The 57671-nt window shown below is 59.5% G+C and carries 55 protein-coding genes (2 of these 55 only partly in view); 41 read left to right on the top strand and 14 right to left on the bottom strand.

From position 1 onward, the window contains the following. The 7 genes from ACQRAX_RS20840 to ACQRAX_RS20810 all read left to right on the top strand — a co-directional run. A protein-coding gene (locus ACQRAX_RS20840; protein WP_412039563.1) for a nucleobase:cation symporter-2 family protein crosses the window boundary here: on the top strand, nt 1–34 show its 3' end. Its footprint begins 1346 nt before the window's first position; only the last 34 of its 1380 coding nucleotides appear in the window; its start codon lies beyond the left edge, outside the window; it ends in the stop codon at nt 32–34. Between the two features lie 154 nt (nt 35–188). Next, the gene (tusD, locus tag ACQRAX_RS20835; RefSeq protein ID WP_412039564.1) at nt 189–581 is read left to right on the top strand and encodes a sulfurtransferase complex subunit TusD; all 393 of its coding nucleotides are present in this window, start codon (nt 189–191) and stop codon (nt 579–581) included. Nucleotide 582: 1 nt separating this feature from the next. Continuing rightward, a complete protein-coding gene (gene tusC / locus ACQRAX_RS20830; RefSeq protein ID WP_412039565.1) occupies nt 583–942 on the top strand; it encodes a sulfurtransferase complex subunit TusC in 360 nt (119 codons plus the stop codon). Then, on the top strand, nt 942–1241 hold the full coding sequence (gene tusB, locus ACQRAX_RS20825) for a sulfurtransferase complex subunit TusB (protein ID WP_412039566.1): 300 nt from the start codon (nt 942–944) through the stop codon (nt 1239–1241). Before tusC ends, tusB begins: the two co-directional genes overlap by 1 nt. Continuing rightward, entirely contained in the window at nt 1238–1573 is a 336-nt protein-coding gene (locus ACQRAX_RS20820; protein WP_412039567.1) for a TusE/DsrC/DsvC family sulfur relay protein, read from the top strand. The genes tusB and ACQRAX_RS20820 overlap by 4 nt, the downstream gene beginning before the upstream one ends. Next, a complete protein-coding gene (locus ACQRAX_RS20815; protein ID WP_412039568.1) occupies nt 1570–2583 on the top strand; it encodes a glycosyl transferase family protein in 1014 nt (337 codons plus the stop codon). Before ACQRAX_RS20820 ends, ACQRAX_RS20815 begins: the two co-directional genes overlap by 4 nt. A gap of 84 nt (nt 2584–2667) precedes the next feature. Then, nucleotides 2668–3636 carry a glutathione S-transferase family protein gene (locus tag ACQRAX_RS20810; RefSeq protein WP_412039569.1) on the top strand — a complete coding sequence of 323 codons (969 nt, stop codon included), beginning with the start codon at nt 2668–2670 and terminating at the stop codon, nt 3634–3636. An 85-nt stretch (nt 3637–3721) separates the two neighbouring features. On the opposite strand, the gene cysG is transcribed toward ACQRAX_RS20810, so the two are convergent. The 6 genes from cysG to ftsK form a co-directional block, all read right to left on the bottom strand. Next, nucleotides 3722–5107, bottom strand: coding sequence for a siroheme synthase CysG (cysG, locus tag ACQRAX_RS20805; RefSeq protein ID WP_412039570.1), 1386 nt, complete (start codon nt 5105–5107; stop codon nt 3722–3724). Continuing rightward, entirely contained in the window at nt 5108–6388 is a 1281-nt protein-coding gene (gene serS / locus ACQRAX_RS20800; protein WP_045188356.1) for a serine--tRNA ligase, read from the bottom strand. Between the two features lie 17 nt (nt 6389–6405). Beyond that, nucleotides 6406–6780: a fluoride efflux transporter CrcB gene (crcB, locus tag ACQRAX_RS20795; RefSeq protein ID WP_412039571.1), complete on the bottom strand. Its 375-nt coding sequence runs from the start codon at nt 6778–6780 to the stop codon at nt 6406–6408. Then, the gene (locus tag ACQRAX_RS20790; protein WP_412039572.1) at nt 6777–8102 is read right to left on the bottom strand and encodes a replication-associated recombination protein A; all 1326 of its coding nucleotides are present in this window, start codon (nt 8100–8102) and stop codon (nt 6777–6779) included. Before ACQRAX_RS20790 ends, crcB begins: the two co-directional genes overlap by 4 nt. An 18-nt stretch (nt 8103–8120) precedes the next feature. Beyond that, nucleotides 8121–8744 carry an outer membrane lipoprotein chaperone LolA gene (gene lolA, locus ACQRAX_RS20785; protein ID WP_412039573.1) on the bottom strand — a complete coding sequence of 208 codons (624 nt, stop codon included), beginning with the start codon at nt 8742–8744 and terminating at the stop codon, nt 8121–8123. A 62-nt stretch (nt 8745–8806) separates the two neighbouring features. Further along, nucleotides 8807–11239: a DNA translocase FtsK gene (gene ftsK / locus ACQRAX_RS20780; RefSeq protein WP_412039651.1), complete on the bottom strand. Its 2433-nt coding sequence runs from the start codon at nt 11237–11239 to the stop codon at nt 8807–8809. 303 nt (nt 11240–11542) lie between these two features. Here ftsK and aat point away from each other — a divergent pair, with 303 nt between their 5' ends. The 3 genes from aat (at nt 11543) to infA (ending at nt 13311) form a co-directional block, all read left to right on the top strand. After that, nucleotides 11543–12223, top strand: a complete 681-nt coding sequence (gene aat / locus ACQRAX_RS20775; protein ID WP_412039574.1) for a leucyl/phenylalanyl-tRNA--protein transferase — start codon at nt 11543–11545, stop codon at nt 12221–12223. 57 nt (nt 12224–12280) lie between these two features. Further along, nucleotides 12281–12988: an arginyltransferase gene (locus ACQRAX_RS20770; RefSeq protein ID WP_412039575.1), complete on the top strand. Its 708-nt coding sequence runs from the start codon at nt 12281–12283 to the stop codon at nt 12986–12988. Nucleotides 12989–13092: 104 nt separating this feature from the next. Further along, nucleotides 13093–13311: a translation initiation factor IF-1 gene (gene infA / locus ACQRAX_RS20765; RefSeq protein ID WP_002553999.1), complete on the top strand. Its 219-nt coding sequence runs from the start codon at nt 13093–13095 to the stop codon at nt 13309–13311. Nucleotides 13312–13405: 94 nt separating this feature from the next. Here the strand turns inward: infA and clpA are convergent, their stop codons facing one another. Together clpA and clpS are read right to left on the bottom strand one after the other, a co-directional pair. Then, nucleotides 13406–15676, bottom strand: coding sequence for an ATP-dependent Clp protease ATP-binding subunit ClpA (gene clpA / locus ACQRAX_RS20760; protein WP_412039576.1), 2271 nt, complete (start codon nt 15674–15676; stop codon nt 13406–13408). A 30-nt stretch (nt 15677–15706) separates the two neighbouring features. Beyond that, nucleotides 15707–16069 (bottom strand): ATP-dependent Clp protease adapter ClpS, encoded by a 363-nt coding sequence (gene clpS, locus ACQRAX_RS20755; RefSeq protein WP_009400967.1) that lies wholly within the window; start codon nt 16067–16069, stop codon nt 15707–15709. A 225-nt stretch (nt 16070–16294) separates the two neighbouring features. On the opposite strand from clpS, the gene cspD reads away from it, so the two are divergent. After that, on the top strand, nt 16295–16549 hold the full coding sequence (gene cspD, locus ACQRAX_RS20750; protein ID WP_412039577.1) for a cold shock domain-containing protein CspD: 255 nt from the start codon (nt 16295–16297) through the stop codon (nt 16547–16549). A gap of 65 nt (nt 16550–16614) precedes the next feature. Here cspD and icd read toward each other — a convergent pair whose 3' ends face one another. Continuing rightward, entirely contained in the window at nt 16615–17871 is a 1257-nt protein-coding gene (gene icd, locus ACQRAX_RS20745) for an NADP-dependent isocitrate dehydrogenase (RefSeq protein WP_045188381.1), read from the bottom strand. Nucleotides 17872–18277: 406 nt separating this feature from the next. On the opposite strand from icd, the gene ACQRAX_RS20740 reads away from it, so the two are divergent. From ACQRAX_RS20740 to ACQRAX_RS20620, 25 genes are all read left to right on the top strand, one after another. Beyond that, nucleotides 18278–20503, top strand: a complete 2226-nt coding sequence (locus ACQRAX_RS20740) for an NADP-dependent isocitrate dehydrogenase (RefSeq protein WP_412039578.1) — start codon at nt 18278–18280, stop codon at nt 20501–20503. Between the two features lie 146 nt (nt 20504–20649). Continuing rightward, nucleotides 20650–21090 (top strand): NUDIX hydrolase, encoded by a 441-nt coding sequence (locus ACQRAX_RS20735; protein ID WP_412039579.1) that lies wholly within the window; start codon nt 20650–20652, stop codon nt 21088–21090. A 70-nt stretch (nt 21091–21160) separates the two neighbouring features. Next, a complete protein-coding gene (gene mnmA, locus ACQRAX_RS20730) occupies nt 21161–22282 on the top strand; it encodes a tRNA 2-thiouridine(34) synthase MnmA (RefSeq protein ID WP_412039580.1) in 1122 nt (373 codons plus the stop codon). Further along, entirely contained in the window at nt 22282–22902 is a 621-nt protein-coding gene (hflD, locus tag ACQRAX_RS20725; protein ID WP_045188388.1) for a high frequency lysogenization protein HflD, read from the top strand. Before mnmA ends, hflD begins: the two co-directional genes overlap by 1 nt. Nucleotides 22903–23078: 176 nt before the next feature. Then, nucleotides 23079–24449 carry an adenylosuccinate lyase gene (gene purB / locus ACQRAX_RS20720; protein WP_412039581.1) on the top strand — a complete coding sequence of 457 codons (1371 nt, stop codon included), beginning with the start codon at nt 23079–23081 and terminating at the stop codon, nt 24447–24449. Nucleotides 24450–24531: 82 nt separating this feature from the next. After that, the gene (locus ACQRAX_RS20715; RefSeq protein ID WP_412039582.1) at nt 24532–25698 is read left to right on the top strand and encodes a JmjC domain-containing protein; all 1167 of its coding nucleotides are present in this window, start codon (nt 24532–24534) and stop codon (nt 25696–25698) included. Continuing rightward, on the top strand, nt 25691–26125 hold the full coding sequence (locus ACQRAX_RS20710; protein WP_203481529.1) for a GNAT family N-acetyltransferase: 435 nt from the start codon (nt 25691–25693) through the stop codon (nt 26123–26125). The genes ACQRAX_RS20715 and ACQRAX_RS20710 overlap by 8 nt, the downstream gene beginning before the upstream one ends. Before the next feature lie 116 nt (nt 26126–26241). After that, a complete protein-coding gene (locus ACQRAX_RS20705) occupies nt 26242–27006 on the top strand; it encodes a secretin N-terminal domain-containing protein (protein WP_412039583.1) in 765 nt (254 codons plus the stop codon). Nucleotides 27007–27495: 489 nt separating this feature from the next. Beyond that, entirely contained in the window at nt 27496–28821 is a 1326-nt protein-coding gene (gene aceA, locus ACQRAX_RS20700; protein ID WP_045188397.1) for an isocitrate lyase, read from the top strand. Between the two features lie 157 nt (nt 28822–28978). Then, nucleotides 28979–30256: a hypothetical protein gene (locus ACQRAX_RS20695; protein ID WP_412039584.1), complete on the top strand. Its 1278-nt coding sequence runs from the start codon at nt 28979–28981 to the stop codon at nt 30254–30256. Nucleotides 30257–30432: 176 nt separating this feature from the next. Then, nucleotides 30433–31095, top strand: coding sequence for a lysoplasmalogenase (locus ACQRAX_RS20690; protein ID WP_412039585.1), 663 nt, complete (start codon nt 30433–30435; stop codon nt 31093–31095). 358 nt (nt 31096–31453) lie between these two features. Next, nucleotides 31454–31867, top strand: coding sequence for an NADH-quinone oxidoreductase subunit A (locus tag ACQRAX_RS20685; RefSeq protein ID WP_028944238.1), 414 nt, complete (start codon nt 31454–31456; stop codon nt 31865–31867). A gap of 10 nt (nt 31868–31877) precedes the next feature. After that, nucleotides 31878–32555, top strand: coding sequence for an NADH-quinone oxidoreductase subunit B (locus ACQRAX_RS20680; RefSeq protein ID WP_010220398.1), 678 nt, complete (start codon nt 31878–31880; stop codon nt 32553–32555). Between the two features lie 78 nt (nt 32556–32633). Next, on the top strand, nt 32634–34415 hold the full coding sequence (gene nuoC / locus ACQRAX_RS20675) for an NADH-quinone oxidoreductase subunit C/D (RefSeq protein WP_045188414.1): 1782 nt from the start codon (nt 32634–32636) through the stop codon (nt 34413–34415). 2 nt (nt 34416–34417) lie between these two features. Further along, nucleotides 34418–34915, top strand: a complete 498-nt coding sequence (nuoE, locus tag ACQRAX_RS20670) for an NADH-quinone oxidoreductase subunit NuoE (RefSeq protein WP_045188416.1) — start codon at nt 34418–34420, stop codon at nt 34913–34915. Next, nucleotides 34912–36279 carry an NADH-quinone oxidoreductase subunit NuoF gene (gene nuoF, locus ACQRAX_RS20665; protein ID WP_412039586.1) on the top strand — a complete coding sequence of 456 codons (1368 nt, stop codon included), beginning with the start codon at nt 34912–34914 and terminating at the stop codon, nt 36277–36279. The genes nuoE and nuoF overlap by 4 nt, the downstream gene beginning before the upstream one ends. Before the next feature lie 132 nt (nt 36280–36411). Beyond that, entirely contained in the window at nt 36412–39126 is a 2715-nt protein-coding gene (gene nuoG, locus ACQRAX_RS20660; RefSeq protein WP_412039587.1) for an NADH-quinone oxidoreductase subunit NuoG, read from the top strand. Then, entirely contained in the window at nt 39123–40130 is a 1008-nt protein-coding gene (gene nuoH / locus ACQRAX_RS20655; protein ID WP_412039588.1) for an NADH-quinone oxidoreductase subunit NuoH, read from the top strand. The genes nuoG and nuoH overlap by 4 nt, the downstream gene beginning before the upstream one ends. 11 nt (nt 40131–40141) lie before the next feature. Then, a complete protein-coding gene (gene nuoI, locus ACQRAX_RS20650) occupies nt 40142–40690 on the top strand; it encodes an NADH-quinone oxidoreductase subunit NuoI (protein WP_412039589.1) in 549 nt (182 codons plus the stop codon). A 9-nt stretch (nt 40691–40699) separates the two neighbouring features. Next, on the top strand, nt 40700–41200 hold the full coding sequence (nuoJ, locus tag ACQRAX_RS20645; RefSeq protein WP_412039590.1) for an NADH-quinone oxidoreductase subunit J: 501 nt from the start codon (nt 40700–40702) through the stop codon (nt 41198–41200). A gap of 4 nt (nt 41201–41204) precedes the next feature. Next, nucleotides 41205–41513 carry an NADH-quinone oxidoreductase subunit NuoK gene (nuoK, locus tag ACQRAX_RS20640; protein WP_028944232.1) on the top strand — a complete coding sequence of 103 codons (309 nt, stop codon included), beginning with the start codon at nt 41205–41207 and terminating at the stop codon, nt 41511–41513. Then, on the top strand, nt 41510–43363 hold the full coding sequence (nuoL, locus tag ACQRAX_RS20635; RefSeq protein WP_045188429.1) for an NADH-quinone oxidoreductase subunit L: 1854 nt from the start codon (nt 41510–41512) through the stop codon (nt 43361–43363). Before nuoK ends, nuoL begins: the two co-directional genes overlap by 4 nt. A 39-nt stretch (nt 43364–43402) precedes the next feature. Continuing rightward, nucleotides 43403–44935: an NADH-quinone oxidoreductase subunit M gene (gene nuoM, locus ACQRAX_RS20630; protein ID WP_412039591.1), complete on the top strand. Its 1533-nt coding sequence runs from the start codon at nt 43403–43405 to the stop codon at nt 44933–44935. Between the two features lie 7 nt (nt 44936–44942). Beyond that, the gene (nuoN, locus tag ACQRAX_RS20625) at nt 44943–46412 is read left to right on the top strand and encodes an NADH-quinone oxidoreductase subunit NuoN (RefSeq protein ID WP_045188434.1); all 1470 of its coding nucleotides are present in this window, start codon (nt 44943–44945) and stop codon (nt 46410–46412) included. A 175-nt stretch (nt 46413–46587) separates the two neighbouring features. Then, nucleotides 46588–48636 carry a TonB-dependent receptor family protein gene (locus ACQRAX_RS20620; protein ID WP_412039592.1) on the top strand — a complete coding sequence of 683 codons (2049 nt, stop codon included), beginning with the start codon at nt 46588–46590 and terminating at the stop codon, nt 48634–48636. On the opposite strand, the gene ACQRAX_RS20615 is transcribed toward ACQRAX_RS20620, so the two are convergent. The 3 genes from ACQRAX_RS20615 to fnr form a co-directional block, all read right to left on the bottom strand. Beyond that, nucleotides 48633–49697 (bottom strand): AI-2E family transporter, encoded by a 1065-nt coding sequence (locus ACQRAX_RS20615; protein ID WP_412039593.1) that lies wholly within the window; start codon nt 49695–49697, stop codon nt 48633–48635. The two genes, ACQRAX_RS20620 and ACQRAX_RS20615, sit on opposite strands and share 4 nt — an antisense overlap. A gap of 88 nt (nt 49698–49785) precedes the next feature. Further along, nucleotides 49786–50289 carry a hypothetical protein gene (locus tag ACQRAX_RS20610; RefSeq protein WP_412039594.1) on the bottom strand — a complete coding sequence of 168 codons (504 nt, stop codon included), beginning with the start codon at nt 50287–50289 and terminating at the stop codon, nt 49786–49788. A 19-nt stretch (nt 50290–50308) separates the two neighbouring features. Continuing rightward, entirely contained in the window at nt 50309–51019 is a 711-nt protein-coding gene (gene fnr, locus ACQRAX_RS20605) for a fumarate/nitrate reduction transcriptional regulator Fnr (RefSeq protein ID WP_412039595.1), read from the bottom strand. 263 nt (nt 51020–51282) lie between these two features. Here fnr and yegQ point away from each other — a divergent pair, with 263 nt between their 5' ends. Next, on the top strand, nt 51283–52608 hold the full coding sequence (gene yegQ, locus ACQRAX_RS20600; protein WP_412039596.1) for a tRNA 5-hydroxyuridine modification protein YegQ: 1326 nt from the start codon (nt 51283–51285) through the stop codon (nt 52606–52608). A gap of 85 nt (nt 52609–52693) precedes the next feature. Here yegQ and ACQRAX_RS20595 read toward each other — a convergent pair whose 3' ends face one another. Beyond that, nucleotides 52694–54952: an acylase gene (locus ACQRAX_RS20595; RefSeq protein ID WP_412039652.1), complete on the bottom strand. Its 2259-nt coding sequence runs from the start codon at nt 54950–54952 to the stop codon at nt 52694–52696. A 262-nt stretch (nt 54953–55214) separates the two neighbouring features. Here ACQRAX_RS20595 and ACQRAX_RS20590 point away from each other — a divergent pair, with 262 nt between their 5' ends. After that, on the top strand, nt 55215–55601 hold the full coding sequence (locus ACQRAX_RS20590) for a fe2+ zn2+ uptake regulation protein (RefSeq protein WP_412039653.1): 387 nt from the start codon (nt 55215–55217) through the stop codon (nt 55599–55601). Between the two features lie 36 nt (nt 55602–55637). On the opposite strand, the gene ACQRAX_RS20585 is transcribed toward ACQRAX_RS20590, so the two are convergent. Continuing rightward, entirely contained in the window at nt 55638–55826 is a 189-nt protein-coding gene (locus ACQRAX_RS20585; protein WP_412039597.1) for a hypothetical protein, read from the bottom strand. Nucleotides 55827–55983: 157 nt separating this feature from the next. Here ACQRAX_RS20585 and ACQRAX_RS20580 point away from each other — a divergent pair, with 157 nt between their 5' ends. From ACQRAX_RS20580 to ACQRAX_RS20570, 3 genes are all read left to right on the top strand, one after another. After that, nucleotides 55984–56445, top strand: a complete 462-nt coding sequence (locus ACQRAX_RS20580) for a hypothetical protein (RefSeq protein WP_412039598.1) — start codon at nt 55984–55986, stop codon at nt 56443–56445. A gap of 218 nt (nt 56446–56663) precedes the next feature. Beyond that, nucleotides 56664–57044 carry a Mor transcription activator family protein gene (locus ACQRAX_RS20575; protein WP_412039599.1) on the top strand — a complete coding sequence of 127 codons (381 nt, stop codon included), beginning with the start codon at nt 56664–56666 and terminating at the stop codon, nt 57042–57044. Between the two features lie 118 nt (nt 57045–57162). Further along, nucleotides 57163–57671, top strand: the 5' portion of a protein-coding gene (locus tag ACQRAX_RS20570; RefSeq protein WP_412039600.1) for a DUF2589 domain-containing protein. The gene runs 97 nt beyond the window's last position; 509 of the gene's 606 nt are visible here — the first part of the coding sequence; the start codon lies at nt 57163–57165; the stop codon falls past the right edge of the window.

The raw sequence follows: 57671 nt of genomic DNA, 5'->3' as shown, positions 1-57671 counted from the left end.
CTGGTTCTTGCCGGAGCATAAAGAGAAAGCTTGAGTGAGCTAGGGACGCATTGCATTGCGGCCCATCGCTGGTAATGCCAGTTGCCACAAGGGTTACAAGGCACTTGCTTCCCTCCTGAAAAGCCCGCGGCATGTTGCTGCGGGCTTTTTGCTTTATTATTGGCGCAGTTTTGCTGAATGAGCCTTCCATGAAGTTCGCCATTGCGGTTTTTTCTCCGGCCCATGCGCCCTCCTCACGACGTGCCTTGCTGTTCGCCCAGGCAGCGCTGGCCGCTGGGCATGAAATTGTCCGGCTGTTTTTCTATCAAGACGGTGTCCACAGCGCCTCCAGCAATGTGGTCACCCCACAGGATGAGCTGGACGTCGCCGCCCAGTGGCGCAGCTTTATCAGCGAGCACAGCCTCGATGCCGTGGTGTGTATCGCTACCGCCTTGCGCCGTGGTGTGCTCAATGCCGAAGAAGCCCAACGCTATAAGCGCCCGGCGGTAAACCTGCCAGCCCCTTGGGAGCTGTCCGGGCTCGGCCAGTTGCACGAAGGTGCGCAAAGCGCTGATCGCTTGCTTTGCTTTGGAGGCGATTGAAATGGCCAAATCTATGCTGATTATCAGCCGTCAGGCCCCATGGGCCGGGCCATCGGCGCGAGAAGCGTTGGATATCGCCTTGGCCGGAGGGGCCTTCGACCTGCCGCTGGGCATGCTGTTTCTCGATGATGGGGTGTTCCAGCTGGCGCCCGGACAGCAACCTGCGCACGTGCAGCAAAAAAACCTCGCCGCCAACCTGCAGGCCCTGCCGATGTTCGGCGTCGAAGAGTTGTTTGCCGCCAGCAGCAGCTTGCAAGAGCGCGGCTTGGCTGCGGACGCTCTGAGCCTGCCGGTGCAGGTACTGGATGATGCCGCGCTGGCGGCGTTGATCGACCGTTTCGACCAGGTGGTAACCCTCTGATGAGCACCTTGCACGTAATTGCCCACTCCCCCTTCGGTGACAATCGCCTGAGCAGTTGCCTGCGCCTGCTCGGCAGTGCGGATGGTGTGTTGCTCTGCGGCGATGCGGTATACGCCCTGCAGCCTGGTAGCGTGCCGCTCGCCAGCCTGCAAGCAAGCAACCTGCAAGGCCGCCTGTTTGCCCTTGAAGAAGACCTGCAAGCCCGCGCCATCAGCACTGGCACTGACACTCAGACCATCGACTACCCGGCGTTTGTCGCCTTGTCACTGGACTACGACAAGGTCAACAGCTGGCTATGATGACCCTGACCGTGGGCGAACGCCCCATAGCCCTGGACAAGGACGGCTACCTGGTCGACCTTGCGGACTGGTCCGACGAAGTCGCCCAGGCCCTGGCAGCCCAGGAACAGCTGGAGCTGACGCCTGAACACTGGGAAGTGCTGACTCTGCTGCGCGCCTTCTACCAGGAGTTCGAGCTGTCACCAGCGACCCGCCCGCTGATCAAGTACACCGCGCTCAAGCTGGGCCCGGAAAAAGGCAACAGCATGAACCTGAACCGCCTGTTCAAAGGCACTCCCGCCAAACTTGCCGCGAAGATTGCGGGCCTGCCGAAGCCGACCAATTGCATATGACCGACCCGCGCCCGCTGACCCTAGAAACCCCAGCCGAACACCCCTTTGCCCAGTTCGTGCGCATCCTTGGCAAGGGCAAGCGCGGTGCCCGCGGCCTAAGCCGTGAAGAGGCGCGTGAAGCCATGGGCATGCTGCTCGATGGCAAGGTCGAGGAAACCCAACTGGGCGCCTTCCTGATGCTGCTGCGGCACAAGGAGGAAAGCCCAGAAGAACTGGCCGGCTTTACCGAGGCCCTGCGGCAGCGCTTACAGGCACCGCCAATTGCCGTAGACCTGGACTGGCCAAGCTACGCTGGCAAGAAGCGTCATTTACCCTGGTACCTGCTGGCAGCCAAATGCCTGGCTGCCAACGGTGTGCGCATCCTGATGCATGGCGGCGGCGCCCACACCGCTGGGCGGCTGTATAGCGAACAGGTCCTGGAGCTGTTGCAGATCCCGCTGTGTCGTGGCTGGGATGCCGTAGCGCAGGCTCTGGACAGCCAGCAACTGGCGTTTATTCCGCTGCACGACTGGGCCCCACGCCTGCAACGGATGATCGACCTGCGTAACACCCTGGGCCTGCGCTCGCCGATTCACTCCCTGGCCCGGGCACTCAATCCGCTCGGCGCCCGCTGTGGCCTGCAGAGCATCTTCCATCCCGGCTACCAGGCCGTGCATCGTGAAGCAAGCCAACTGCTTGGCGACTCGGCGATCGTGGTCAAGGGCGATGGGGGCGAAATCGAGATCAATCCAGACAGCGGCAGCCATCTGTATGGCACCGCCCACGGCATTGACTGGGACGAAGAATGGCCAGCCCTGGCCGCTCAGCGCCACGTCAAACCGGCGAGCCTTGATCCTCAGCACTTGCTGACGGTGTGGCGCGGCGAAGCCCGCGACAGTTACGGTGAGCTTGCCGTGGTTGCCACCATGGCCCTGGCCTTGCGTGGACTGGGCCGCAACCGCGAAGACGCCTTCGCCGTTGCACAAGGCTATTGGGATCAGCGTCTGGCATACATCAATAAAGTCGATTAAACAGGCGTAGACTTTGCGCTATTCGTTCGAACTCAAGCCCGTACACTGGGTTCTATATTCGAACGAATCGCCAAGGAGCTCAGCATGGGCCTGTTGATCGACGGACGCTGGCATGACCAGTGGTATGAAAGCAGCAAAGACGGCGCCTTCCAGCGCGAAAGCACGCAGCGGCACAATCAGCTACCGGCTGCCGAAGCCGGGCGCTACCACCTCTACGTGTCGCTGGCCTGCCCTTGGGCCCATCGCACCCTGATCTTTCGCAAGCTCAAGGGCCTGGAAAGCCTGATCGACGTCTCGGTGGTCAGCTGGCTGATGGGCGAAAACGGCTGGACCTTCGACCAGAGCAAGGGCTCCAGCGGCGACAAGATCGATCACCTGGATTTCCTCCACCAGCGCTACACCCGTGACGATCCGCACTACAGTGGCCGAGTCACGGTGCCCGTGCTGTGGGACAAACAGGAACAGCGCATCGTCAACAACGAATCTGCGGAAATCATCCGCATCTTCAACCGCGCGTTCGATGACTTGACCGGCAATCAACTGGACCTCTACCCCGCACCGCTGCAAGCCCAGGTCGAGGCGCTCAACGAGCGGATCTACCCGGCGATCAACAACGGTGTGTACCGCGCAGGCTTCGCCACCTCACAGCAGGCCTACGAGCAGGCTTTTGATGAAGTGTTTGCCGAACTGGACTGCCTGGAAAAACATCTGGGTGAACAACGCTATCTGGCCGGTGAGTTCCTGACCGAGGCCGACTGGCGCTTGTTTACCACGTTGATTCGCTTCGATGCGGTGTATCACGGGCACTTCAAATGCAACTTACGGCGCCTGGCCGACTATCCGAACCTGTCGAACTGGCTACGCGAGCTGTACCAGTGGCCGGGGGTGGCCGAGACGGTGAACTTCGAGCATATCCAGAAGCACTACTACATGAGCCACAAGACCATCAATCCGAACGGGATTGTGCCTAAAGGGCCATTGCAGGACTTTACCCAGGGACATGACCGCGAACGGTTAACTGGAAAGGGGATCTGGAACAAGGCTGAAAAATAACAGGGTACCGGTTCCCACAGCGTCTGAGGTCAAGACTTACTGTGGGAACCAGCGTTGCTGACGATGGCTGCAACACAGCCCGGCGTTACTGAGCGCCTTCGAACCAGGCCAGTTTCTCACGCAACTGAACCACTTCACCGACGATCACCAAAGTTGGCGCATGCACTTCGTGTTCAGCCACCAAGGTTGGCAGATCAGCCAAGGTGCCGGTAAACACCCGCTGGTTCGGCGTAGTGCCCTGCTGCACCAGCGCTGCCGGTGTATCAGCAGCACGACCATGACGAATCAGCTCCGCACAGATGGTCGGCAAGCCGACCAGTCCCATGTAGAACACCAACGTCTGCGCCGGGGCGACCAGGTCATTCCACGGCAAGTTGCTGGTACCGTCCTTGAGGTGGCCGGTGACAAATCGCACTGACTGCGCGTAATCACGGTGAGTCAGGGGAATCCCGGCGTACGCCGAACAGCCACTGGCAGCGGTGATCCCCGGCACGACCTGGAACGGGATGCCCTGCTCGGCCAGTTCTTCGATCTCTTCGCCACCACGGCCAAAGATAAACGGGTCACCGCCCTTGAGACGCAGCACGCGCTTGCCCTGACGGGCCAGGGTAACCAGCAACTGATTAATCTGCTCCTGTGGCACGGCATGGTCGGCGCGGCGCTTGCCAACGTAAATGCGTTCAGCATCACGGCGGCACAACTCGATGATCGCCGGCGCCACCAAGCGGTCGTAGAGCACCACATCGGCCTGCTGCATCAAGCGCAAGGCACGGAAGGTCAGCAAGTCCGGGTCACCCGGACCTGCACCCACCAGATACACCTCACCTGGCGCTTGATAGCTGGCACCGTCAATCTTGGCTTGTAGCAAGCGCTCGGCTTCAGCCCCCTGCCCGGCCAGTTGCCGCTCGGCGATCGGGCCCTGGAAGACATCTTCCCAGAAGCCGCGACGCTGATTGACGTCCGGGTAGAGCGCCTTGACCGTGTGGCGAAAGCGCGCACCGAGCCCGGCCAGTTCGCCATAGGCGGCTGGAATCCAGGTTTCCAGCTTGGCCCGGATCAGCCGTGCCAGCACCGGCGCATCGCCGCCGCTGGACACCGCAACCACCAAGGGCGAGCGGTCGACGATAGCCGGGAAGATCACCGAGCACAGGGCTGGCGCATCAACGACATTGACCGGTACGCAGCGCTGATGGGCATCCTTCGAGACCTGGGCATTGAGCGCCTGGTCATCGGTAGCGGCAATGATCAGCTGGCAACCGTCGAGGTCACCGGGCTGATAGCCACGACTGAGGATTTCACCACCGCTGTGCCGAACCAACTCGGCCAGTTGCGCTTCGATCTCGGGCGCGACCACCCGCAGCAGCGCGCCGGCATCGGCCAGCAGACGCGATTTGCGCAGGGCAATCTCGCCGCCGCCGACAACCAGCACACGGCTGCCGCGTAGCTTGTGGAACAGCGGCAGAAATTCCATTTAGCCGATGACCTCCAGGCCACCCATGTACGGCTTGAGCACCTCGGGTACACGGATCGAACCATCAGCTTGCTGGTAGTTTTCCAGCACCGCTACCAGGGTACGACCGACTGCCAAGCCCGAACCGTTGAGGGTGTGGACCAGCTCCGGCTTGCCGGTTTCCGGGTTGCGCCAGCGTGCCTGCATACGGCGCGCCTGGAAGTCACCACAGTTGGAGCACGAGGAAATTTCGCGGTACTTGTCTTGGCTCGGTACCCAGACTTCCAGGTCGTAAGTCTTGACTGCGCTAAAGCCCATGTCACCCGTGCACAGCGCCAATACGCGGTATGGCAGTTCCAGGGCTTGCAGAACACGCTCGGCGTTGGCCGTCAGGCCTTCCAGCGCTTCCATGGACGTGCTCGGCTCAACGATCTGAACCATCTCGACCTTGTCGAACTGGTGCTGACGGATCATGCCACGGGTATCGCGACCCGAGGCACCGGCCTCACTGCGGAAGCACGGGGTGTGGGCGACAAACTTGACCGGCAGCTGCTTGGCATCGAGAATCTCGCCAGCAACGATGTTGGTCAGCGACACTTCGGCGGTCGGGATCAGGTAGAAGTCGGCCTCGCCTTCGCGGCTGATCTTGAACAGGTCTTCCTCGAACTTTGGCAGCTGGCCAGTGCCTTGCAGCGCAGGGGCTTGTACCAGATACGGGGTGTAGGCTTCTTCGTAGCCGTGCTCGCTGGTGTGCAGGTTGATCATGAACTGCGCCAGGGCGCGGTGCAGACGGGCGATCGGGCCACGCAGCAGAGCAAAACGGGCACCCGACAGCTTGGCGGCGGTTTCGAAGTCCAGGCCACCGCTCAGCTCGCCCAGCGCCACGTGATCCTTGATCTCGAAGTCGAAGCTGCGCGGAGTTCCCCAACGGCGTACTTCAACGTTGTGATCCTCATCGGCACCGACCGGTACGCTCGCGTCCGGCAGGTTGGGAATGCCCAGCACAATCGCGTCCAGCTCGGCCTGGATGCCATCCAGCTCGACCTTGCCGCTGGCCAGTTCATTGGCCATGCGCTCGACATCGGCCATCAGCGGGGCGATATCTTCACCGCGGGCCTTGGCCTGGCCAATGGACTTGGAACGGGCATTACGCTCGGCCTGCAGTTGTTCAGTGCGGGTCTGCACCACCTTGCGGCGTTCTTCCAGTGCTTCGATGCGCGCGACATCCAGGCTGAAGCCACGGGAGGCCAGGCGGTCCGCCACTTCCTGAAGTTGGCCGCGTAACAGTTTGGAATCGAGCATATCGTTCTCTCGTTGGTTCAGAATTTGGTCAAAGACAGGCCGGCCCAAGTTGCGAGCAGCCCACCCAATACGCTAGCTGCGGCATAGCCAAAAGCCAGCGGCGCCTGCCCGTTCTCGAGCAGACGTACGGTGTCCAGTGAAAAAGATGAAAAAGTCGTCAGACCGCCGAGAAACCCGACGATCAGGCCCGCGCGCAGTTCGACCGGAACTATCGGGCGATGGAGAAACAACCCGTAGAGCAGGCCGATCAGCAGGCAGCCAATCAAATTGACCGCCAGCGTACCGAGATAGAAGTGGCGTGGCCAGTGGGCATTGACCCAATTGGCGGTGGCAAAGCGCAATAAAGTCCCCGCAACACCACCCGCACTGACTGCGGCAATCACCGCAATCATGGCTTTCTCCGTTGCCGCGGACTCTTGCGATCGAGCTCAGCCAGGTGCTTGAGCTTTTCACCGATTTTCAGTTCCAGGCCGCGCGGCACCGGTTGATAGTAGTTGCGCGGCGCCAGGTTGTCGGGAAAGTAGTCTTCGCCAGCGGCATAAGCATCGGGTTCATCATGGGCATAGCGGTATTCGTCGCCGTAACCCAGTTGCTTCATCAGCTTGGTCGGCGCATTGCGCAGGTGCAGCGGTACTTCCAGCGAACCGTGTTCGCCAGCTTCGCGCAGGGCTGTCTTGAACCCCATGTAGACGGCGTTGCTCTTCGGTGCGCAAGCCAGGTAGGTAATGGCCTGAGCCACCGCCAGCTCACCCTCCGGACTGCCGAGCCGTTCCTGCACGTCCCACGCGGCCAGGCACAGGCTCAGCGCTCGTGGATCGGCGTTGCCAATGTCTTCGCTGGCCATACGCACGACACGGCGGGCGATGTACAGCGGATCGCAGCCGCCGTCGAGCATGCGCGCGAACCAGTACAGCGCGCCATCAGGGTTGGAGCCACGTACCGACTTGTGCAGTGCCGAGATCTGATCGTAAAACGCCTCTCCGCCCTTATCGAAACGCCGACGACTGTCGCCGAGCAGGCTTTGCAGCAGTTCAACGCCAATCTCGCCACCGTCTTCAGCCAGGTCCGAGGCATTTTCCAGAAAGTTAAGCATGCGCCGACCGTCACCATCGGCTGCAGCCATGAGCATCTGAAAGGCTTCATCGCCGACCCGCAACTGGCGCTTGCCAAGGCCGCGCTCCTCCGTCAGGGCACGGTTGACCAACTTGCGCAGGGCCGCCTCGTCCAGACTCTTGAGTACATAGACACGTGCGCGAGAGAGCAAGGCATTGTTCAGTTCGAACGAGGGGTTTTCGGTAGTGGCGCCGATGAAAATCAACGTACCGTCTTCAACGTACGGCAGAAACGCATCCTGCTGAGACTTGTTGAAGCGGTGCACTTCGTCGACAAACAGGATGGTGCGCTTGCCGTATTGCCCGGCCTGCTGCTTGGCGATCTCCACCGCATGGCGGATTTCCTTGACCCCCGCCAGTACCGCCGAGACGGTTTCAAAGTGAGCATCGCAAAACTGCGCCAGCAGCCGCGCCAGGGTGGTCTTGCCGACCCCGGGCGGGCCCCAGAATATCATCGAGTGCAGCGCGCCCTGCTCCAGCGCCTCACGCAGCGGTTTGCCGCGGGCCAGCAGATGCTCCTGGCCGACGTATTCGTCCAGGTTGGCCGGGCGCAAACGCGCGGCCAGGGGCTGGGCTACGGGATCGCTACGAAACAGGTCCATGGACGGCGCTACAACCTCTTACTCAGAAATGACATCCGCGCCTTTGGGGATATCGAACTTGAATCTGCTCGCTGGGATCGTGCCGTTGGCCTTGACCCCGGTGAACAGGATATTGGTGCGCTGGCCAACGCTGTCGATCAGTTGCATATCATTGACCAGGCCCTTACGGAACGATAGACGCAGCGAGTCGAACAGGGTGTCTTTGGTTTTCGGTTTGAGGGTGAAATCCATGACATCGCCCTGCTCCTTGGAGCTGATATCGAAGCTCTGGCTGATCTTCGAGACATCGCCGGACAGCAACAGTGCTGGCGTCTCGGTCAGGCGCTGGTCGAGCTTCTTGATGGTCGCCTGCTCCAGGTCCGGGTCCCACAGAGTGACGGTCTTGCCGTCGGAAACCACCACCTGTTCCTGTGGAGCATCAGTGTGCCAGTAGAACAGGCCAGGGCGCTGAACCGCCATTTGCCCTGCAGTTTCCTGAAGCTGGGTACCACTACCATCAAGGGTCAACTGAGAGAAACGGGCCTCAATGGTCCTGGACTTTTCCAGCAGTTGGGTCAGACGCGCCACATCCTGCTCACCGGCAAATGCGGCGGTGCTGGACAGGCTCAAGGCGGAAACCAACATCATGCGAATCAGGCGCATGGAAATCCTCGTTGCAGTAAGAATGGGCCTGTCACCATCGTGGCCACAGGCTGGGTGATTCATCAGTCGCGGGACGGCCCAGGGGCAATCACTTCGCGCGAGCCGTTGGTGTTCATGGCAGTGACCACACCGGCCATCTCCATCGCCTCGATCATCCGCGCAGCGCGGTTGTAGCCGATCTTCAGCTTGCGCTGTACGGCGGAGATGGAGGCACGACGGCTTTCCAGGACGAACTGCACGGCTTCATCGTAGAGCGCGTCGGTTTCGGCATCATCATCACCGCCACCACTGCTGCCTTCAAAGCCGCTGCCGGCCTCTTCGACACCGTTAAGGATGTCGTCGTTGTAATCCGGTGCGCCACGTTGTTTCCATGCCTCGACCACGCGGTGGACCTCTTCGTCAGAAACGAAGGCCCCGTGTACGCGGATCGGCAGGCTGGTGCCAGGCGGCATATAGAGCATGTCACCATGACCGAGCAACTGCTCGGCACCGCCCTGGTCGATGATGGTCCGCGAGTCGATCTTGCTCGACACCTGGAACGCCATACGGGTCGGGATGTTGGCCTTGATCAGGCCGGTGATGACGTCCACCGACGGCCGCTGGGTCGCCAGGATCAGGTGGATACCAGCAGCACGGGCCTTCTGGGCGATACGGGCGATCAGCTCTTCGACCTTCTTGCCGACGATCATCATCATGTCGGCAAACTCATCGACCACCACGACGATGGTCGGCAGGGTTTTCAGCAGCGGCGGCACGTCGTCCATGCTTTCGCGCTTGAACATCGGGTCGTAGATCGGCTCGCCGGCTTCTTCAGCGTCTTTGACCTTGCGGTTGAAGCCTGCCAGGTTACGCACGCCCATAGCCGCCATCAGCTTGTAACGCCGCTCCATCTCGGCAACGCTCCAGCGTAGGGCGTTGGCGGCGTCCTTCATGTCGGTAACCACTGGGCACAGCAGGTGCGGAATGCCTTCATAGATCGACAGTTCGAGCATTTTCGGGTCGATCATGATCAGCTTGGCGTCTTCTGGGCCCGACTTGAACAGAATCGAAAGGATCATCGCGTTGACCCCCACCGATTTACCGGAACCGGTGGTACCGGCTACCAGCAGGTGTGGCATCTTCGCCAGATCGGTGATCACCGGCTTACCGCCGATGTCGTGCCCCAGGGCCATGGTGACTGGCGATTTGGCTTCGTCGTACTGCGGCGACGACAGCACTTCAGAGAAGCGCACGATCTGCCGGTCTTCGTTGGGAATTTCGATACCGACGGTGGTCTTGCCAGGAATCACTTCAACCACACGCACACTGGTTACTGCCAGGGAGCGGGCCAGGTCTTTGGCCAGGTTGGCGATACGGCTGACCTTGACACCTGCGGCCGGCTGGATTTCGTAACGGGTAATCACCGGACCGGGATGGATGGAGTCCACCGAGACTTCAACGCCGAATTCTTTCAGCTTGATTTCCAGCAGGTGACCGACGCCAGCCAGGGACTCAGGCGAGTAATTGACCTGCTTTTTCTCGGCAGGGTCGAGGATCGAGATCGGTGGCAAGGTGCCTTCGACGGCACTGTCGACGAACAACGGCGCCTGCTTTTCCTTCTGCACACGCTTGCTCGGTTCAGGTGCCTTGACTGGGGCCGGCATGATCACCGGTGCCGGCTGTTGCGCGCGCTCGGCCACATGTTTGCTCAGGGCCTGGTCACGCTCGATGATGCGCTCCTTGGCCTTGGCCTGCTCACGACGATCCGGCACCACTGGGGCGACCACGTCATGAACCTGATCATCGACTTCACGCAGCTGCGCCACCAGGCGCTTGCGCTCGTTACGCGCGGCCCACCAACGATTGGCGGCGCCCTGGACCAGTTCAAACAGGTCGAGGGTGATCTTGCCAGTAATGTCCATGACCTTGAACCAGGACAGGTCGGTAAACACCGTCAGGCCGAACAGGAACAAGGCAATGAACATCAGGGTGCTGCCCTGCACATTCAAGGCGTTCTTGGCCAGATCACCGAGGCTTTCACCCAACGCACCACCGGCTGAGGCCGGCAGGCTGGCGGCGGAATGAAAGTGAATATGCGCCAGCGCAGCGCCCGAGAGCACCAGAAACACCAGACCGATCAGGCGCCAGGAGAACAGCCAGCCACTCCACTGCCAGGGCTGGTGACGCTCACGGAAGATCTGCCAGGTCTTGATCGCCAGCAGCATCGGAAAAATGTAGGCGAAGTAGCCCAGCACCATGAACAGCACATCAGCGAAGTAAGCACCGGCACGTCCGGCGGCATTCTGCACCTGCTCGACGTTGCTGGTGTGGCTGAAGCCCGGGTCGGCCTGGTCGTAGGTCAGCAGCGCCATCCACAGGTACAGGCACAGCGCCCCCATGGCGATCAGCGCACCTTCCTTGAGGCGATAATGCAGCTGCTGGCGCCACAGCGGCACAGGCAAGGGATTCGATGTTGCGGTGGATTTCTTCAAAACGCTTCTATTCCTGCGCTCAATGCGCGCCCAACAGTGTGTGACCTAATTGAACAGTCAATAAACCACTACTTTTAACATTACTGCCCGCCTACCGCCATGGCGGCACGCCAGAAACAAGCGTAAACGGGGGCCAATTTCCTATATCGCAATTTGAGCACGCATTTTCTTTTGTGACAAAGGCTTATGCGGTGTTTTTATCCAAGTGTGACAACAAAGCCGGTTGCAAGTTGCTTGAAGGGCTCACCTGCTGCGGACGCAGGCTTGCCCCACGACACCCTTTCAGGCAATGCTGACCGCCCTCCCATCCTCCATCACTGAACGACGATGCTGACCTGGTTGAGCCGCGACTCCTTGACATTCCCGCCATTGGCCAAAGCCATGCGCGACCCCAACGGCCTGCTTGCCGCCGGCGGCGACTTAAGCGCCGAACGCCTGGTGCAGGCCTACCGCCACGGTTGCTTTCCCTGGTATCAGGACGGCCAGCCGATCCTCTGGTGGTCGCCCGACCCACGCACAGTGCTGTTTCCCGACGAATTGCACGTGTCACGATCGCTGCGCAAATTCATCCGCCAAGGCCATTACCAGGTCAGCTTCGACCAGGACTTTGCCGGAGTCATCGCCGCTTGCGCCGCGCCTCGCGACTACGCTGATGGCACCTGGATTACTGACAGCATGCAGGCTGCATACCTGAAACTGCATGAGCAGGGCTTTGCCCATTCGGTTGAAGTACATAAGGACGGTGAATTGGTCGGCGGCCTGTACGGCCTCGCGATGGGCCGGCTGTTTTTCGGCGAATCGATGTTCAGCCGCGCTGACAATGCCTCCAAGGTCGGCTTCGTCACCCTGATCGAACACCTACAGCAAGCCGGATTTGTCCTCATTGACTGCCAGATGCCGACCGAACACCTGCACAGCCTCGGCGCTCGGGCCATTGCTCGCGCCAGCTTTGCCGACTACCTGCAGCGCTATGTCGACCAACCCAACAGTACCAATTGGGTTTGCTAGGCGAGTTTTTCCAGCTGGCTTACACTTAATTCTAAAGCACCTCCCGAGGGGTTGATCATGACAGAGCTGGCGCGGTTGAAGTTTTATGCCACTCAACCCCATTCCTGCAGCTACCTGCCAGACGAGCAAGCCACCACGCTGTTTCTCGATCCGAGTCAGCCGATGGATGTGAATGTCTACGCAGACCTGTCGGAAATGGGTTTTCGGCGCAGCGGCGACCACCTGTATCGCCCGCACTGCCAGAACTGCAATGCCTGCGTGCCGGCACGGATCCCGGCTGCGCGCTTTTCGCCCAATCGCCAGCAAAAGCGCATCCTCAAGCGCAATACCGACCTTACGGTCACTGCGGCGCGCCCGGCGTTCAAAGAGGAATATTTCGAGCTGTACCGCCGCTACATCGAACAACGCCATGCCGATGGCGACATGTACCCGCCCAGCCGCGATCAGTTCGCCACCTTCCTGGTCCGCGACCTGCCGTTTTCACGTTTCTACGAGTTCCGCCTGAATCAGCGCCTGGTCGCCGTCGCGGTGACTGACCTGCTGCCCAACGGCCTGTCAGCGGTCTACACCTTCTACGAACCAGACGAAGAACGGCGCAGCCTCGGTCGCTTCGCCATCCTCTGGCAAATCACCGAAGCCCTGCGCCAAGGACTGGACGCGGTCTACCTCGGTTACTGGATCAAAAACTGCAAAAAGATGAACTACAAGACCCAGTACCGCCCCATTGAGCTACTGATCAATCAACGTTGGGTGACCCTTAACTGAAATCATTGGCTTAAAGTCCATTTTTTCGGCACAATGCACGCCACTTTTTTTGCCTGGCGCAGTTGTGCACCGGGCCATTAACTGGACACCGAGGGCTTTACTGCATGTCGAAAGAAGACAGCTTCGAAATGGAAGGCACTGTCGTCGACACCCTGCCCAACACCATGTTCCGTGTGGAGTTGGAAAATGGGCACGTCGTTACCGCGCATATCTCCGGAAAAATGCGCAAGAACTACATTCGTATTCTGACCGGTGACAAGGTCCGCGTCGAACTGACGCCTTATGACCTGAGCAAGGGGCGCATCACCTACCGCGCCCGCTAAGCGACACCAACAAAAACGCCCGGCTATATGCCGGGCGTTTTTGTTAACCCCTCCTAACGACCGAGGGAGCGGAGTCATCCGCCCCCTCGCCCTATCAGGCCATCTCAGCCGTAGTTTCGAAGTCGAACACCAACTCGCCATCGCGAATATCGATGTGCACCACGCCGCCATGCTCAGCCAGCTCGCCGAACAGGATCTCTTCAGCCAACGGCCGCTTGATCTTGTCCTGAATCAGCCGCGCCATGGGCCGTGCGCCCATCTGCGCATCGTACCCACCGGCAGCCAGCCAGCTGCGTGCCGCATCACTGACCTCCAGCAAAACACGCTTGTCTTCCAATTGCGCCTGCAGTTCGGTGAGGAACTTGTCCACCACACTCTTGATCACCTCGTGACTCAGGCGACCAAACTGAATGATGGTGTCCAGACGGTTACGAAATTCCGGCGTGAAGCTCTTCTTGATCACTTCCATAGCGTCGGAGGAATGATCCTGCTGAGTGAAGCCGATCGAGGCTCGCGCAGCAGTTTCAGCACCGGCGTTGGTGGTCATGATCACGATGACGTTACGGAAGTCCGCCTTGCGCCCGTTGTTGTCGGTCAGGGTCCCGTGATCCATCACCTGCAGCAGCAGGTTGAAGACTTCCGGATGGGCCTTCTCGATTTCATCGAGCAGTAACACGCAATGCGGCTGCTTGGTGATGGCCTCGGTGAGCAAACCGCCCTGGTCGAAACCGACATAGCCCGGAGGCGCACCGATTAGACGCGAAACGGTATGACGTTCCATGTACTCGGACATGTCGAAGCGCACCAGCTCAACCCCCAACGCCTTGGCCAACTGGCGCGCCGCTTCGGTCTTACCCACGCCGGTGGGACCGGCAAACAGGAACGAACCGACCGGTTTGTCAGGCGCTTTCAATCCAGCACGCGACAGTTTGATGGCGGTGGCTAGCGAATCGATCGCCGCATCCTGACCAAACACCGTCAGCTTCAGGTCTCGCTCAAGGTTACGCAGCAGCTCCTTGTCGGAACTGGTGACGTGCTTTGGCGGTATCCGCGCGATTTTCGCTACGATATCCTCAACTTGCGGTACTTCGATGCGTTTGACACGCATCTCGACTGGTTGCAGGCGCTGATAGGCACCTGCTTCGTCGATGACATCGATAGCCTTGTCAGGCATGTGTCGATCGTTGATGTAACGGGCTGCCAGCTCGGCAGCGGCGCGCAAGGCCTCATCACTGTATTCGATATTGTGATGCGACTCGAAACGCCCCTTGAGCCCACGCAAGATGCCCACGGTGTCTTCCACCGATGGCTCGCTGACATCAACCTTCTGAAAGCGCCGCGCCAGGGCCCGGTCTTTTTCGAAGATGCCGCGAAACTCCTGGAACGTGGTCGAACCGATGCAGCGAATATCTCCCGAAGACAACAGCGGCTTGAGCAGATTGGAGGCATCCATGACGCCACCAGAGGCCGCACCGGCACCGATGATGGTGTGAATCTCGTCAATGAACAGGATCGCCTGCGGCCGTTTGCGCAATTCGTTCAGCAGCGCCTTGAAGCGCTTCTCGAAGTCACCACGGTATTTGGTACCGGCCAGCAACGCACCGAGGTCCAGGGAATAGACCACGCTTTGTGCCAGCAGGTCAGGCACTTGACCGTCGACAATACGCTTGGCCAGGCCCTCGGCAATGGCCGTTTTGCCGACACCAGCCTCACCGACCAGCAGCGGGTTATTTTTGCGCCGACGCGCAAGGATCTGCGCTACACGCTCGACTTCCAGCTCACGACCAACCAGAGGGTCAATGCGCCCTTGACGGGCCTGTTCGTTGAGGTTGCTGGCGTAGGTATCCAGTGGATTGCCCGACGATGACGTTTCGCCACCATCCTCGTCCTGCATATCTTGCTCGCCCTCGGAGTGTTCACCATGGCCCGGCACCTTGGAGATGCCATGGGCGATGTAGTTGACCACATCGATTCGCGCCACGCTCTGCTGCTTGAGCAGAAACACTGCCTGGCTTTCCTGTTCGCTGAAAATCGCTACCAGCACATTGGCGCCGGTGACTTCACGCTTGCCCGAGCTCTGGACATGAAAGACTGCGCGCTGCAACACACGCTGGAAGCCCAGGGTTGGCTGGGTTTCACGGTCCTCGTCATGCACGGGGATCAACGGCGTGGTGGAGTCGATGAACTCCTGCAGGTCGTGTTTGAGTTTGTCGAGGTTTGCGCCGCACGCGCGCAGAACGGTCGCGGCGGCCTCATTATCCAATAATGCCAGCAGCAGGTGCTCGACGGTCATGAACTCATGACGCTTCGAACGTGCCTCCTTGAAGGCCAGATTGAGGGTGACTTCGAGCTCGCGGTTTAACATAGCTTCACCTCATACCCAAGTGGTCGGCGATTAACCGTCCTTCTCGATTTCACAGAGTAGCGGATGCTGGCTTTCCCTTGCGTATTGGTTGACCTGCATGGCCTTGGTTTCGGCGATGTCGCGGGTAAACAATCCGCATACTGCCCGTCCTTCTGTATGGACGGCTAGCATGACCTTGGTCGCCAGCTCGCGATTCAGGTTAAAAAACACCTCGAGCACTTCGACGACGAAATCCATCGGTGTGTAGTCATCGTTGAACAAAACCACCTTGTACATGGGTGGTGCCTGCAGGGCCGGCTTGGCCTCCTGTACCGCCAGGCCAGAACCATCGTCCTCATGCGATTGCGGGCGATCCTGATTGAATGTTAGTCGAATCTGGCTATGTGCATGCATGGAAAGAATTTCATCATTTCGGCAAGTTGGTTTATGGGTTGACCGCACAGGCGACGCGGGATTGCCGTCACCTCACCTTGACTATCGGCAAAACGGTGTTACAACCAATAAGAACCCACCGTGGTCGATAAAGATCCGCGCAGTCAACCAGAATTTTCGCAGGTTCATATGCGGATGGAGTGGATGATACTCCAGTGATGGAGTCCTTTGCAGAGGGATATGAGGATGGCAAGCGGTAAAGTCAAGTGGTTCAACAATGCCAAGGGCTATGGATTCATCAATGAAGACGGCAAAACAGAGGATCTGTTTGCTCACTACTCGGCCATTCAAATGGACGGTTATAAAACCTTGAAGGCCGGCCAACCTGTCAGCTTCGAGATCATCCAGGGCCCCAAAGGGCTGCATGCGGTGAATATCACCAATGCCGCTACGCAAACCACTGCCTCACCCGCCAGCAACCCGGTAACGGCAGACGCCTGAACCGTTCCGGCAGACAATAAAAAACCGGCCAACCCTCATGAGTTGGCCGGTTTTTTTGCTTCGCGTTACATATGCTTGATCAGCGCCTCGCCGAAACCGGAGCTGGTGACCAGGGTTGCGCCATCCATCAGGCGCTCGAAGTCATAAGTCACGGTCTTGGCGGCGATAGCGCCATTGGTACCCTTGATGATCAGGTCAGCGGCCTCGGTCCAACCCAGGTGCCGCAGCATCATCTCAGCCGAGAGAATCACCGAACCCGGGTTTACCTGGTCTTTGCCGGCGTATTTTGGTGCAGTACCGTGCGTGGCCTCGAACATCGCTACGGTATCTGACAGGTTGGCACCCGGGGCAATACCGATTCCGCCGACTTCCGCCGCCAGAGCGTCAGAGAGGTAGTCGCCATTGAGGTTGAGGGTGGCAATCACGTCGTACTCAGCCGGACGCAGGAGGATCTGCTGGAGCATGGCGTCAGCAATGGCATCCTTTACGATCACTTCACGCCCGGTTTTCGGGTTTTTGAACTTCATCCACGGGCCACCATCGAGTAGCTCGGCGCCGAATTCGTTCTTGGCGATCTCGTAGCCCCAATCCTTGAAGGCACCTTCGGTGAACTTCATGATGTTGCCTTTGTGCACAATGGTCAGCGACTTGCGGTCGTTATCCACCACGTACTGCAGGGCTTTGCGCACCAGGCGCTGAGTACCTTCTTTCGATACTGGCTTGATGCCGATACCGCAATCCTGGTCGAAACGGATCTTGGTGACGCCCATCTCTTCTTTGAGGAACTTGATGACCTTGTTCGCCTCTGGCGAACCGGCTTTCCATTCGATACCGGCATAAATGTCTTCGGAGTTTTCCCGGAAGATCACCATATCGACGTCACCGGGCTTTTTCACCGGGCTGGGCACGCCCTGGAACCACACCACAGGACGCAGGCAGACATACAGGTCCAACTGCTGGCGCAGGGCCACGTTTAGGGAGCGAATGCCGCCACCGACCGGGGTGGTCAGCGGGCCTTTGATAGAGACGACGTAATCTTTGACCGCGTCCAGGGTTTCCTGGGGCAGCCAGGTATCCTGGTCATACACCTGGGTGGCCTTTTCACCGGCATAGACTTCCATCCAGGAAATCTTGCGCTTGCCCCCATAGGCTTTTTCTACAGCAGCATCGACCACTTTGATCATGACGGGACTGACGTCTACGCCAATGCCGTCGCCCTCGATGAACGGGATGATCGGATTATCAGGAACATTGAGAGAATGGTCCGCATTGACGGTGATTTTGTCGCCGACTGCCGGAACCTTGATTTTCTGGTATCCCATGCTGCACTCCGTTTTTTTTGGTGTGGTACGTCATCTGGATCCCCAGAGCGTACCCCAGTTGCACGGCAACGGGAACCATGGGCACGAATGCACCATTATGGGGCCATTGCGCCTACATCTTTGGTCTAAAAAAGCCGCTGTTAGACGTTGATCTTGGTGATTCCGATCACGGATTTGATATACTCCGCCGGTGACCAAAGGGTCACAGGGGCAAAGCGTCTGAAACGCGACCCCGACCTGACTGGGCTGCTACCGCAGTTCAGCCGCTTGACACTCGACTGATGCAATCCACCATCACCGCACAGAACCCTCGACCTTCTGCTCATAGATGTGTCCGAGCGAAGCGCCTACCCTGCGCACTTCGAGATTCTGCGCACGCTCAGCAAAACAGAGAGTTAACCCGAATATGCCCACCCGATCCAAGATCATCTACACCTTCACCGACGAAGCCCCTGCCCTCGCCACCTACTCACTGCTCCCTGTAGTCGAAGCCTTCACCGCTTGCGCCGACATCGCCGTAGAAACCCGGGACATCTCTCTGGCCGGCCGCATCCTTTCTGCCTTCCCTGAACAGCTCGGCGCCGACAAGCAAGTGGCCGACCACCTGGCAGAACTGGGCCAACTGGCAACCACGCCAGAAGCCAACATCATCAAGCTGCCGAACATCAGCGCCTCGGTACCGCAGCTCAAAGCCGCGATCAAGGAACTGCAAGCCAAGGGCTTCAACGTTCCTGACTACCCTGAAGCTGTCAGCACCGAGGCTGAGAAAGAAGCCAAGGCGCGCTATGACCGCATCAAGGGCAGCGCCGTAAACCCGGTACTGCGCGAAGGCAACTCCGACCGCCGCGCCCCGCTGTCGGTCAAGAACTACGCACGCAAGCACCCGCACAAGATGGGCGCCTGGGCTGCTGACTCCAAGTCCCACGTGGCGCACATGAGCCATGGCGACTTCTACGGCAGCGAAAAAGCCGCACTGATCGAAGCCGATGACAGCCTGCGCATCGAACTGCTGGACAAGAACGGCACCACCACCGTTCTGAAAGAAAAGACTGCGGTCAAAGCCGGCGAGATCGTCGACTGCGCGGTCTTGAGCACCAAAGCGCTGCGTAAATTCATCGCCGCTGAAATCGAAGATGCCAAGGCCAAGGGCGTACTGCTGTCGGTACACCTCAAAGCCACCATGATGAAGGTCTCCGACCCAATCATGTTCGGCCAGATCGTTGCCGAGTACTACCAGGATGCCCTGAACAAGCACGCTGCCGTACTCGAAGAGATCGGTTTCAACCTGAACAACGGTATCGGCGACCTGTACGCCCGTATCAAGGCCCTGCCCGCTGAGCAGCAGGCGCAGATCGAAGCCGACGTCAAAGCCGTCTATGACGTGCGCCCAGCGCTGGCCATGGTCAACTCCGACAAAGGCATCACCAACCTGCACGTACCGAGCGACGTCATCGTCGACGCTTCGATGCCGGCCATGATCCGTGACTCGGGCAAGATGTGGAACACCGAAGGCCAGCTGCAAGACACCAAAGCTGTGATCCCGGATCGTTGCTATGCAACCATCTACCAGGCCGTTATCGAAGACTGCAAGCAACACGGCGCCTTCGATCCGACCACCATGGGCAGCGTACCGAACGTTGGCCTGATGGCACAGAAAGCCGAAGAGTACGGCTCCCACGACAAGACCTTCCAAGCCAAGGCCGACGGCGTAATCCGCGTGGTTGACGGCAAGGGCAACCTGCTGCTGTCGCAGGAAGTCGAAGCTGGCGACATCTTCCGCATGTGCCAGACCAAAGATGCGCCGATCCAGGACTGGGTCAAACTGGCCGTCAACCGCGCCCGCGCCAGCAACACCCCGGCGCTGTTCTGGCTCGACCCACTGCGCGCCCACGACGGCGTGCTGATCGAGAAGGTCCAGCAGTACCTGAAAGACCACGACACCACCGGCCTGGACATTCGCGTTCTGTCGCCTGTCGAGGCCATGAAGGTTTCCCTGCAGCGCATCCGTGCGGGCCAGGACACCATCTCGGTGACCGGCAACGTTCTGCGTGACTACCTGACCGACCTGTTCCCGATCATGGAGCTGGGCACCAGCGCCAAGATGCTGTCGATCGTACCGCTGATGAACAACGGCGGCCTGTTCGAAACCGGCGCCGGCGGCTCGGCACCGAAGCACGTACAGCAACTGGTTGAAGAAAACTTCCTGCGCTGGGACTCGCTGGGTGAGTTCCTGGCCCTGGCAGCCTCCCTGGAGCACCTGGGCACCGCCTACACCAACCCGAAAGCCAAGGTACTGGCGGCGACCCTGGACCAGGCCACCGGCCAGTTCCTGGACACCAACAAGTCCCCTGCGCGCAAGGTCGGCGGTATCGACAACCGTGGCAGCCACTTCTACCTGACCCTGTACTGGGCCCAGGCCCTGGCCGCACAGAGCGACGACGCAGCGCTGCAAGCGCGCTTCGCGCCATTGGCAAAAGCCCTGGCCGAGAACGAAGCGACCATCGTCGCCGAGCTCAACGCCGTACAGGGCAAGCCGGCTGAAATCGGGGGTTACTACTACCCGGATGCCGAGCTGACCAGCAAAGTGATGCGCCCAAGCCAGACCTTCAACAGCGCGGTTGCCGCACTGTAAGAGAAGCAGCTTAAAGCAGTAAAAAGAAACCCCGGCCACGCACCGGGGTTTTCTTTAGCTGCAGGCTGCAAGCCACAAGGAGCAGCCCATCACACTTCGCTGTTACTTGTGGCTTGCAGCTTGAAGCTCACAACTAAGGGAGAGAATTGACCGTGCGCCCCCATATCACTGTCGCCACCATCATCGAAGACCAGGGCCGCTTCCTCATGGTCGAGGAGTTCAAAGCCGGCAAGCATGTCTTCAATCAGCCCGCCGGCCACCTTGAGACCAACGAGAGTCTGCTCGACGCCGCCCGGCGCGAAACCCTCGAAGAAACCGCCTGGGAAGTCGAACTGACAGGAGTTGTCGGCATCTATCTTTACACCGCCCCCAGCAACGGCGTCACCTACCAGCGCATCTGCTTTGCTGCCCGCGCGCTCAAACACCACCCCGAACGCGCCCTCGACAGCGACATTGTCCGCGCCGTGTGGCTGACCCGCGAGGAGCTGCTGGCCAACCCCGAGCGCTGGCGCAGCGAGTTGGTGCCACGCTGCATCGACGACTATCTGACCGGGCCACTGCACAGCCTGGCATTGATCCGCGACTGACGGTGACGATGCCTTGCGGCCCGCAGCCTGATAGAATCGTTGTCTTTTTCCAGATACACAGCCGGTACCTATGACCAGTCCAGCACTTTACGAACCCGAAAAGACACGCGTTATCGTCGGCATGTCCGGCGGCGTGGACTCTTCCGTCTCCGCCCTCCTGCTGATCGAGCAGGGCTACCAGGTGGAAGGCCTGTTCATGAAGAACTGGGAAGAGGACGACGGCACCGAATACTGCACCGCCCGCGAAGACCTGGCCGACGCCCAGGCCGTGTGCGACCGTATCGGTATCAAACTGCACACCGCCAACTTTGCCGCCGAGTACTGGGACCACGTCTTTGAGCACTTCCTCGAAGAATACAAGGCCGGCCGCACGCCGAACCCGGACATCCTCTGCAACCGCGAAATCAAGTTCAAGGCGTTCCTCGACTACGCGCTGATGCTCGGCGCCGACCTGATCGCCACCGGCCACTACGTGCGCCGCCGTGACACTGACGGGCGCACCGAACTGCTCAAGGGCCTGGACCCGAACAAAGACCAAAGCTATTTCCTCCACGCCGTCGGTGGCGAGCAGATTGCCCGCACCCTGTTTCCGGTCGGCGAACTGGAAAAACCTGAAGTGCGTGCTATTGCCGAGAAGCACGGGCTAGCCACAGCGAAGAAGAAAGACTCCACCGGCATCTGCTTTATTGGCGAGCGCCGTTTCAGTGATTTCCTCAAACAGTACCTGCCAGCGCAGCCCGGCGAGATCCAGACCACCGACGGTGAAGTGATCGGCCGCCATCACGGCTTGATGTACCACACCATCGGCCAACGTCAGGGCCTGGGCATCGGCGGCCTCAAGGACGCCAGTGACGAGCCGTGGTACGTGCTGGAAAAAGACCTCGGCCGCAATGTCCTGGTGGTTGGCCAAGGCAATGAGCACCCGTGGCTGTTCTCCCGCGCCTTGCTGGCCTCGGAGATTTTCTGGGTCAATCCGATCGACCTCTCCAACCCGCGCCAACTGACCGCCAAAGTACGCTATCGCCAGAGCGATCAAACCTGCACCCTGGCGCGCACCGAAGGTGGCTACCGCGCAGTGTTCGACGAGCCGCAGCGTGCAGTGACACCGGGGCAGTCCGTGGTGTTCTACGACGGTGAAATCTGCCTGGGTGGCGGCGTAATCGAAACGGCCGAGCCGTGGAGCGCGCACTGATGAGCTCGATTCAAGAACAGTTGATCGCCCTTGGCGGTGTATTTCAGGCGGCGGTACTGGTTGACCGCATCGCCCGCACCGGCCAGGCCAGCGAGGCCAACCTGGGCTGTATGCTCGGCAGCCTACTGGTTCGCGACCCACAAAACACCCTGGAAGTGTTCGGCGGCGACGACCTCAACCTGCGCGACGGCTACCGCGCCCTGGCCAGCGCCCTGGAGCGTGACCCGGGCAGCCTACAGCGCGAGCCGCTGCGCTATGCCCTGTCGATGCTGGGCCTTGAGCGCCAATTGGCCAAACGTGGCGACATGCTCGATGTGATCGGCAATCGCCTGCCTCAGATCCAATCCCAGGCCGAGCATTTCGGCCTGGTGCACGAGAACGTCATCGCTTCCAGCGGCGCCCTGTACCAGGACACCTTGAGCACCCTGCGCCAGCGAATTCAGGTGCATGGCGACATGCGCCATTTGCAACAACCGAGCAATGCCTCGAAGATTCGCGCCCTGTTGCTCGCCGGCATTCGTGCTGCACGCCTGTGGCGTCAGTTGGGCGGGCATCGCTGGCAACTGGTGATCAGTCGGCGAAAATTGCTCAAAGAGCTGTATCCGATGTTGCGTGGCTGATTGCGGAGGGGGCTTAGCCCCCTTCTCCGGCAAGGCCAGCGCCTACAATAGCGCTGTATGCATCACTGTTTTTTGCTTGATCTGCTGGCATTACCTTTTGTCAGCCCCCCGACCCGCGCGCATTTTTCATGTATGATATGCGCCCTCTTCAAAGCCTGACTGTCCGAGAACACCCCATGCAGCTTTCCTCGCTCACTGCGGTTTCCCCTGTTGACGGCCGTTACGCCGGCAAAACCCAGGCCCTGCGCCCTATTTTCAGCGAATACGGCCTGATCCGTTTCCGCGCCCTGGTTGAGGTGCGCTGGTTGCAACGCCTCGCCGCTCATCCGCAAATCGCTGAAGTTCCAGCGTTTTCTGCCCAAGCCAATGCATTGCTCAATGGCCTGGCCGATGAGTTTGCTCTCGAGCACGCCGAACGCGTGAAAGAAATCGAGCGCACCACCAACCACGACGTCAAGGCTATTGAGTACCTGCTCAAGGAGCAGGCCGCCAAGCTTCCAGAGCTGGCCAAGGTCAGCGAGTTCATTCACTTCGCCTGCACCAGTGAAGACATCAACAACCTGTCCCACGCCCTGATGCTGCGCGAAGGCCGTGACAGCGTGCTGCTGCCACTGATGCGCCAGATCGCTCAGGCCATCCGCGAGCTGGCCCACCGCTTCGCCGACGTGCCGATGCTGTCGCGCACCCACGGTCAACCGGCTTCGCCGACCACCCTTGGCAAAGAGCTGGCCAACGTCGTCTACCGCCTCGAGCGCCAGATCGCTCAGGTTGCCGCCGTGCCACTGCTGGGCAAGATCAACGGCGCCGTGGGCAACTACAACGCCCACCTGTCGGCCTACCCGCAGATCGACTGGGAAGCCAACGCCCGCGCCTTCATCGAAGACGAACTGGGCCTGGTGTTCAACCCGTACACCACGCAGATCGAGCCGCACGACTACATCGCCGAGCTGTTCGACGCGATTGCCCGCTTCAACACCATCCTGATCGACTTCGATCGCGATATCTGGGGTTATATCTCCCTCGGCTACTTCAAGCAGCGCACCATTGCGGGCGAAATCGGCTCCTCGACCATGCCGCACAAGGTCAACCCGATCGACTTCGAGAACTCCGAAGGCAACCTGGGTATTGCCAACGCACTGTTCCAGCACCTGGCCAGCAAGCTGCCGATCTCGCGCTGGCAGCGTGACTTGACCGACTCCACCGTGCTGCGCAACCTGGGCGTCGGTTTCGCCCACAGCGTGATCGCCTACGAGGCGAGCCTCAAGGGCATCAGCAAGCTGGAAATCAACGAAGCGCGCATCGCCGAAGACCTAAATGCCTGCTGGGAAGTCCTGGCCGAGCCGATCCAGACGGTCATGCGTCGCTATGACATCGAGAACCCCTACGAGAAGCTCAAAGAGCTGACCCGTGGTAAAGGCATCAGCCCAGAAGCGCTGCTGACCTTCATCGATGGCCTGGACATGCCAGCCGAAGCACGCGATGAACTGAAAAAGCTGACCCCAGCTTCCTACATCGGTAACGCCGCGGCGCAAGCCAAACGCATCTGATCTGCGCCCTGCGCGAAAACGCCCGGCTCAGCCGGGCGTTTTTATTAGCGAAAGAAAATTACTTTTTTTCAATAGGTTACACATGAATCCTGATACTCCACTGCAGCTGCTGGGCGGCCTTACAGCCCGTGAATTCATGCGCGACTACTGGCAGAAGAAACCTCTGCTGGTACGCCAGGCCTTTACCGACTTCGAAAGCCCGATCGACGCCGACGAGCTGGCCGGCCTGGCCCTGGAAGAAGAAGTCGAATCGCGCTTGGTGATCGAGCACGGCGAGCGTCCTTGGGAGCTGCGCCGCGGCCCATTCGAAGAAGATACCTTCAGCACCCTGCCTGAACGTGACTGGACCTTGCTGGTGCAAGCAGTCGACCAGTTCGTGCCAGAGGTCCATGAGCTGCTGGAGCACTTCCGCTTCCTGCCAAGCTGGCGCATCGACGACGTGATGATCAGCTTTGCCGCTCCTGGCGGCAGCGTCGGTCCACACTTCGACAACTACGACGTATTCCTGCTGCAAGGCGAAGGCAAGCGCAACTGGAAGATCGGCCAGATGTGCGACAGCGACAGCCCGCTGCTCGATCATGCCGACCTGCGCATCCTGGCCGAGTTCGAGCAGAGCGAAGAGTGGACCCTGGAACCGGGCGACATGCTCTACCTGCCGCCACGCCTGGCCCACTACGGCATTGCCGAAGACAACTGCCTGACCTACTCGGTGGGCTTCCGCGCGCCAAGCGCCGCTGAAGTACTGACCCACTTCACCGATTTTCTCAGCCAGTTCCTGCCGGACGAAGAACGTTACAGCGACGCCGATGCCCAGCCGGTCAGCGATCCGCACCAGATCCAGCACGACGCCCTGGGCCGCCTGAAGAGCCTGTTGACCGAGCATATGGGCGACGAACGCCTGCTGCTGACTTGGTTCGGCCAGTTCATGACCGAGCCACGTTACCCGGAAATGGTCAGCGGCGAAGCGCTGGACGAAGCCGAGCTGATCGAAAGCCTGACCCAGGGCGCGATCCTGATTCGCAACCCAAGTGCTCGCCTGGCCTGGTCGGAAGTCGACGACAACCTGCTGCTGTTCGCCAGCGGCCAGAGCCGCCTGTTGCCGGGCGACCTGCGCGAGCTGCTGAAGCTGATCTGCGCCGCCGATGCGTTACATATCGAGAACCTTGAACAGTGGCTTGAAAGTGATCAAGGCCTTACATTGATCTGCGAACTGGTCAAACAAGGAAGCTTGGGGTTTGCCAATGAATAAAATCCGCGTTCGCCTCGCCGACTGGCACAAAGACAACGCCGACATCCGCCGCATTCGTGAAGCCGTATTCATCGCCGAACAATGCGTACCGCCGGAACTTGAGTGGGATGCCGATGACGATAGCGCCGTGCATTTTCTCGCCATGGAAGGCGATTACGCCATTGGCACCGCCCGCCTTCTGGGCGACGGTCAGATCGGCCGAGTGTCGGTGCTCAAAGACTGGCGCGGCCTGAAAGTTGGCGATGCGCTGATGCAGGCCGTCATCGTTGAAGCGCAGAATCGCGACCTCAAGCAGCAGATGCTCAGCGCCCAGGTGCAAGCTACTCCGTTCTATGAGCGCCTCGGTTTCAAAGTGGTCAGCGAAGAGTTTCTTGAAGCGGGTATTCCGCACGTGGACATGGTTCGCGAGTCGCGCGAACTGGCCTGAAGAAACAAAGCACTGTAGGAGCCGGCCTCGCCGGCGATCGCGTCGCAATTGATCGCCGGCAAGGCCGGCTCCTACACCTGCAATGCGAGCAGCAAAACCCCTGCAAATTTGCCATCATGTCCACTCCACCCGCGGAGATCATGGACATGCCGCTACGCCCCTTACTCGCCCCCCTGCTTCTGACGTTTAGCCTGAATGCGCTGGCCGCCACTGAAGTCCTGCCGCTGAACCACCGCACCAGCGCCGAACTGCTTCCCACCGCGCAATCCTTTCTCGGCAAGAACGGCACCGTGAGCGCCTTCGAGAACAAGCTTATCGTCAATGCCGACCCCGGGCGGATCGACGACCTGCGTACCCTGCTGCAACAACTGGACACCGCCCCACGGCGCCTGATGATCAGCGTCGACAACAATGACAGCAACTTCCAGGACAACCGCGGTAACGCTCGTGTGATTCGCTACGGCACCGCCAACCGCGAAGGAGGAATGCAGCAAGTGCAGGCCAGCGAAGGTAGCCCGGCGCTGATTCAGGTTGGTCAGAGTATTCCGATTACCAGCACCAGCACCGATGGCTTCGGCCGCCTGCAGAGCGACACTGAATACCGCAATGTCACCCAAGGTTTCTACGTCACCGCCAACGTCAATGGCGACAACGTGACTCTCAACATCAGCACCAACAATGACCGGATGAGCCAGGAACGTCCCGATGTAGTGAAGGTGCAAAGCACCGACACAAAAGTCAGCGGCAAGCTCGGCGAGTGGATCACCGTGGCCGGTGTCAATCAGCAGAGCCAGGCCGATCGCAGTGCTTCAGCCCTCTCCTACAGCACTCAGCGCGGTGACAACATGACTTTACGGGTAAAAGTCGACGCTTTGGACTGAACCCAGACAAATCAAGGCCTCGACCAACGGCCTCGAAACTGACCGAGGAGTCGTATTAGACCAAAGATGTAGTGGAATGAAAAAAGCACTACAAAACATTTGACGACCTCAAACCGTCGAGGCATGATGGCCCCGCTCCCGCTAATCAGAGGCCCTGGCAAGGGCCTTCGAGCCGCGCTCTAACCTACCCACCTGAGCCGACTCGTGTCTGTACAGCCCACAAGGCAGTTTGACGAGATTGCGACTGGAACGAAGTTGTCCCGAGGGACGGAAGCGCATCATGAGGCACCCGGCAGCACTGTTCACTGCAGCTCGGCAACCACGAGCCACCCTGCAGCGAAGATCTCGCCAACGCCTGCTCACTTCCCCCTTCGAGCCCCATCGTTCGACCGTCGCAACGTTCGCTGAACATGACTTACGCCAGGCTTCTGATCTGCGCTGTGTGAGCGAGATTTTTTACCCAAGACCGATGCGACGAGGTTTATTTCCATGGCACTGACACGCGAACAGCAAATTGCAGCCCTCGAAAAAGACTGGGCCGAGAACCCGCGCTGGAAAGGCGTGACCCGTACCTACACCGCCGCCGATGTCGTACGTCTGCGTGGCTCGGTCCAGCCTGAGCACACCCTGGCCCGCATGGGTGCCGAGAAGCTGTGGAAGCTGGTCACTCAGGGTGCACACCCAGCCTTCCGCCCGGAAAAAGATTTCGTCAACTGCATGGGCGCCCTGACCGGCGGCCAGGCCGTGCAACAGGTTAAAGCCGGTATCCAGGCGATCTACCTGTCCGGCTGGCAAGTGGCCGCCGACAACAACTCGGCTGAGTCCATGTACCCAGACCAGTCGCTGTACCCGGTGGATTCGGTTCCAACCGTGGTTAAGCGCATCAACAACTCGTTCCGTCGCGCCGACCAGATTCAGTGGAAAGCTGGCAAGAACCCAGGCGACGACGGCTACATCGACTACTTCGCACCCATCGTGGCAGACGCTGAAGCCGGTTTCGGCGGCGTACTGAACGCCTACGAACTGATGAAGAACATGATCGAAGCAGGCGCAGCCGGCGTTCACTTCGAAGACCAACTGGCCTCGGTGAAAAAATGCGGCCACATGGGCGGCAAGGTCCTGGTACCAACCCAGGAAGCCGTACAGAAGCTCAGCGCTGCCCGTCTGGCCGCTGACGTTGCCGGCGTACCGACCATCATCCTGGCCCGTACCGATGCCAACGCCGCTGACCTGCTGACCAGCGACTGCGACCCATACGACCAGCCGTTCGTGATTGGCGAGCGTACCCAGGAAGGTTTCTACAAGGTACGTGCTGGCCTCGACCAAGCGATTGCCCGCGGCCTGGCCTACGCCCCTTACGCCGACCTGATCTGGTGCGAAACCGCCAAGCCGGACCTGGACGAAGCCCGCCGCTTCGCCGAAGCGATCAAGAAGGAATACCCGGACCAGATCCTGTCCTACAACTGCTCGCCTTCTTTCAACTGGAAGAAGAACCTGGACGACGCGACCATCGCCAAGTTCCAGCGCGAACTGTCGGCCATGGGCTACAAGCACCAGTTCATCACCCTGGCTGGTATCCACAACATGTGGCACGGCATGTTCAACCTGGCGCACGACTACGCCCGCAACGACATGACCGCCTACGTGAAACTGCAGGAACAAGAGTTCGCTGACGCTTCAAAAGGCTACACCTTCGTTGCCCACCAGCAAGAAGTTGGCACCGGCTACTTCGACGACATGACCACCGTGATCCAGGGTGGCAAGTCTTCGGTAACCGCACTGACCGGCTCGACCGAAGAAGAGCAGTTCCACTGATCCATTAGCACGTAGTAAAAGCCGGAGCCCCAGAGGCTCCGGCTTTTTTTGCACTTACGATAGGCGCTGGTCACAACGAAGGCACCTATCATTTTTACCAGTTTCGCCCTTATCACCTGCATGCGACCCTGCCTGGAATTCAAACAGGAGAGGCCTCATGTCGCATCCAACAGCTCCCGGACAACTGGACCCAAGCTTTGCCAATCAAGGCCGATTCTCCCATGAGGAGTACGACCACCTAGGCCCAATTGCGGTGGTAAGTTCGAGCCAACAGATTCTGATCACCTCAGCCCCTAGGCGTGAGCTAGAGATCACCATCCTGCGCCTGAATCCGGATGGAAGCCTGGACCAAAATTTTGGAGCAAAAGGTATCAGCAAAGTGACCTATGAAGGCGCGCTGCGGGTATTCCTTACTGCCATCACCGTCGATGAAAGCCAGCGTATTTTCCTTCTCGGGGATTACAACGTTGGTCCTGACCAATACCACCCCTTTGTCTTACGCCTGCATGCCGACGGCCGCCCAGACACTGGCTTTGGTGAACATGGCAGACCTTACAGGGTCTACAACATGATTGATGGACGCTCACCTCGGCCCACTCCTGCAGCCACAGACATAAATTCACGCAAGACAGGCCTCGCCAGCAATGCACCACAACAGGCGCACATCGAGGGTGACACCCTGTATTTCTCGTCTCGAGATCACATTGTGGCCATTAATCTCAATGGCGAATTGCAACTGCGCTTCAACCAAACGGGTTACTGGAAAGCCCGGCACTCAGAGCAAGAGGGCTTACTCGGAGGGCTCGCACCGAGCAACGGCAAGCTGATCGCTGCAGTGGCTCCACTGCCCACAGATGATTATCAGGACCATACCTACGTACTGCGCCTGGATCAGGACGGCAATGTCGACACCGGTTTTGCAGAGAACGGCTACCTTCGAATTACCACCAAAGGCCATACGTTACTCCCCAAGCAACTCAAGGCCAGCGCTTCAGGTGCTCACTTCACATTGCTGTGCGCCACAGACATCAACTTCGTAAACGAGGGCACCGCCTTGGCAAGCTTCACCTCAGCCGGGCAGCTCAACAACCAGTTCAACGACGGGCTACCATTGATTCTGAATAAACCAGAGGGCCACATGGCAAGCCCTACTGGCCTCGGAATCTGGCAACTCCCAGAAAAAGAGGAGAAACTCTACTTATCCCTCGACTATCTGGATGAAGAGGATCGAGCTTACTTCAAGACAGTCCGCCTCAACGCCAACGGCACTGCAGACAACACCTATGGCGAGGACGGCTGGGCAACGCTACCTGGCCCCGCCGGATTGGCTAGCGAATTGGCCTGCCAACACGACGGCAAGCTGTTGGTTGCGGCCAACATTCGCTTACCAGAGGACCCGAAAAACGGGCTCTACGTAGTCCGCCTATTGGCGTGACCATTGCGCTCTTATTGATGCAGTTCGGGTTTTGATTTACCAAAACTATCGCGGGGCAAGCCGCATTCGTCACAACACCCGTGGCAGCAGGCTTGCCCCTCGATTCGGCCGATTCGGCACTTTTTTATAACTCCCCATTGGCTATGCTAGGCGCACAACAACACCAAGGATTGGCCATGCTCCGCCCCGTTACTCTGCTCTGCCTGGCGCTACTGGGCGCAGCCTTCTATATATATGCCCTCGCTAGCGCAAATCCGCTGCTCGGCCTTGCAGTAAAGCCAATCCCGGTACTGGCCCTGATCGCCTGGCTCTGCGCCGCCGAACCCTCCCACTACCGGCGCTGGATCATGATCGGCCTGGGCTTTTCACTGCTGGGCGATATCCTTTTGGCAGTACCGGGTGATCTGTTCGTGTTTGGCTTGGCGGCCTTCCTCTGTGCCCACCTGGCCTACCTGCGCGGCTATGTAAGCGAAACGCGACAACCGGCGATCTGGGCCCTGGCCATTTCGCTGATGGTTGGCGCGGCATTGCTGGCCTTGCTGATCAGCCATGGCCTCGGTGAGCTGCTGATCCCGGTAACGGTGTACGCCCTGGCCATCAGCGCCATGCTCTGGCGCGCCCTGGCCTGTGGCGGGATTGCCGCGCTGGGCGCCATCGCGTTCGTGTTTTCCGACAGCCTGATCGGTATCGACCGCTTTGTCGGGCATTTCCAGGCAGCCCCTTACCTGATCATCCTTGCCTATTGGCTAGGCCAGTGGGCGATTGCCGCTTCGGTGTATACCAACCGCCCGGCAAAAACCTTGATCCAGAGCGCGGCACACCCGAATAAATTCAGTTAAAACACAAGGTGTGCAAACTTACAGGTGATGCGTATGCCGACCAACTTTGTAGTTGACCCTAACAGTAGGACGAATCGCACTCCGTTAAATGATATTAATTATCATTACGAAATTACTGCTTCATTACGTTTTGCAAGAAACATAATTAACAAAACCCGAGACAATGCCCGCCCCATGCGGCCTGCAGCGAGTTACGAAAGATTTTTGTTCTTAATCCTACGAATAAATTTGCTGCAGAAATTTTACTTGCACCGGGTTTACCCATAAAATCAGCACGATAGATTGCGCTGCGACATATCGTCACTGCTCCACTACTTTCCAAACCGCAGAGACTGGTCTCTGTATAAGGATTTTCAGCATGCCCGATTCGACAGGACTCATCGCCCACAACTGGGGCTTTGCCATTTTCCTTTTGGGTGTCGTCGGCCTCTGTGCCTTCATGCTCGGCCTGTCCGCCCTGCTCGGTAGCAAGGCCTGGGGCCGTAGCAAGAACGAACCCTTCGAGTCCGGCATGCTGCCTACTGGCGGCGCCCGCTTGCGCTTGTCAGCCAAATTCTATCTGGTCGCGATGTTGTTCGTGATCTTCGATATCGAAGCCCTCTTTCTCTTTGCCTGGTCTGTGTCCGTCCGCGAAAGCGGCTGGACCGGATTCGTCGAAGCTCTCGTTTTCATAGCAATTCTGTTGGCAGGCCTTGTCTACCTATTCCGAGTGGGCGCCCTTGACTGGGCTCCGGAAGCTCGTCGTAAGCGGCAAGCGAAGCTGAAACAATGAGGCTTTGGCAATGCAATACAATCTCACCAGAATCGACCCGGATGCTCCCAACGAGCAATATCCAATCGGAGAGCGGGAAACCGTCTCCGATTCGCTGCTAGAGGACCAGGTCCACAAGAACATCTTCATGGGCAAGCTTGAAGATGTGCTCAGTGGCGCGGTCAACTGGGGACGTAAGAACTCCCTGTGGCCGTACAACTTCGGCCTCTCCTGCTGCTATGTGGAAATGACCACGGCCTTCACGGCGCCCCACGACATCGCCCGCTTCGGCGCCGAAGTTATCCGGGCATCGCCGCGTCAGGCCGACTTCATGGTTATCGCCGGCACCTGCTTCATCAAGATGGCGCCGATCATTCAACGCCTGTACGAGCAGATGCTCGAACCCAAGTGGGTTATTTCCATGGGTTCGTGTGCCAACTCCGGCGGCATGTACGACATTTACTCGGTCGTTCAGGGGGTCGACAAGTTCCTCCCCGTGGATGTCTATGTCCCTGGTTGCCCGCCTCGCCCTGAAGCCTTCCTGCAAGGCTTGATGCTGTTGCAGGAGTCGATTGGCCAGGAGCGTCGTCCTCTTTCCTGGGTTGTCGGCGATCAAGGCATTTACCGTGCCGAGATGCCGTCGCAGAAAGAGCAACGCCGTGAACAGCGCATCCAGGTCACCAACCTGCGCAGCCCCGACGAAGTCTGATCCAGCTATCAGTTGCCTGCGCGTGCGCGACAGGCAGCCTGGCTTCATTCTCTACGTTGACCGAAAGCGACCGAGACCATGACAGCGGACACCGCTATTTATATCCCGCCTTACAAGGCTGACGACCAGGATGTGGTTGTCGAACTGAACAACAAATTTGGCCCCGAGGCGTTCGTCGCCCAGGAAACCCGCACCGGCATGCCGGTGCTTTGGGTTACCCGTGCCAAACTCAAAGATGTTCTGACCTTCCTGCGCAACGTCGCCAAACCGTACAGCATGCTCTATGACCTGCACGGTGTGGACGAACGTCTGCGCACCCAGCGCCGCGGCCTGCCAGGTGCTGACTTCAGCGTGTTCTACCACCTGCTCTCGGTGGAACGGAACAGCGACGTGATGATCAAGGTGGCCTTGAGCGAAGGCGACCTGAACCTGCCGACCGTGACCGGTATCTGGCCGAACGCCAACTGGTACGAGCGCGAAGTCTGGGACATGTTCGGCATCGACTTTGCCGGCCACCCGCACCTGACGCGGATCATGATGCCGCCGACCTGGGAAGGTCACCCGCTGCGCAAGGACTACCCGGCACGCGCCACCGAATTCGATCCGTACAGCCTGACCCTGGCCAAGCAGCAGCTTGAGGAAGAAGCCGCACGCTTCAACCCGGAAGCCTGGGGCATGAAGCGTTCTGGCGCCAACGAGGACTACATGTTCCTCAACCTTGGCCCGAACCACCCTTCGGCCCACGGTGCCTTCCGTATCGTCCTGCAGCTGGACGGCGAAGAAATCGTCGACTGTGTGCCAGACATCGGTTACCACCACCGTGGTGCCGAGAAGATGGCCGAGCGTCAGTCCTGGCACAGCTTCATTCCTTACACCGACCGTATCGACTACCTCGGCGGGGTAATGAACAACCTGCCGTACGTGCTCGCGGTCGAGAAGCTGGCCGGCATCCAGGTGCCGCAGAAAGTCGACGTGATTCGTATCATGCTCGCCGAGTTCTTCCGCATCACCAGCCACCTGCTGTTCCTGGGTACTTACATCCAGGACGTCGGCGCCATGACTCCGGTGTTCTTCACCTTCACCGACCGCCAGCGTGCCTACACCGTGATCGAGGCCATTACCGGTTTCCGTCTGCACCCGGCCTGGTACCGCATCGGTGGTGTCGCCCACGACCTGCCACGTGGCTGGGACAAACTGGTGAAAGACTTCGTTGAATGGCTGCCAAAGCGCCTCGACGAATACACCAAAGCCGCCCTGCAGAACAGCATCCTCAAAGGCCGGACCATCGGCGTTGCCCAGTACAACACCAAAGAGGCCCTGGAATGGGGCGTCACCGGTGCTGGCCTGCGTTCCACCGGTCTGGACTTCGACCTGCGCAAAGCCCGCCCTTACTCCGGCTACGAGAACTTCGAGTTCGAAGTACCGCTGGCCCACAACGGCGATGCCTACGATCGCTGCATGGTCCGTGTCGAAGAGATGCGCCAGAGTATCCGCATCATCGACCAGTGCCTGCGCAACATGCCGGAAGGCCCGTACAAGGCGGATCACCCGCTGACCACGCCGCCACCGAAAGAGCGCACCCTGCAGCACATCGAAACCCTGATCACTCACTTCCTGCAAGTGTCGTGGGGCCCGGTCATGCCGGCCAACGAGTCCTTTCAGATGATCGAGGCGACCAAGGGCATCAACAGTTACTACCTGACGAGCGACGGCGGCACCATGAGCTACCGCACCCGGATTCGTACCCCGAGCTACCCGCACCTGCAGCAGATCCCTTCGGTGATCCGCGGCAGCATGGTCGCGGACCTCATTGCGTACCTGGGCAGTATCGACTTCGTTATGGCTGACGTGGACCGCTAAGCATGAACAACACGCTTATCCAAACCGACCGTTTCGCCCTGAGTGAAACCGAGCGCTCGGCCATCGAGCACGAGATGCATCACTACGAGGACCCGCGTGCGGCGTCTATCGAAGCCCTGAAGATCGTTCAGAAGGAGCGCGGCTGGGTGCCGGATGGCGCCATCTATGCCATCGGCGAAGTGCTTGGCATCCCTGCCAGCGACGTTGAAGGTGTGGCCACCTTCTATAGTCAGATCTTCCGTCAGCCGGTTGGCCGGCACATCATCCGCGTCTGCGACAGCATGGTCTGCTACATCGGCGGCCACGAGTCCGTGGTCAGCCAGATCCAGAGCGAGTTGGGCATTGGCCTGGGCCAGACCACTGCGGACGGGCGCTTCACCCTGCTGCCGGTATGCTGCCTGGGTAACTGCGACAAGGCCCCGGCACTGATGATCGACGACGACACCTTTGGCGATGTCCAGCCTGCTGGCGTCTCCAAGCTGCTTGAGGGTTATGTATGACCATCACTTCCTTCGGTCCAGCCAACCGCATTGCCCGCAGCGCCGAGACCCATCCGCTGACCTGGCGACTGCGTGACGACGGCGAGCCGCTCTGGCTTGACGAGTACCAGGCCAAGGACGGCTACACCGCCGCCCGCAAGGCCCTGGCGCAGATGTCCCAGGACGATATCGTTCAGACCGTAAAAGACTCCGGCCTCAAAGGCCGTGGCGGTGCTGGCTTCCCAACAGGCGTCAAATGGGGCCTGATGCCCAAAGACGAATCCATGAACATCCGCTACCTGCTGTGCAACGCGGATGAAATGGAGCCCAACACCTGGAAAGACCGCATGCTGATGGAGCAACAGCCCCATCTGCTGATCGAAGGTATGCTGATCAGCGCCCGTGCCCTGAAGGCCTACCGCGGCTATATCTTCCTGCGTGGCGAATACACCACCGCAGCGCGCAACCTCAACCGAGCGGTCGAGGAAGCCAAAGCGGCAGGCCTGCTGGGCAAAAACATCCTCGGCAGCGGTTTCGACTTCGAGCTGTTCGTCCACACCGGTGCCGGTCGCTACATCTGCGGTGAAGAAACCGCACTGATCAACTCCCTCGAAGGTCGCCGCGCCAACCCGCGCTCCAAGCCGCCCTTCCCTGCCGCCGTTGGCGTCTGGGGCAAGCCAACATGCGTGAACAACGTCGAGACCCTGTGCAACGTGCCGGCAATCGTCGGCAACGGCATCGACTGGTACAAGTCGCTGGCCCGCGAAGGTTCTGAAGACCACGGTACCAAGCTCATGGGCTTCTCCGGCAAGGTCAAGAACCCTGGCCTGTGGGAACTGCCCTTCGGCGTCAGCGCCCGCGAGCTGTTTGAAGACTACGCCGGTGGCATGCGCGATGGCTTCAAGCTCAAGTGCTGGCAGCCTGGCGGCGCCGGTACCGGTTTCCTCCTGCCCGAGCACCTGGACGCGCAAATGTACGCCGGTGGCATCGCCAAGGTCGGCACCCGTATGGGTACTGGCCTGGCCATGGCCGTTGACGACAGCGTCAACATGGTCTCGCTGCTGCGCAACATGGAAGAGTTCTTTGCCCGTGAATCCTGTGGCTTCTGCACCCCGTGCCGCGACGGCCTGCCGTGGAGCGTCAAGCTCCTGCGCGCCCTCGAGAAAGGCCAGGGCCAGCAGGGCGACATCGAGACCCTGCTGGGTCTGGTCGGTTTCCTCGGCCCAGGCAAGACTTTCTGTGCGCATGCACCGGGTGCGGTAGAGCCGCTGGGCAGCGCGATCAAGTACTTCCGCCCAGAGTTCGAGGCTGGCATCGCTTCGGTTGCACCTGCAACTGCTGCCCTGCGCCCGGACCTGGCGAAGCCGATCGTCGTCGGCGCATAGCGAATAAAAATGCGGACGGTCCGTGCCGTCCGCTGCTTGCCAGCTCGCCCGGGGACACCTGTAGCGGGCTGCAGGCACACAGATTTCCATTAGCCACGCCCGCAGACGCGGGCCAACGAAGAACTTTGAACCATGGCCACTATCCACGTAGACGGCAAAGAGCTCGAAGTCAACGGCGCAGACAACCTGTTACAGGCGTGTCTGTCGCTCGGCCTCGACATCCCCTATTTCTGCTGGCACCCGGCGCTCGGTAGCGTCGGTGCCTGCCGCCAGTGTGCGGTCAAACAGTACACCGACGAAAACGACACCCGCGGTCGTATCGTCATGTCCTGCATGACCCCTGCCACCGATGGCAGCTGGATTTCCATCGAAGACGAAGAAGCCAAGGTTTTCCGTGCCAGCGTCGTCGAATGGCTGATGACCAACCACCCGCACGACTGCCCGGTCTGCGAAGAAGGCGGTCACTGCCACCTGCAAGACATGACGGTAATGACCGGCCACAACGAGCGCCGCTACCGCTTCACCAAACGTACCCACCAGAACCAGGAACTCGGCCCGTTCATCGCTCACGAGATGAACCGCTGCATCGCCTGTTACCGTTGCGTGCGTTACTACAAGGACTACGCCGGCGGTACTGACCTGGGCGTATTCGGTGCCCACGACAACGTCTACTTCGGTCGCGTTGAAGACGGCACCCTCGAGAGCGAGTTCTCCGGCAACCTCACCGAGGTCTGCCCGACCGGTGTGTTCACCGACAAGACCCACTCCGAGCGTTACAACCGTAAATGGGACATGCAGTTCGCTCCGAGCATCTGCCATGGCTGCTCCAGCGGTTGCAACATCAGCCCGGGTGAGCGTTACGGCGAACTGCGCCGGATCGAAAACCGCTTCAACGGCTCGGTCAACCAATACTTCCTCTGTGACCGTGGCCGTTTTGGCTATGGCTACGTCAACCGCGAAGACCGTCCTCGTCAGCCTCTGCTCGCCGACGGCAGCAAGCTGAGCCTGGATGCGGCGCTGGATAAAGCTGCCGACATGCTGCGCGGTCGCAACATCGTCGGTATCGGTTCGCCACGCGCCAGCCTGGAAAGCAACTACGGTTTGCGCGAGCTGGTCGGTGCAGAGCACTTCTATTCGGGTATGGAAGCCGGTGAACTGGCCCGTGTACGCCTGGCCCTGCAAGTGCTGAACGACAGCCCGCTGCCAGTACCGACCCTGCGTGACATGGAAGACCATGACGCGGTATTCGTGCTGGGTGAAGACCTGACCCAAACCGCTGCCCGCGTCGCCCTGGCCCTGCGCCAGTCGGTCAAGGGCAAGGCTGAAGCCATGGCCGATGCCATGCGTGTACAGCCATGGCTTGACGCCGCGGTGAAGAACATCGGCCAACACGCCATGTACCCGCTGTTCATCGCCAGCCTGGCCGAAACCAAGCTCGATGACGTCGCCGAAGAATGCGTACACGCCGCACCGGACGACCTGGCCCGTATCGGTTTCGCCGTGGCCCACGCTATCGACCCGAGCGCGCCCGCTGTCGAAGGCCTGGATACCGAAGCCCTGGCCCTGGCCAAGCGCATCGCCGATGCCCTGGTTGCCGCCAACCGTCCATTGGTAGTTGCCGGTACTTCGCTGGCGTCCAGCGCGCTGATCGAAGCGGCTGCCAACATCGCTAAAGCCCTCAAGCTGCGCGAGAAGAACGGTTCGCTGAGCCTGGTAGTGCCTGAAGCCAACAGCCTGGGTATGGCCATGCTCGGTGGCGAGTCGATCGACGCCGCCCTGGATGCGGTGATTTCCGGCAAGGCCGACGCTATCGTCGTCCTCGAAAACGATCTGTACAGCCGTGTGCCTGCGGCCAAGGTCGACGCAGCCCTCGCGGCGGCCAAGGTCGTGATCGTCGCCGATCACCAGAAAACCCCGACCGTCGAGCGCGCTCACCTGGTTCTGCCAGCGGCGACTTTCGCCGAAGGCGACGGTACTCTGGTCAGCCAGGAAGGCCGCGCCCAGCGCTTCTTCCAGGTGTTCGATCCGACCTATCTGGACAGCAGCATCCTGGTTCACGAAGGCTGGCGCTGGATGCACGCCCTGCGTGCGACCCTGCTCAACAAGCCGGTGGACTGGACCCAACTGGACCACGTCACCAACGCTTGCGCCAATGCTGCGCCACAGCTGTCGGGCATCGTCAACGCCGCACCGTCCGCTTCGTTCCGTATCAAGGGCATGAAGCTTGCGCGTGAGCCGCTGCGTTACTCCGGTCGTACCGCCATGCGCGCCAATATCAGCGTTCATGAGCCACGCACCCCGCAAGACAAAGACAGCGCCTTTGCCTTCTCCATGGAAGGTTACTCGGGCTCGGCCGAACCGCGTTCGCAAGTACCGTTTGCCTGGTCTCCGGGCTGGAACTCGCCACAGGCCTGGAACAAATTCCAGGACGAGGTCGGTGGTCACCTGCGCGCAGGCGACCCAGGCACCCGCCTGATCGAAACCGAGGGCGACAAGCTGAACTGGTTCGCCAGCATCCCAGCGGCCTTCTCCCCGGCCCGTGGCACCTGGCAGGTTGTGCCGTTCTACCACCTGTTCGGTAGCGAAGAGAACTCCTCGCGCGCCGCACCGGTACAAGAGCGCATCCCACAGGCCTACGTTGGCCTGGCCAAGTCCGAAGCCGATCGCCTGGGTGTCAATGACGGTGCGATGCTCAACGTCAACGTAGCGGGTCAGACCCTGCGTCTGCCTTTGCGTATCAATGAAGAACTGGGCGCAGGCCTGGTTGCCCTGCCCAAAGGCCTGGCCGGTATTCCACCCGCCATCTTCGGTGCAGCTGTCGAAGGCCTGCAGGAGGCAGCACAATGACCTGGTTCACCCCTGAAGTGATCGATGTGATCATCGCCGTCATCAAGGCTGTCGTGGTCCTGCTGGCCGTGGTGGTCTGCGGTGCGCTGCTCAGCTTTGTCGAGCGGCGCCTGCTGGGCTGGTGGCAGGACCGTTACGGTCCGAACCGCGTCGGTCCGTTCGGTATGTTCCAGATCGCCGCCGACATGCTGAAGATGTTCTTCAAGGAAGACTGGAACCCGCCCTTCGTCGACAAAATGATCTTCACCCTGGCGCCGGTCGTGGCCATGAGTGCCTTGCTGATCGCCTTCGCCATTATCCCGATCACCCCGACCTGGGGTGTCGCGGACTTGAACATCGGCCTGTTGTTCTTCTTCGCCATGGCCGGTCTGTCGGTGTATGCCGTGCTGTTCGCCGGTTGGTCGTCGAACAACAAGTACGCCCTGCTCGGCAGCCTGCGGGCCTCGGCCCAGACCGTGTCGTACGAAGTGTTCATGGGCCTGGCGCTGATGGGTATCGTTGCCCAGGTCGGTTCGTTCAACATGCGCGATATCGTTGACTACCAGGCCCAGAACCTGTGGTTCATCATTCCGCAGTTCTTCGGCTTCTGCACCTTCTTCATCGCTGGTGTCGCCGTGACTCACCGTCACCCGTTCGACCAGCCGGAAGCGGAACAGGAACTGGCCGACGGTTACCACATTGAATATGCCGGTATGAAGTGGGGCATGTTCTTCGTCGGTGAGTACATCGGCATCATCCTGGTCTCGGCGCTGCTGGTAACCCTGTTCTTCGGTGGCTGGCACGGGCCGTTCGGCATCTTGCCGCAAGTGCCGTTCCTGTGGTTCGCCCTGAAGACCGCGTTCTTCATCATGCTGTTCATCCTGCTGCGTGCCTCGATCCCGCGCCCGCGCTATGACCAGGTGATGGACTTCGGCTGGAAGTTCTGCCTGCCGCTGACCCTGATCAATTTGCTGGTGACCGCTGCGCTCGTGTTGCTCAACACGCCAGCTGTTGCGGCCCAGTGAGGATTTGACCCATGTTCAAATATATTGGCGACATCGTTAAGGGCACTGGCACCCAGCTGCGCAGCCTGGTGATGGTGTTCTCTCACGGTTTTCGCAAACGTGACACCCTGCAGTACCCCGAAGAACCGGTCTACCTGCCGCCACGCTACCGTGGCCGCATTGTCCTGACCCGTGACCCGGATGGCGAAGAGCGCTGTGTAGCGTGCAACCTGTGTGCCGTGGCCTGCCCGGTCGGTTGTATCTCGCTGCAGAAAGCCGAAACAGAAGACGGCCGTTGGTACCCGGAGTTTTTCCGCATCAACTTCTCCCGTTGCATTTTCTGCGGCCTCTGCGAGGAAGCCTGCCCGACCACCGCGATCCAGCTGACGCCGGATTTCGAAATGGCCGAGTTCAAACGTCAGGATCTGGTGTACGAGAAAGAAGATCTGCTGATCTCCGGCCCCGGCAAGTACCCTGACTACAACTTCTACCGTGTTGCAGGTATGGCTATTGCCGGCAAGCCGAAAGGCGCCGCGCAGAACGAAGCCGAGCCGATCAACGTGAAGAGCTTGCTCCCTTAAGGAAGAAAGATGGAATTCGCTTTCTATTTCGCATCCGGTGTCGCTGTGGTGTCCACCCTTCGGGTGATCACCAACACCAACCCCGTGCACGCCCTGCTCTACCTGATCATTTCGCTGATCTCCGTGGCGATGACCTTCTTCGCCCTCGGCGCTCCGTTCGCCGGTGTCCTGGAAGTGATCGCCTACGCTGGCGCCATCATGGTGCTGTTCGTCTTCGTGGTGATGATGCTCAACCTCGGGCCGGCTTCGGTCGCCCAGGAGCGTGGCTGGCTCAAGCCAGGCATCTGGCTGGGCCCTGTGGTCCTCGCCGCGCTGCTGCTGCTTGAATTGCTGTATGTGCTGTTCGCCAATGACAGCGGCGCTGGCATCGGCCACACCACGGTCGACGCCAAAGCGGTCGGCATCAGCCTGTATGGTCCTTACCTGCTGGTGGTGGAACTGGCCTCGATGCTGCTGCTCGCTGCAGCGGTGACGGCTTTCCACCTCGGCCGCAACGAGGCGAAGGAGTAATCACATGCCAGCTATCCCTCTCGAGCACGGTCTGGCAGTCGCCGGCATCCTGTTCTGCCTCGGCCTTGTCGGCCTGATGGTGCGCCGCAACATTCTTTTCGTGTTGATGAGCCTGGAGATCATGATGAACGCCTCAGCTCTGGCCTTCATCGTTGCTGGCAGCCGCTGGGCGCAGCCGGATGGACAGATCATGTTCATCCTGGTGATCAGCCTGGCCGCCGCCGAGGCCAGTATTGGCCTGGCGATCCTGCTGCAGCTGTATCGCCGCTTCCACACTCTCGACATCGATGCAGCCAGTGAGATGCGCGGATGAACCTTATCTTTCTGACGTTCGTATTCCCCCTGATCGGCTTCCTGCTGTTGTCGTTCTCCCGTGGACGGTTCTCTGAGAACCTCTCGGCGCTGATCGGCGTCGGTTCGGTAGGCCTCTCGGCCGCCGTAGCCGCCTACGTGATCTGGCAATTCAACGTCGCGCCGCCGGAAGGTGGCGCGTACAGCCAGCTGCTGTGGCAGTGGATGTCGGTGGATGGCTTTGCGCCGAACTTCACCCTGTACGTGGATGGTCTGTCGATCACCATGCTCGGCGTGGTCACCGGCGTAGGCTTCCTGATCCACCTGTTCGCCTCCTGGTACATGCGTGGTGAAGCTGGCTACTCGCGCTTCTTCGCCTACACCAACCTGTTCATTGCCAGCATGTTGTTCCTGGTCCTGGGCGACAACCTGCTGTTCATCTACTTCGGTTGGGAAGGCGTGGGCCTGTGCTCGTACCTGTTGATCGGTTTCTACTACAGCAACCGCAACAACGGTAACGCCGCACTCAAAGCCTTCATCGTCACCCGTATCGGCGACGTGTTCATGGCCATCGGCCTGTTCATTCTGTTCGCCCAGCTCGGTACGCTGAACGTGCAAGAGCTGCTGGTACTGGCGCCGCAGAAATTCCAGGCGGGTGACTTCTGGATGGTTCTGGCCACTCTGATGCTGCTCGGTGGTGCGGTCGGTAAATCCGCCCAGCTGCCGCTGCAAACCTGGCTGGCTGACGCGATGGCCGGCCCTACCCCGGTTTCGGCACTGATCCACGCCGCAACCATGGTAACCGCCGGCGTTTATCTGATCGCCCGTACCCACGGCCTGTTCGCCCTGGCCCCTGACGTTCTGCACCTGGTCGGTGTGGTCGGCGGTGTGACCCTGGTTCTGGCTGGCTTTGCGGCGCTGGTACAGACCGACATCAAGCGTATCCTCGCCTACTCGACCATGAGCCAGATCGGCTACATGTTCCTGGCTTTGGGCGTTGGCGCCTGGGAAGGCGCGATCTTCCACCTGATGACCCACGCCTTCTTCAAGGCCCTGCTGTTCCTTGCCTCCGGTGCGGTGATCGTTGCCTGCCACCACGAGCAAAACATCTTCAAGATGGGTGGCCTGTGGAAGAAGCTGCCTCTGGCCTACGCCAGCTTCATCGTCGGTGGTGCCGCCCTGGCTGCCCTGCCGCTGCTGACCGCCGGCTTCTATTCCAAGGATGAGATCCTCTGGGAAGCCTTCGCCAGCGGCAACAACGGTCTGCTGTACGCCGGCCTGGTCGGTGCGTTCATGACCTCGCTGTACACCTTCCGCCTGATCTTCATTGCCTTCCACGGCGAAGCCAAGACCGAAGCCCATGCTGGCCACGGGATCTCCCACTGGCTGCCACTGGGCGTGCTGATCGTGCTGTCGACCTTCATCGGTGCCTGGATTCATCCACCACTGGCGGGCGTGCTGCCGCAGAGCGTCGGCCATGCCGGCGGCGAAGCCAAGCACAGCCTGGAAATTGCCTCGGGCGCCATCGCCATCGCCGGTATTCTGCTGGCTGCGGTGCTGTTCCTGGGCAAGCGTCGCCTGGTCACCGCGATTGCCAACAGCGGCATCGGCCGCGTCCTCTCGGCCTGGTGGTTCGCCGCCTGGGGCTTCGACTGGATCTACGACAAGCTGTTCGTCAAACCTTACCTGCTGATCGCCCACATCCTGCGCAAGGATCCGGTTGACCGCAGTATTGGCCTGATTCCGCGTATGGCGAAGGGCGGCCATGCCGCCATGAGCAAAACCGAAACCGGTCAGCTGCGCTGGTACACCGCTTCGATCGCCGTAGGTGCCGTGCTTGTGCTCGGTGCCGTTGTAATGGCTGCGGTCTGATATGAACCTTGCGACTTTGCGAAAGGAATTGAGCCCGTCATGATTTTGCCTTGGCTGATCCTGATCCCCTTTATCGGCGGCCTGCTGTGCTGGCTGGGTGAGCGCTTCGGCGCCACCCTGCCGCGCTGGATTGCGCTGCTGACCATGTCCCTGCTGCTTGGTATCGGCCTTTGGCTGTGGGCCAACGGGGACTACACCCTGGCCCCTGCACCGGGCGCTGCGCCTGAGTGGGCGGTCGAATTCAAAGTGCTGTGGATCGAGCGCTTCGGCATCAGCCTGCACCTGGCCCTCGACGGCCTGTCGCTGCTGATGATCCTGCTCACCGGCCTGCTCGGTGTGCTGTCGGTACTGTGTTCCTGGAAAGAGATCCAGCGTCACGTCGGCTTCTTCCACCTCAACCTGATGTGGATCCTTGGCGGCGTGGTCGGTGTGTTCCTGGCCCTGGACCTGTTCCTGTTCTTCTTCTTCTGGGAAATGATGCTGGTGCCGATGTATTTCCTCATCGCGCTCTGGGGTCATAGCTCCACTGATGGCAAGAAGACCCGGATCTACGCCGCGACCAAGTTCTTCATCTTCACTCAGGCCAGCGGCCTGATCATGTTGGTGGCGATCCTGGGTCTGGTACTGGTCAACTACAGCAATACCGGTGTGATCACCTTCGACTACACCCAGTTGCTCCAGGCCGACCTACCCGCGGGCACCGAATATGTGCTGATGCTGGGCTTCTTCATCGCCTTCGCGGTCAAGCTGCCGGTGGTACCGTTCCACTCTTGGCTACCGGATGCGCACGCCCAGGCACCAACCGCAGGTTCCGTTGACCTGGCGGGTATTTTGCTGAAAACCGCTGCCTACGGCCTGCTGCGTTTTGCCCTGCCACTGTTCCCGAACGCTTCGGCCGAGTTTGCGCCGATTGCCATGACCCTGGGTCTGATCGGGATTTTCTACGGTGCGTTCCTGGCGTTCGCTCAAACCGACATCAAGCGTCTGGTCGCCTTCTCCAGCGTTTCGCACATGGGCTTCGTCCTGATCGGTATCTACTCCGGCAGCCAGCAAGCGCTGCAAGGCGCGGTAATCCAGATGCTGGCTCACGGCCTGTCGGCGGCGGCACTGTTTATCCTCGCCGGCCAGCTGTATGAGCGCCTGCACACCCGTGACATGCGTCAGATGGGCGGCCTGTGGCATCGCATCGCTTACCTGCCGGCAATCAGCCTGTTCTTCGCTGCAGCGTCCCTGGGCCTGCCGGGTACCGGTAACTTTGTTGGTGAGTTCCTGATCCTGATCGGCAGCTTCGTCGCTTCGCCATGGGTCACCGTCATCGCCACTTCCGGTCTGGTGTTCGGTTCGGTCTACTCGCTGATCATGATTCACCGCGCCTACTTTGGCCCGGCGAAGTCGGACGACGTCCTGGCTGGCATGGATACCCGCGAAATGATCATGGTACTGGGCCTGGCTGGCCTGCTGATCCTGCTGGGCGTCTACCCGCAGCCGTTCCTGGACACTTCCGCCGCCACCATGAGTGGTGTGCAGCAGTGGCTCGGTTCCGCTTTCACTCAACTCGCTTCGGCCCGGTAAGAGCGCTATGGACCTGACGATTCAACACTTTATCGCGCTTGCGCCGCTGCTGATTACCACCATCACCGTTGTCGTGGTGATGTTGGCAATCGCCTGGCGCCGCAACCACTCACAAACCTTCCTGCTGTCGACCGTGGGCCTGAACCTGGCCCTGCTGTCGATCCTGCCGGTATTGAAAGTCGTGCCACTGGCGGTGACCCCGCTGCTGACCATCGACAAGTTCGCCTGCCTGTACATGGCGCTGATCCTGGTTGCCACCCTGGCCTGCGTCACCCTCGCCCACGCTTATCTGGGTGATGGCGGCAAAGGCTACCCGGGCAACCGCGAAGAACTGTACCTGCTGATCCTCATGGCTGCCCTGGGTGGCCTGGTACTGGTCAGCGCACAGCACCTGGCTGGCCTGTTCATTGGCCTGGAGCTGCTCTCGGTACCGGTCTATGGCCTGGTCGCTTATGCCTTCTTCAACAAGCGATCGCTGGAAGCCGGCATCAAGTACATGGTGCTGTCGGCCGCCGGTTCCGCCTTCCTGCTGTTCGGTATGGCGCTGCTGTATGCCGACGCTGGCAGCCTGAGCTTCGACGGTATCGGTAAAGCCCTGGCAGCCACCAACATGCCAAGCCTGCTGGCTCAGTTGGGCCTGGGCATGATGCTGGTCGGCCTGGCATTCAAACTGTCGCTGGTACCGTTCCACCTGTGGACTCCGGACGTCTACGAAGGTGCTCCAGCACCGGTCGCCGCCTTCCTGGCCACCGCCAGCAAGGTGGCGGTGTTCGCCGTTGTCGTGCGTCTGTACATGCTTTCGCCTGCTGCCAGCAGCGGCGTGCTGACCACCGTGCTGTCGGTGATTGCCGTTGCCTCGATCCTGATCGGTAACCTGCTGGCACTGACCCAGAGCAACCTCAAGCGTCTGCTTGGTTACTCGTCCATCGCCCACTTCGGCTACTTGCTGATTGCCCTGGTGGCGAGCAAGGGTCTGGCCGTTGAAGCCATCGGCGTGTACCTGGTCACCTACGTGATCACCAGCCTCGGTGCTTTCGGCGTGATCACCCTGATGTCCTCGCCGTACAACGGCCGTGACGCGGACGCCCTGTATGAGTACCGCGGCCTGTTCTGGCGTCGTCCGTACCTGACCGCAGTGCTGACCGTCATGATGCTGTCGCTGGCCGGTATCCCGCTGACCGCAGGCTTCATCGGCAAGTTCTACATCATCGCCACCGGTGTCGAATCGCAGCTGTGGTGGCTGGTCGGTGCCCTGGTGATCGGTAGTGCCATCGGTGTGTTCTATTACCTGCGCGTGATGGTCACCCTGTTCCTGATTGAGCCGAACCTGCGTCGTCACGATGCCCCGCTGAACTGGGAACAGCGCACCGGTGGCGTCATGCTGCTGGCGATCGCGATCCTGGCCTTTGTGCTGGGCGTGTACCCGCAACCGTTGCTGGACATGGTTCAGCATGCAGGCTTGCAACTGATCGGTTGATCGATCTTGCAGTGACAGACACCCCGCTTCGGCGGGGTGTTTTGTTTTTGGCCCACCACGTTGATCCCTTGCAGGAGCCAGCCTTGCCGACGCTGAGGCCGATGCGGATCGGCGACTGTGCTTCGCCTGATAGTTACGACGTCTGATTCCCGCTCACAGTCCCGGAACCCCTTCGATGCGCCCCTCCCTACCCCACTCCTCACTCGCGTTACTGATCTCTTGCGCCGCCTCAGTCCAGGCCAATGAAGGCATTGAACTTGACCAGGTGTTGATTCAGGAACAGAGCGAGCTGCAAGACGCCCGTGAACGCCTGAATCAGGTGCCAGGCGCCAGCAATCTGATTGACATGCAACGGGTGGAGCAAGGCCGGGTCGCCAGCAATCAGGATGTCCTGGCCTACCAACCAGGCGTATTCGCCCAGTCCGCCGGCAACGACGGCATCAAGTTGTCGATCCGCGGCTCAGGTATCAACCGCGCGCCTGGTAGCCACGGCTCCGGTGTCTACACAATGTTCGACGGCTTGCCGCTGACCGGTCCGGGCGGCACGCCTTACGAGTTGTTCGAGCCGTTGTGGCTGAGCCGGGCCGAAGTCCTGCGCGGCGCCAATGGATTTGACCGCGGCGCTTTGGCCCTGGGTGGCGCCATTGATTACATCACCCACACCGGTTACGACGCCGCGCCGTTGCAAGTTCGCTATGAGGTAGGCAGCCGCGGCTATGCCAAGCGCCAAGTCAGCTCGGGCCAAGTCTTGGGTGACCTGGACTACTACGTGGCCCTGACTGACTCTGAATACGATGGCTATCAGGAGCACAGCAGTGGCAGCAGCAAGGGCATTGCCGCCAACGTTGGTTACCGTTTCAATCCAAACCTGGAGACGCGTTTCTACCTGCGTTATCGGGAAACCGAGAATGACCTGGCTGGGCGCCTGACCAAAGAGCAGATCAAACACCACCCACGCGACGCCAACCCGGCGTACCTGGCCCGTGATGACAGCCGTCCGCAACCGGGCAGCACCTGGGTGGGCAACAAGACCACATTCTATCTGGACGACGACTCCCGCCTGGAAACCGGGCTGGTCTACCACGACTACCCGATGGACCTGCGCGAAGGCCCAATGCGCCTCAAGGTCGCTTATACCGACGTCAGCGGGACACTGAATTATTTCCGTAGAGACACCCTGTTCGGGCACGAGAGCAAGACGACCTTGGGTTGGCGGTCCACCAAGCACCTGCCCAACAGCGGTGCTTCACAGTTTGCCCGGATAGACGACGTCACAGGCGCCCGGACCCGAGACTTCAGCTACCAGGGCTCGGACACCGTGGTACACGCCGGCAACGAACTCGAGCTGGTGCCGGACCTGTGGCTGACCAGCGGCCTGGCGATGATTTATACCCGTCGCGAAAGCGACGTGAGCTTTCCGGCCAATGGCGGTAAGGTCAGCCAGCACGACTGGGACTATGCCCCGCGCCTAGGCCTGCGCTACGACATCAGCCCTCAGTTGCAGATCTATGGCAACCTCAGCCGTTCGGTGGAGCCGCCGCACCCGTGGTCGCTGATCTGGAGCTCGACCAATGCGACCCAGCCTATCGAAATGCAAAACCAGACCGCAACCACCCTGGAGCTGGGTGCACGCGGTGAGTCGGCCATTGGCCGCTGGGACCTGGCCTGGTACTACTCGGATGTACGCCATGAGCTGCTGGCCGTGGAGATCGTGCAAGGCCTGCCCGCCAAGGAGTTCAACGCCAGCCCAACGGTGCACCAGGGCATCGAGGCCGGCCTCGACAGCCTGCTCTGGCAACGTGCCGACGTCGGCAAGCTGTCGCTGCGTCAGGCCTACACCTTCAGCGACTTCCACTACCGTGATGACGATACCTTTGGCGACAATCGCCTGCCCGGTATCCCGATGCACTATTACCAGGCAGAGCTGCGCTTCGACCTGCCAAGCGGTTTGTATGCCGGGATCAATACGCAGATGGCGTCCAAGGTTCAGGTCGACTATGCCAACAGCTACCCGGCAGACGCCTATGCAATTCTCGGCGCCACCCTGGGCTACAACGCGCCGAAACAAGACTGGCAGACCTGGCTGGATCTACGCAACCTGACCAACAAGCGCTATGCCGCTACGGTGACTCCAGGCTACAACGACAATGGCAAAGACGTTGCTCACTCGACTCCTGGCGAAGGTTTCAGCGTCTACGCCGGCGTGTCCTACAGCTTCCGCTAACTGGGTAGTTGTACCTGGGGTTTGGTCGAGACGAAGATCGCCCAGCTGGAGATGAACAGTGCGGCGATCAGCGGGCCGATGACGAAGCCATTGATGCCGAATACGGCCAGGCCACCAAGGGTTGAGACAAGGACCAGGTAATCCGGCATTTTGGTGTCTTTGCCCACCAGGATCGGCCGCAACACGTTGTCTACCAGACCGATCACGAAGACACCGTACAGCGCCAGCACCACACCTGGCCAAAACGCACCCGTAGCAACGAAGTACACCGCTACCGGCGCCCAGACGATCCCCGCGCCCACCGCCGGCAGCAACGAAAGAAACGCCATCAACACGCCCCAGACCAGCGGGCTGGGAATACCCAAGACCCAGAAGATAATGCCGCCCAAGGCCCCTTGGGTCACGGCCACCAGCAGGTTGCCCTTCACTGTGGCCCGTACCACACGGTTAAACTTCAATTGCAGGCGGCGCTTCTGCTGCTCGGCCAGAGGCACCGCCGCGCGGACCTTGCGCGCCAGCTCCGCACCGTCACGCAAAACGAAAAACAACAAATAGAGCATGACGCCGAAACTCACCAGAAACTCGAAGGTACCCTGGCCGAAACTGAAAGCCTGACTGGCGAAGAACTGGCTGCCCTGCATCGCACCTTTGGCGATTTTATCGCGCAATCCCTCCAGATCGCTCATGCCCATGCGCTCAAGACCATTTTGGGCGAAGGCTGGGAGCATGGCCTGAAAGCGCTCAATGTAACCGGCGATATCCAGCTGACCGCTTTCAATGTTCTTGTACAACGCCGCGCCTTCCTGCACCAGCAGGGTACTGATGACGATCATCGGCAAGATCGCGATCAAAAGACACACCAGCAATGTCAGGCCGGCCGCCAGGTTACGCCGCCAGCCCAAGCGCAGCAGCAGCCGTCGCTGCAAGGGCGCAAAGAGGATGCCGAGAATCACCGCCCAGAACACCGCGCCATAGAACGGCAACAGGATCCAGATAAAGGCGATGGTAACCAGCGCCAGAAACAAGTGCAGGGCCTTGTGCTGCAGGGCGGTTTCGTTCATGTGCGCTCCGTTGCTACTCACAACGTTAGTGCACACCAGCGTGGTAAAAGTGCCGTTTCAGCCCGAATAATCTGCTTCAGGTCCGGGATTAAGCCCCAGCATGCCAATTCCGGGCTTCTAGCCCCGCGAGCAAATCGCTCTCCCAGTAGAACAGCGCGTTCAGTTCTATTTGCACATAGCGCTCATCATCGGCGCTGTCGCTCTGAGCATAATCCCAGCTTGTCAGTGACTGCGCGTGAAGCTCGTCACTGCCTGCTGTCGTTGCGTTGTACCAGGTTGCTTGAGCTGTTGAGGTGCTCCAAGTGATCGACCCAGGCAGTTTCAGGCTGCCATAGTGCTCACCGTAAGCGTCTTGCGGTGCATGTCGCGCAGGTATTGATTGCGCGCCTGTTGCTAGCGGAATCACCTGACTTGAGAACGAGAACGTGCAGTTGCTGATACCGGCAAGGGTTTGCCCTTTCCAGTCCCACGAGTAGGTGGTGTCCACTTCGGCGCGTTCATTCAAGGTGTAATGGGCCTGAAAATTTGCACGTGAGTCAGTCGGTCGAGCGATGGTGACGGACCACGGCCCATGTGAGAGAGTCAAAGTCATTGGTTATGCCTTAACGCGACTAGTTAAACATCTGCACCGGATCAATAATGCGCACGTCCTTGCCTTCAACTTCTATCAAGCCATTTTGCTGAAGACGGGTGAATACTCGGGATACCGTTTCGCCGGCCAATCCCAAGTAGTTGCCGATATCGTTGCGGGAAATGCTCAAGTGCAGTTGATTGGCGGAATAGCCCAAGGCGCTGAAACGCTCTGCCAGGTCGACCAACAAGGTGGCAACCCGTGGATCGGCAGCTTTTTTCGTCAGTACGCGGGTCATTTGCTGGGTGTTACGAATCTCGCGACTCATCGCCCGAATCAGGTGTCGGCGAATCTTCGGTAAGCGCACCAGCTGCGCATCCAACGCATCGAAAGGCAGTTCACAGACATCACTGCTGTCTAGGGCCTGGATCGAGATCGGATAAGTGTCCGCGCCCATCCCCGACAGGCCAATCAGTTCACCGGGCAGATGCAGACCCAGTATTTGTTCTTCGCCGTCTTTGCTCACGCTAAAGGACTTCAATGCGCCGGAACGTATTACGTAAATCGAGCTAAAGCTGTCGCCCTGACGAAACAGGAATTCGTCCTTTTTCACCCGACGGCCATGTTTGACGATGTCATCGAGCAAGTCGATTTCTTCGTAGCTCACGGAACCAGGCAGGCACAGCAGCGCGAGGCTGCAGGTCTTGCAGTGCATCTGGCTGTCAGCGTGCAATTTTACCGATTCGAGCATGTGTGAGGTCCTTACGAAATGACACGATGCGTGCCTGTGCAGTAGCAGTCAGGCGCAGCCTACGAGCCATTCGATCTTCCCCCGCGCTCAATTAAGATGCTCCTCAATAATCGTTATTTAGTATCAAGTCATTGAATTTAATAGTAAATTCAAAAATTAGGCATTCCAGAGCAACAACACGATTCAGACAATTGCGTTGACTCAGATCAATAAGCCAACACACCTCAACCGGTAGCATCCGCGCCTTTTACCCCGGCCCGATCATGACCACGCTCGTCAAACCAGAACTGCTCGCCCCTGCCGGCACCCTGAAAAATATGCGCTACGCCTTCGCCTATGGCGCCGATGCGGTGTATGCCGGTCAACCTCGCTACAGCCTGCGGGTTCGCAATAACGAGTTCGATCACGCTAACCTGGCCCTAGGCATCAAAGAAGCCCAGGCGCAGGGCAAGCGCTTTTATGTGGTGGTCAACATTGCCCCGCATAACGCCAAGCTGAAAACCTTCCTCAAAGACCTGGCGCCAGTCATTGAGATGGCCCCGGATGCGTTGATCATGTCTGATCCTGGGCTGATCATGCTGGTTCGTCAGCATTTCCCACAGATGCCGATTCACCTGTCAGTACAGGCCAATACGGTGAACTGGGCCAGCGTTGAGTTCTGGCGCAGCCAGGGGCTGACGCGCGTGATTTTGTCCCGCGAGCTGTCACTGGAAGAGATCGAGGAAATCCGCCAGCAGGTGCCAGCGATGGAGTTGGAGGTTTTCGTCCACGGCGCACTGTGCATGGCTTACTCTGGCCGCTGCCTGTTGTCGGGCTATCTCAATCGCCGCGATGCCAATCAGGGCAGTTGTACCAATGCCTGTCGCTGGAAGTACAGCGCCACTGCGGCGACTGAAGACGTCAGCGGCGATATCGTCCGCGAAGTACAGCCAACTCTGGGTGTCGGCGCCCCCACTGAACAGGTATTTCTGCTTCAGGAGAGCAATCGCCCGGATGAAGATATGCCGGCGTTCGAGGACGAACACGGCACCTACATCATGAATGCCAAGGATTTGCGTGCGGTTCAGCATGTCGAACGTTTGACGCAAATGGGTGTGCATTCGCTGAAAATCGAAGGTCGGACCAAATCGCATTTTTATTGCGCCCGCACCACTCAAGCTTACCGTCAGGCCATTGATGATGCCGTGGCCGGTCGGGAGTTCGACCGCAGCCTGATGCTCAATCTCGAATCATTGGCCCAACGCGGCTACACCGAAGGTTTTCTGCGTCGCCATGTTCATGATGAATATCAAAACTATCAACGCGGCAATTCGGTGTCTGACCGTCAGCAGTTTGTGGGCGAGTTGACCGGTGAGCGCGTCGATGGCCTGGCGGAAGTCAAGGTGAAGAACCGCTTTGCCCTGGGCGATCATCTGGAACTGATGACCCCGCGTGGCAACTATAACTTCGACCTGCACCAGTTGCGTGATCGTCAGGGTACTGCAATCGAAGTGGCGCCCGGGGATGGGCATACGGTGTACCTGCCGATTCCCGAGCAGGTAGATCTAGGGTTTGGCCTGTTATTGCGTGAACTGATGCAACCCGCCTAAATCTCTAACGTGGTTGTGGGAACTGGCCTTGCCTGCAAGACCAGCGCCACACATTCAAACCGCAAGGCTAGCCCTGCCCTTAGAGTCAAGGCGTGCCAGCAGCCACCGTGGAGGTATCCGCCTCGCGAATCACCTGCAACCGATACTGTGGATCCGCCTTGATCTGCGCCTCAGTGAATGGCATCTGATGCCATTGTTTGGCCGAGAAGGCGCGGGTCTGGTCACTGGCATGTTGCGAACCCGCTTCGCTGGACTCTGAAAAAGCGAGCAGCCCTAACGCCTGGGGGCCGTTGTCAGTAAAAGTGACCAACTGCAGGTAACTGGTGCCACTGACCACCCGACGCTTGCCCGGCTCGGTGGGTACACTCTGGATTGCATTGTAGATCCCAAGGCTCGCAGGCCCACCATGAATCGGCGTGCCATCGGCAGCTTGCTGAATCTGCCCCCAATGTACATCAGCACTCAGGCCAGCCTCCTGCACCGCAGCCAACGAGGCCAGGGCCGCTTGATTCAAAGCCTCTGCCACCTCTGCGCGTTCAACTGCCAAGCCACGTGGGGTATGCTGGGGATCGGCCGGATCGAATGCCACGCGCCAGATATCCTGGCGCTCAAGCAAGCGCTGCAGGATATTCTGGAAATGCACCAGGCCCAGGCCGGCATCCAGATCGGCGCGCAGGTTCCAGGCTTTCAAGCTGCTACACAGCCCAATCATCTGTGCATCCGCATGTTTACCACACCATTGCAATAAATCCGGCATCAACAATTCGGCCAGATAAACCTGATTGTCCATCACCATCTGCTGCAGATCGGCGCCGCTGAGCTTGTCGTCGCCGCTCAAGCGGTGCAATGCAAAGCGACTGCGTGGCCCCAGTGGCTGGTCCTCACGACTGATCAGCGGCGAGTAACCACGCAACGGCTGCGCTGGGTTAACCATCCAGGCGGAGTCATTGGAGTGCTGGATAAAATCCCTGCGACTCAAGCTCGGCTGCAGATGTGCAGGGAAGATGCCTGCCTGTGCAGCACGCGGATCGACTTTCCAGTTGCAGGCGCTACGCGAGCCGTCGAGCACGATCAGCTCCTGCCCGGCTGCTGGATCGCTGCACTTGGCCAGCAAGGCAGCATCGACAAAGGGCACCACCGACTGATTCAAATACAACGTCTGGCCCTTGGCATCCACCGCCAGGGTATTGACCCAAGGAATCCCCTGCAGGCGCTGCACCGACGCCTGCAATGCATTGAGGCTGTCAGCCTGGTTCATGCTGTACCACTGCTGCAGGACACGGGTGTTTTCCAGGTTGGCATCGCGCAAGCTGTAAGCGTGTTGCTGATTCCAGTCCAGGCGCCCAGGCCACTGCACAATCGGGCCAAAAACCGAGCTGTAGACGTCGCGCTTGACTGGTGCAAGCTTGCCATACTCGCCCTTGACCATCACTGTCACCGCTTGACGACTCATGGCCAACGACTTGCCATCGAGCAAGTAGCGAGTCGGGTCTTTGGGGTCGAGCTCCAAGCGGTACAAGGTGAAGTGTTTGGAAGTATCTACGGTGTGGGTCCAGGCCAGGTGACGGTTGAAACCGATGTTGATCAACGGCAGCCCTGGCAAAGCAGCGCCCATGACATCCAGTTTGCCGGGCAGCGTCAATTGCATCTGATAAAAACGCATGCCACCCGCCCAGGGAAAGTGCGGATTAGCCAGCAACATGCCATGACCGCTGGCAGAGCGTTCGCTGCCTACAGCCACCGCATTGCTGCCGCGTTCGAGGGCAAAATTGTCCTGACGTGCCTGCGCCACACTCATGTTCAGGTGCAGCCTTGCCACAGCATTAGGCGGCGTAGCACCCGCCAACGCTTCAGCAAACTGCCCCACTCCGCCTTCGACCAGCAAGCGCCGGGTTAACTTGACCAGGTCAAGCGTGGTAATCGGCCGTAACCACTGGGCTTGTAAACACTGCGCCCCCTGCCCCTCGGCCAGGCGCTCGGCCAGCGCGCGGTTGTATCCTTTGGCATAGCCTTCGAGCAATGCGCGCACTGGCGCCGGCTGCGCCTGCCAGAAGCCGAACACCGCTGTGGGGGTATTGAGCCAGCTGAAGAACAGGTCACTGGCGAGGTTCTCACGTTGCTCGAAAGTGACCTGTTCAGGCCCGAAATAACGTGAACGCTCAGCATTGACCGTGACAACCTCATTCGCCAGCAGACACAGGTTGTCTTGGCCATAGGCATAGCCAATTCCGTATCCCAGCCCCTGTTCATCCTTGGCCAGGATGTGCGGTACACCAAAACTGCTGCGGCGGATCTCAGCGCTGGCGTCACCCGCGGTGATACGCGCCTGAGCCGCGCCGCTCATGCCGACGAGCAATCCGACCAGACAGACGCTTGCCAAAGGACGGGATTTGATCACGGATACTCCTGCTCACGGAACTATTGGTCCTCATTGAACGAAGCACAGCCAATAAATTTACGGAAGAAACAGCCTCGAAACGTCTTTATCTAACTGGCCCGATATTTTTTTTCGTCAGCTACTGCAGTTTTGCCGTGCTCATTCGTCTTATAGGGTGAGAGGCATCATTACGACGGTATCTGGACTGGTCATGAAAGGGAGCGTTCATATGTACAACCAGCAACAGGCAGCGTTCGCCAACCGCCCAGAGCGAAAAGTGCGGCAAGCCATGGCGGTGAAAACCGACACTGGCGACAACGAGCGCCCAGGCAACGAACATATTCGCGAACTGCTCAGGTCGTTCGGTCTGCGCACCAGCCTGATTCGCCTCAAGGTCATCGATGCCTTGCACGTGGCTGACCGCAATGGGCGCAGCATCGGTGTACGCGGCGTCCACAGCCAGCTTGAACAGCTGGATATTCCGCTGTCGTTCCTCAGCGTTCGAGAAGTGCTCAAACGCTTGTGCGTCGAAGGCGTGATCAGCATGGGCACAGACAAGTGCTACAGCCTTAATCCCGAGGCCCGCAGCATCCTGCAACAAGCCAACCGCAGGTAAGCGACAGGCCGGCAAATGCCGGCCGCGCCGAATACTTCAGGGCTTGACCTTGCGGCGCATGACGCCATTGACCACCACAACCGCAACTGCCACAGCAATGGCGATGTACTGGAACACTTGCTCGCTGATCGTCCCTTGCTTCTGCAGGTAAGACAGACCGAGCATGATCCCCAGCACCAGCAGCGAGATCAGAATGGAATATTTCAGGCGTTGACCTTGAGTCATGGATATTTCCTTGCAACATCGGAGTAAGTGGCCGCTACAGCCAACGCGCATCATACAACGCGGGCCTGGTGTGAGCGGATAATTTCCTTCTTCAGCGGCCCCTTGGTTGTTGAAATCATGGCATCCCGGGCATTGCCCAGACGATTGGAAGATTGCCATGTTCATCCGCTGCTTACTTAGCTGTCTCACCTTGCTGGTTGGCCTTGAGGCCCAGGCGCTACCGACTGCAGAGCTGTCCGCAGCACAGCAAAGCGCATTGGGCAAACAACTTTCCGAGCAGGCTGGAGCCAGCCAATGGCAACAGCTGTGGCAGCGCTCGCGAGATGCTGGGCACCTGGACGAGCAAGCGCATAGCGCCTACTTCAGCCTGGCTCCTGCCCAACTCATCGAGGCGGTAAAGCTGACACTATCCCAGCCGCAACAGACAAGCGCGCTGAAACAGACCCAGGTTCTGTATCGCCGGGATTTCTTGCCACAAACCGTGGGCAAGCAGGCCGATAACCTCTTCAGCGGCATTTGTGTCTGGGTTGACTGGCGCACGCTACCGGCGCACGCCGTGAACCGGCCCGGCCCCTACCTTGGACAGATCAGCCTGCTGCTGGCGCGGCCCTGCCAATGAGCATGGGTTGCCCGACCTTTTAGGGCTCGATATTGCGCCTGGAACGAAAATCCAGGGGCTTGCAGCAAATCCAAGATCCTCTTCCTATTCACAACACCCGTGTTGCCTACAAACCAAATACCCGATGCCCACTGCCCCTGCAGTGCTTGCAGCCTGTTGCGAACGGCGCAGATGTTCAAACATGAAGGTGTCAAGTCAACATCTACAAGGAAGTCATCATGGAACTGCGCGACCTCGACCGTATCGACATTCACCAACTGCCCCATTCGCTGCAGATGCTGATCGAATGCCTGGGTATTGAAAACGCCTATAACCTCACCTGTGCTTTTGGTGGCCGTCCCAAATACATCCCAAAGCACCGCGAACGCACTGCCCTGGCGCAAGTGCTACCCCCTGTGGCCCTGGATGCCCTGATCAAACGTTTTGCCGGTATGGCCCTGGAAATCCCCAAGGTCGACCACTTTCTGCGTCAACTGCGCAATCAACAAATCCAGCAAGAAAGCGCCGAGGGTCTGTCGCGCAGCATGCTGGCCAACAAATACGGATTAAGCCTGCGCCAGATTGGAAACATTCGCCGGCAGGAATCGTGCACGCACTGAACACTGACAACTTGAGTCGATAACCTCATCACTCAAGGTACTACCCGCACAATGACGTGCATCTACCAAAGGGAACTTACTCATGGCAACGATAGATAACAGCTTGGTCGGCTCGGTAATGAACGCCTTGCCACTGGACCGAATGATCTCCGGTCCCCTGCAGGCGATGATTCAGGCTCAGGTTACGGCGAGTAAGTCCTACGCCGACTTTCTTATGGGCGTCTGCATTCAAGATGGCAAAGCTGTCGCCATTCAATTTGATTACGACGAAACCATTACCGATGAACAAGGGGTGTACAAGGGTACTGTCTCTAAAAAGATGCAGATCCCGTTGCTCGCGGCTATTACCCACCCAAACATTGTTATTGAAGAAGGCAACATCGAGTTTGAACTGACCATCAGCCAGCAAGCCGAGAGCACCTCAGAAACAGGCGGCGAAGCCAGTTTTGGTGCTTCTTTGGGCTGGGGGCCGTTTAAACTCAACGTCAAGGGGCAGGTCAGCCACAAGTCCAGCCAGACCCGCAAAACCGACACCCGTGCACGCTATGCATTCAATACCAAAGTCCGCCGCCAGGATCCGCCGGAGGCATTGATGCGTGTGATCGATTTTCTCACTGAAGCAGCGAC

The organism is Pseudomonas sp. UM16, from assembly GCF_050312595.1.
Lineage (GTDB): Bacteria > Pseudomonadota > Gammaproteobacteria > Pseudomonadales > Pseudomonadaceae > Aquipseudomonas.
This window is presented reverse-complemented; position numbering and strand designations above follow the sequence as displayed.

Coding starts and splice junctions, on each gene's coding strand:
- nuoC (WP_045188414.1), top strand. CDS start 32,634: ATGACAGCGGACACCGCTATTTATATCCCGCCTTACAAGGCTGACGAC.
- ACQRAX_RS20810 (WP_412039569.1), top strand. CDS start 2,668: ATGGGCCTGTTGATCGACGGACGCTGGCATGACCAGTGGTATGAAAGC.
- tusD (WP_412039564.1), top strand. CDS start 189: ATGAAGTTCGCCATTGCGGTTTTTTCTCCGGCCCATGCGCCCTCCTCA.
- purB (WP_412039581.1), top strand. CDS start 23,079: ATGCAGCTTTCCTCGCTCACTGCGGTTTCCCCTGTTGACGGCCGTTAC.
- tusB (WP_412039566.1), top strand. CDS start 942: ATGAGCACCTTGCACGTAATTGCCCACTCCCCCTTCGGTGACAATCGC.
- ACQRAX_RS20620 (WP_412039592.1), top strand. CDS start 46,588: ATGCGCCCCTCCCTACCCCACTCCTCACTCGCGTTACTGATCTCTTGC.
- ACQRAX_RS20580 (WP_412039598.1), top strand. CDS start 55,984: ATGTTCATCCGCTGCTTACTTAGCTGTCTCACCTTGCTGGTTGGCCTT.
- mnmA (WP_412039580.1), top strand. CDS start 21,161: ATGACCAGTCCAGCACTTTACGAACCCGAAAAGACACGCGTTATCGTC.
- nuoH (WP_412039588.1), top strand. CDS start 39,123: ATGACCTGGTTCACCCCTGAAGTGATCGATGTGATCATCGCCGTCATC.
- ACQRAX_RS20690 (WP_412039585.1), top strand. CDS start 30,433: ATGCTCCGCCCCGTTACTCTGCTCTGCCTGGCGCTACTGGGCGCAGCC.
- ACQRAX_RS20790 (WP_412039572.1), bottom strand. CDS start 8,102: ATGGACCTGTTTCGTAGCGATCCCGTAGCCCAGCCCCTGGCCGCGCGT.
- cysG (WP_412039570.1), bottom strand. CDS start 5,107: ATGGAATTTCTGCCGCTGTTCCACAAGCTACGCGGCAGCCGTGTGCTG.
- nuoL (WP_045188429.1), top strand. CDS start 41,510: ATGAACCTTATCTTTCTGACGTTCGTATTCCCCCTGATCGGCTTCCTG.
- ACQRAX_RS20695 (WP_412039584.1), top strand. CDS start 28,979: ATGTCGCATCCAACAGCTCCCGGACAACTGGACCCAAGCTTTGCCAAT.
- icd (WP_045188381.1), bottom strand. CDS start 17,871: ATGGGATACCAGAAAATCAAGGTTCCGGCAGTCGGCGACAAAATCACC.
- nuoM (WP_412039591.1), top strand. CDS start 43,403: ATGATTTTGCCTTGGCTGATCCTGATCCCCTTTATCGGCGGCCTGCTG.
- nuoE (WP_045188416.1), top strand. CDS start 34,418: ATGAACAACACGCTTATCCAAACCGACCGTTTCGCCCTGAGTGAAACC.
- nuoN (WP_045188434.1), top strand. CDS start 44,943: ATGGACCTGACGATTCAACACTTTATCGCGCTTGCGCCGCTGCTGATT.
- ACQRAX_RS20585 (WP_412039597.1), bottom strand. CDS start 55,826: ATGACTCAAGGTCAACGCCTGAAATATTCCATTCTGATCTCGCTGCTG.
- ACQRAX_RS20770 (WP_412039575.1), top strand. CDS start 12,281: ATGACAGAGCTGGCGCGGTTGAAGTTTTATGCCACTCAACCCCATTCC.
- lolA (WP_412039573.1), bottom strand. CDS start 8,744: ATGCGCCTGATTCGCATGATGTTGGTTTCCGCCTTGAGCCTGTCCAGC.
- fnr (WP_412039595.1), bottom strand. CDS start 51,019: ATGCTCGAATCGGTAAAATTGCACGCTGACAGCCAGATGCACTGCAAG.
- ACQRAX_RS20610 (WP_412039594.1), bottom strand. CDS start 50,289: ATGACTTTGACTCTCTCACATGGGCCGTGGTCCGTCACCATCGCTCGA.
- ACQRAX_RS20685 (WP_028944238.1), top strand. CDS start 31,454: ATGCCCGATTCGACAGGACTCATCGCCCACAACTGGGGCTTTGCCATT.
- nuoI (WP_412039589.1), top strand. CDS start 40,142: ATGTTCAAATATATTGGCGACATCGTTAAGGGCACTGGCACCCAGCTG.
- aceA (WP_045188397.1), top strand. CDS start 27,496: ATGGCACTGACACGCGAACAGCAAATTGCAGCCCTCGAAAAAGACTGG.
- cspD (WP_412039577.1), top strand. CDS start 16,295: ATGGCAAGCGGTAAAGTCAAGTGGTTCAACAATGCCAAGGGCTATGGA.
- ACQRAX_RS20705 (WP_412039583.1), top strand. CDS start 26,242: ATGTCCACTCCACCCGCGGAGATCATGGACATGCCGCTACGCCCCTTA.
- nuoF (WP_412039586.1), top strand. CDS start 34,912: ATGACCATCACTTCCTTCGGTCCAGCCAACCGCATTGCCCGCAGCGCC.
- crcB (WP_412039571.1), bottom strand. CDS start 6,780: ATGATTGCGGTGATTGCCGCAGTCAGTGCGGGTGGTGTTGCGGGGACT.
- nuoJ (WP_412039590.1), top strand. CDS start 40,700: ATGGAATTCGCTTTCTATTTCGCATCCGGTGTCGCTGTGGTGTCCACC.
- infA (WP_002553999.1), top strand. CDS start 13,093: ATGTCGAAAGAAGACAGCTTCGAAATGGAAGGCACTGTCGTCGACACC.
- ACQRAX_RS20590 (WP_412039653.1), top strand. CDS start 55,215: ATGTACAACCAGCAACAGGCAGCGTTCGCCAACCGCCCAGAGCGAAAA.
- ACQRAX_RS20710 (WP_203481529.1), top strand. CDS start 25,691: ATGAATAAAATCCGCGTTCGCCTCGCCGACTGGCACAAAGACAACGCC.
- nuoG (WP_412039587.1), top strand. CDS start 36,412: ATGGCCACTATCCACGTAGACGGCAAAGAGCTCGAAGTCAACGGCGCA.
- ACQRAX_RS20595 (WP_412039652.1), bottom strand. CDS start 54,952: ATGAGCGGCGCGGCTCAGGCGCGTATCACCGCGGGTGACGCCAGCGCT.
- ACQRAX_RS20575 (WP_412039599.1), top strand. CDS start 56,664: ATGGAACTGCGCGACCTCGACCGTATCGACATTCACCAACTGCCCCAT.
- ACQRAX_RS20680 (WP_010220398.1), top strand. CDS start 31,878: ATGCAATACAATCTCACCAGAATCGACCCGGATGCTCCCAACGAGCAA.
- ACQRAX_RS20815 (WP_412039568.1), top strand. CDS start 1,570: ATGACCGACCCGCGCCCGCTGACCCTAGAAACCCCAGCCGAACACCCC.
- serS (WP_045188356.1), bottom strand. CDS start 6,388: ATGCTCGATTCCAAACTGTTACGCGGCCAACTTCAGGAAGTGGCGGAC.
- clpA (WP_412039576.1), bottom strand. CDS start 15,676: ATGTTAAACCGCGAGCTCGAAGTCACCCTCAATCTGGCCTTCAAGGAG.
- tusC (WP_412039565.1), top strand. CDS start 583: ATGGCCAAATCTATGCTGATTATCAGCCGTCAGGCCCCATGGGCCGGG.
- aat (WP_412039574.1), top strand. CDS start 11,543: ATGCTGACCTGGTTGAGCCGCGACTCCTTGACATTCCCGCCATTGGCC.
- ACQRAX_RS20715 (WP_412039582.1), top strand. CDS start 24,532: ATGAATCCTGATACTCCACTGCAGCTGCTGGGCGGCCTTACAGCCCGT.
- clpS (WP_009400967.1), bottom strand. CDS start 16,069: ATGCATGCACATAGCCAGATTCGACTAACATTCAATCAGGATCGCCCG.
- ACQRAX_RS20740 (WP_412039578.1), top strand. CDS start 18,278: ATGCCCACCCGATCCAAGATCATCTACACCTTCACCGACGAAGCCCCT.
- yegQ (WP_412039596.1), top strand. CDS start 51,283: ATGACCACGCTCGTCAAACCAGAACTGCTCGCCCCTGCCGGCACCCTG.
- ACQRAX_RS20615 (WP_412039593.1), bottom strand. CDS start 49,697: ATGAACGAAACCGCCCTGCAGCACAAGGCCCTGCACTTGTTTCTGGCG.
- hflD (WP_045188388.1), top strand. CDS start 22,282: ATGAGCTCGATTCAAGAACAGTTGATCGCCCTTGGCGGTGTATTTCAG.
- ACQRAX_RS20820 (WP_412039567.1), top strand. CDS start 1,238: ATGATGACCCTGACCGTGGGCGAACGCCCCATAGCCCTGGACAAGGAC.
- nuoK (WP_028944232.1), top strand. CDS start 41,205: ATGCCAGCTATCCCTCTCGAGCACGGTCTGGCAGTCGCCGGCATCCTG.